Source organism: Bradyrhizobium sp. HKCCYLS20291 (genome assembly GCF_051167715.1).
GTDB lineage: Bacteria > Pseudomonadota > Alphaproteobacteria > Rhizobiales > Xanthobacteraceae > Bradyrhizobium.
Genome location: NZ_JBNPTO010000007.1, coordinates 341,321 through 388,059, shown reverse-complemented (window position 1 = coordinate 388,059; position 46,739 = coordinate 341,321). Strand labels below are relative to the sequence as shown.

General features: G+C 65.8%; 39 protein-coding genes (1 of these 39 cut by a window edge). 22 read left to right on the top strand and 17 right to left on the bottom strand.

Translation table 11 applies throughout. From position 1 onward, the window contains the following. Nucleotides 1-572 precede the first annotated feature (572 nt). The 3 genes from ACQR07_RS18820 to ACQR07_RS18810 form a co-directional block, all read right to left on the bottom strand. The gene (locus ACQR07_RS18820) at nt 573-1,799 is read right to left on the bottom strand and encodes an MFS transporter (RefSeq protein ID WP_434903704.1); all 1,227 of its coding nucleotides are present in this window, start codon (nt 1,797-1,799) and stop codon (nt 573-575) included. Continuing rightward, entirely contained in the window at nt 1,799-2,665 is an 867-nt protein-coding gene (gene kdsA / locus ACQR07_RS18815; protein WP_434903703.1) for a 3-deoxy-8-phosphooctulonate synthase, read from the bottom strand. The genes ACQR07_RS18820 and kdsA overlap by 1 nt, the downstream gene beginning before the upstream one ends. A 117-nt stretch (nt 2,666-2,782) precedes the next feature. After that, entirely contained in the window at nt 2,783-3,109 is a 327-nt protein-coding gene (locus tag ACQR07_RS18810; protein ID WP_316183674.1) for an NIPSNAP family protein, read from the bottom strand. A 219-nt stretch (nt 3,110-3,328) separates the two neighbouring features. Here ACQR07_RS18810 and ACQR07_RS18805 point away from each other — a divergent pair, with 219 nt between their 5' ends. After that, on the top strand, nt 3,329-6,151 hold the full coding sequence (locus ACQR07_RS18805; RefSeq protein ID WP_434903702.1) for a DUF3857 domain-containing protein: 2,823 nt from the start codon (nt 3,329-3,331) through the stop codon (nt 6,149-6,151). A gap of 4 nt (nt 6,152-6,155) precedes the next feature. Here the strand turns inward: ACQR07_RS18805 and ACQR07_RS18800 are convergent, their stop codons facing one another. Continuing rightward, the gene (locus tag ACQR07_RS18800; protein ID WP_434870142.1) at nt 6,156-7,787 is read right to left on the bottom strand and encodes a CTP synthase; all 1,632 of its coding nucleotides are present in this window, start codon (nt 7,785-7,787) and stop codon (nt 6,156-6,158) included. A gap of 167 nt (nt 7,788-7,954) precedes the next feature. Further along, nucleotides 7,955-8,338 (bottom strand): preprotein translocase subunit SecG, encoded by a 384-nt coding sequence (gene secG, locus ACQR07_RS18795; protein WP_434903701.1) that lies wholly within the window; start codon nt 8,336-8,338, stop codon nt 7,955-7,957. Nucleotides 8,339-8,549: 211 nt separating this feature from the next. Between secG and ACQR07_RS18790 the strand changes: the two genes are divergently transcribed. Next, nucleotides 8,550-9,116, top strand: a complete 567-nt coding sequence (locus tag ACQR07_RS18790) for a helix-turn-helix domain-containing protein (protein WP_434903700.1) — start codon at nt 8,550-8,552, stop codon at nt 9,114-9,116. Between the two features lie 2 nt (nt 9,117-9,118). After that, on the top strand, nt 9,119-9,646 hold the full coding sequence (locus ACQR07_RS18785; protein WP_434903699.1) for a GNAT family N-acetyltransferase: 528 nt from the start codon (nt 9,119-9,121) through the stop codon (nt 9,644-9,646). A gap of 31 nt (nt 9,647-9,677) precedes the next feature. Here the strand turns inward: ACQR07_RS18785 and tpiA are convergent, their stop codons facing one another. Then, nucleotides 9,678-10,433: a triose-phosphate isomerase gene (gene tpiA / locus ACQR07_RS18780; RefSeq protein WP_434903698.1), complete on the bottom strand. Its 756-nt coding sequence runs from the start codon at nt 10,431-10,433 to the stop codon at nt 9,678-9,680. 222 nt (nt 10,434-10,655) lie between these two features. Here tpiA and ACQR07_RS18775 point away from each other — a divergent pair, with 222 nt between their 5' ends. The 5 genes from ACQR07_RS18775 to ACQR07_RS18755 all read left to right on the top strand — a co-directional run bounded on the left by ACQR07_RS18775 (nt 10,656) and on the right by ACQR07_RS18755 (nt 17,792). Next, on the top strand, nt 10,656-12,566 hold the full coding sequence (locus ACQR07_RS18775; RefSeq protein ID WP_434903697.1) for a SurA N-terminal domain-containing protein: 1,911 nt from the start codon (nt 10,656-10,658) through the stop codon (nt 12,564-12,566). Between the two features lie 19 nt (nt 12,567-12,585). Further along, nucleotides 12,586-13,599, top strand: coding sequence for an anthranilate phosphoribosyltransferase (gene trpD / locus ACQR07_RS18770; RefSeq protein ID WP_434903696.1), 1,014 nt, complete (start codon nt 12,586-12,588; stop codon nt 13,597-13,599). A 15-nt stretch (nt 13,600-13,614) separates the two neighbouring features. Beyond that, entirely contained in the window at nt 13,615-14,433 is an 819-nt protein-coding gene (gene trpC / locus ACQR07_RS18765) for an indole-3-glycerol phosphate synthase TrpC (RefSeq protein WP_434903695.1), read from the top strand. Between the two features lie 2 nt (nt 14,434-14,435). Then, nucleotides 14,436-14,930, top strand: a complete 495-nt coding sequence (gene moaC, locus ACQR07_RS18760) for a cyclic pyranopterin monophosphate synthase MoaC (protein WP_434903694.1) — start codon at nt 14,436-14,438, stop codon at nt 14,928-14,930. A gap of 153 nt (nt 14,931-15,083) precedes the next feature. Continuing rightward, nucleotides 15,084-17,792 (top strand): bifunctional diguanylate cyclase/phosphodiesterase, encoded by a 2,709-nt coding sequence (locus ACQR07_RS18755; protein ID WP_434903717.1) that lies wholly within the window; start codon nt 15,084-15,086, stop codon nt 17,790-17,792. Nucleotides 17,793-18,026: 234 nt separating this feature from the next. Here ACQR07_RS18755 and ACQR07_RS18750 read toward each other — a convergent pair whose 3' ends face one another. After that, nucleotides 18,027-19,361, bottom strand: coding sequence for a S41 family peptidase (locus tag ACQR07_RS18750; protein WP_434903693.1), 1,335 nt, complete (start codon nt 19,359-19,361; stop codon nt 18,027-18,029). Nucleotides 19,362-19,754: 393 nt separating this feature from the next. Between ACQR07_RS18750 and ACQR07_RS18745 the strand changes: the two genes are divergently transcribed. Together ACQR07_RS18745 and ACQR07_RS18740 are read left to right on the top strand one after the other, a co-directional pair. After that, nucleotides 19,755-20,891, top strand: coding sequence for an alpha-hydroxy acid oxidase (locus tag ACQR07_RS18745; protein WP_434903692.1), 1,137 nt, complete (start codon nt 19,755-19,757; stop codon nt 20,889-20,891). Between the two features lie 45 nt (nt 20,892-20,936). Next, entirely contained in the window at nt 20,937-21,566 is a 630-nt protein-coding gene (locus ACQR07_RS18740; protein WP_434903691.1) for an HAD family hydrolase, read from the top strand. A 161-nt stretch (nt 21,567-21,727) separates the two neighbouring features. On the opposite strand, the gene ACQR07_RS18735 is transcribed toward ACQR07_RS18740, so the two are convergent. Further along, on the bottom strand, nt 21,728-21,955 hold the full coding sequence (locus ACQR07_RS18735; protein ID WP_434903690.1) for a hypothetical protein: 228 nt from the start codon (nt 21,953-21,955) through the stop codon (nt 21,728-21,730). 354 nt (nt 21,956-22,309) lie between these two features. On the opposite strand from ACQR07_RS18735, the gene ACQR07_RS18730 reads away from it, so the two are divergent. Both ACQR07_RS18730 and ACQR07_RS18725 read left to right on the top strand, forming a co-directional pair. Then, nucleotides 22,310-23,407: a rhomboid family intramembrane serine protease gene (locus ACQR07_RS18730; protein WP_434903689.1), complete on the top strand. Its 1,098-nt coding sequence runs from the start codon at nt 22,310-22,312 to the stop codon at nt 23,405-23,407. Between the two features lie 63 nt (nt 23,408-23,470). Next, a complete protein-coding gene (locus ACQR07_RS18725) occupies nt 23,471-23,854 on the top strand; it encodes a TfoX/Sxy family protein (RefSeq protein WP_434903688.1) in 384 nt (127 codons plus the stop codon). Nucleotides 23,855-23,935: 81 nt separating this feature from the next. Here the strand turns inward: ACQR07_RS18725 and ACQR07_RS18720 are convergent, their stop codons facing one another. Beyond that, entirely contained in the window at nt 23,936-26,476 is a 2,541-nt protein-coding gene (locus tag ACQR07_RS18720) for an ATP-binding protein (RefSeq protein ID WP_434903687.1), read from the bottom strand. A gap of 11 nt (nt 26,477-26,487) precedes the next feature. On the opposite strand from ACQR07_RS18720, the gene ACQR07_RS18715 reads away from it, so the two are divergent. The 5 genes from ACQR07_RS18715 to ACQR07_RS18695 all read left to right on the top strand — a co-directional run bounded on the left by ACQR07_RS18715 (nt 26,488) and on the right by ACQR07_RS18695 (nt 30,131). Further along, on the top strand, nt 26,488-26,787 hold the full coding sequence (locus ACQR07_RS18715) for a hypothetical protein (protein WP_434903686.1): 300 nt from the start codon (nt 26,488-26,490) through the stop codon (nt 26,785-26,787). 34 nt (nt 26,788-26,821) lie between these two features. After that, nucleotides 26,822-28,033, top strand: a complete 1,212-nt coding sequence (locus ACQR07_RS18710) for a molybdopterin molybdotransferase MoeA (protein ID WP_434903685.1) — start codon at nt 26,822-26,824, stop codon at nt 28,031-28,033. Nucleotides 28,034-28,223: 190 nt separating this feature from the next. Next, nucleotides 28,224-28,922: a transcriptional repressor LexA gene (lexA, locus tag ACQR07_RS18705; protein ID WP_012044524.1), complete on the top strand. Its 699-nt coding sequence runs from the start codon at nt 28,224-28,226 to the stop codon at nt 28,920-28,922. A gap of 310 nt (nt 28,923-29,232) precedes the next feature. Beyond that, nucleotides 29,233-29,673 (top strand): hypothetical protein, encoded by a 441-nt coding sequence (locus ACQR07_RS18700; protein WP_434903684.1) that lies wholly within the window; start codon nt 29,233-29,235, stop codon nt 29,671-29,673. Nucleotides 29,674-29,873: 200 nt separating this feature from the next. Next, the gene (locus tag ACQR07_RS18695) at nt 29,874-30,131 is read left to right on the top strand and encodes a hypothetical protein (RefSeq protein ID WP_434903683.1); all 258 of its coding nucleotides are present in this window, start codon (nt 29,874-29,876) and stop codon (nt 30,129-30,131) included. Here the strand turns inward: ACQR07_RS18695 and ACQR07_RS18690 are convergent. Then, nucleotides 30,086-32,374 carry a ComEC/Rec2 family competence protein gene (locus ACQR07_RS18690; RefSeq protein ID WP_434903682.1) on the bottom strand — a complete coding sequence of 763 codons (2,289 nt, stop codon included), beginning with the start codon at nt 32,372-32,374 and terminating at the stop codon, nt 30,086-30,088. The genes ACQR07_RS18695 and ACQR07_RS18690 overlap by 46 nt on opposite strands. Nucleotides 32,375-32,513: 139 nt before the next feature. On the opposite strand from ACQR07_RS18690, the gene ACQR07_RS18685 reads away from it, so the two are divergent. Both ACQR07_RS18685 and ACQR07_RS18680 read left to right on the top strand, forming a co-directional pair. Beyond that, entirely contained in the window at nt 32,514-32,726 is a 213-nt protein-coding gene (locus ACQR07_RS18685) for a hypothetical protein (protein ID WP_434903681.1), read from the top strand. A gap of 57 nt (nt 32,727-32,783) precedes the next feature. Then, nucleotides 32,784-33,479, top strand: a complete 696-nt coding sequence (locus ACQR07_RS18680) for a hypothetical protein (protein WP_434903680.1) — start codon at nt 32,784-32,786, stop codon at nt 33,477-33,479. 50 nt (nt 33,480-33,529) lie between these two features. Here the strand turns inward: ACQR07_RS18680 and ACQR07_RS18675 are convergent, their stop codons facing one another. Next, nucleotides 33,530-35,218 (bottom strand): glutamine--tRNA ligase/YqeY domain fusion protein, encoded by a 1,689-nt coding sequence (locus tag ACQR07_RS18675; protein ID WP_434903679.1) that lies wholly within the window; start codon nt 35,216-35,218, stop codon nt 33,530-33,532. A gap of 136 nt (nt 35,219-35,354) precedes the next feature. Between ACQR07_RS18675 and gltX the strand changes: the two genes are divergently transcribed. From gltX to ACQR07_RS18660, 3 genes are all read left to right on the top strand, one after another. Further along, the gene (gene gltX, locus ACQR07_RS18670) at nt 35,355-36,779 is read left to right on the top strand and encodes a glutamate--tRNA ligase (protein WP_434903678.1); all 1,425 of its coding nucleotides are present in this window, start codon (nt 35,355-35,357) and stop codon (nt 36,777-36,779) included. Nucleotides 36,780-37,094: 315 nt separating this feature from the next. Then, nucleotides 37,095-38,399 carry a citrate synthase gene (gene gltA, locus ACQR07_RS18665; RefSeq protein ID WP_434903677.1) on the top strand — a complete coding sequence of 435 codons (1,305 nt, stop codon included), beginning with the start codon at nt 37,095-37,097 and terminating at the stop codon, nt 38,397-38,399. A 447-nt stretch (nt 38,400-38,846) separates the two neighbouring features. Next, nucleotides 38,847-39,524: a phosphatase PAP2 family protein gene (locus ACQR07_RS18660; RefSeq protein WP_434903676.1), complete on the top strand. Its 678-nt coding sequence runs from the start codon at nt 38,847-38,849 to the stop codon at nt 39,522-39,524. Nucleotides 39,525-39,619: 95 nt separating this feature from the next. Here ACQR07_RS18660 and lpxB read toward each other — a convergent pair whose 3' ends face one another. The 6 genes from lpxB to bamA all read right to left on the bottom strand — a co-directional run. Continuing rightward, nucleotides 39,620-40,816, bottom strand: a complete 1,197-nt coding sequence (gene lpxB / locus ACQR07_RS18655) for a lipid-A-disaccharide synthase (protein WP_434903675.1) — start codon at nt 40,814-40,816, stop codon at nt 39,620-39,622. Further along, nucleotides 40,813-41,670: an LpxI family protein gene (locus ACQR07_RS18650; RefSeq protein ID WP_434903674.1), complete on the bottom strand. Its 858-nt coding sequence runs from the start codon at nt 41,668-41,670 to the stop codon at nt 40,813-40,815. Before ACQR07_RS18650 ends, lpxB begins: the two co-directional genes overlap by 4 nt. Nucleotides 41,671-41,675: 5 nt before the next feature. Next, nucleotides 41,676-42,491, bottom strand: a complete 816-nt coding sequence (lpxA, locus tag ACQR07_RS18645) for an acyl-ACP--UDP-N-acetylglucosamine O-acyltransferase (protein ID WP_434903673.1) — start codon at nt 42,489-42,491, stop codon at nt 41,676-41,678. 30 nt (nt 42,492-42,521) lie between these two features. Beyond that, entirely contained in the window at nt 42,522-42,980 is a 459-nt protein-coding gene (gene fabZ, locus ACQR07_RS18640; RefSeq protein WP_434870113.1) for a 3-hydroxyacyl-ACP dehydratase FabZ, read from the bottom strand. After that, complete coding sequence (lpxD, locus tag ACQR07_RS18635) at nt 42,980-44,047, bottom strand: UDP-3-O-(3-hydroxymyristoyl)glucosamine N-acyltransferase (RefSeq protein WP_434903672.1); 1,068 nt, start codon at nt 44,045-44,047, stop codon at nt 42,980-42,982. Before lpxD ends, fabZ begins: the two co-directional genes overlap by 1 nt. Nucleotides 44,048-44,182: 135 nt before the next feature. Further along, nucleotides 44,183-46,739, bottom strand: the 3' portion of a protein-coding gene (gene bamA, locus ACQR07_RS18630; RefSeq protein WP_434903671.1) for an outer membrane protein assembly factor BamA. It continues 2 nt past the right edge of the window; only the last 2,557 of its 2,559 coding nucleotides appear in the window; its start codon straddles the right edge of the window (only 1 of its three bases is visible, at nt 46,739); its stop codon occupies nt 44,183-44,185.

The following is a 46,739-nucleotide window of genomic DNA, read 5'->3' as shown; positions in this document are numbered from 1 at the left end:
GGCTCAGCTCCAGCGACGGGCGGTTTTGCGAGAACCGCCCGTTTGCGCATTCTGGCAGATCTGGCGCACACAAGGGGCGCTTCGCGGTCGTCACGGACGTTGAGGCGGGATGCGGTGGGCGTGTCGATGCTGCAGCGTGGCTTGTCTGCGCGGACGAACGGCATCGATGCGCACGGTCAAGTCGCGTGGTCCTGACACCCCGACGCTGGTGTCAAGGTCGAAGGGCTGGACGAGCCCTGCGGCCGACGGTGGCCAGATAGCCCGGAGCACCGGGGAGAACGCGAAGCAGCCGTTCCAACCATCGCGCGGGGAATGCCGGGATGTCTCGGCTGAACCTGTGGTACCTGCCGCCTGCATTTTTTTCTGCAGGCGGGCCATGGGGGCGGCCAGCTCCCGGCATTCCCCGTGCCCTCTTTTCGAAGAGGGCAGGTCCAATGGCAAAGCTCGGACGCAGATGCGCCGCGAGATGGCGATGACTCATGCGCCGGCCATGAACGCGGCGATCGCGATGTCTCAGCCTGTCGGGTTCGACACTGGAAATCTCGTCCACGGCCACGCATGTGAGCGTGGGGTCACCTCACTGCCGCATCCGCCGGCGGCCGTTGCCGCAGCAGTGCGGCGCAGGCGAAGCCGAGCACGGCCATCAGCACGGCGGCGACGATCAGGGTCGGCTGCTTGCCGCCATGCACCAGGCCGAAGCCATAGGCAATCGGGCCGACGGTCTGGCCCAGGAAGAAGAAGAACGAGTGCAGCGACATCGCGGTCGCGCGCGCCTCGATCGACAGCTCGCTGGCGAACACCTGCAGGCAGCCATGGATCATGTAGAAGCCCCAGCCCATCAGCAGCATGGCGCCGAACTGCAGCTTCCAGCCGGGACCGAGCGCGAGCGCGGCGAGCTGCAGCCCGACGAGGGCGGCGCCCGTGATCATCATGCCCTTGACGCCGAGCCGCGGCAGGAAGCTCGACACCGTGAAGGTGTAGAACAGCCCGCCGACCGCAAAGCCCGCGATCACGATGCCGGCGATCGACAGCGAGGTCTCGCCGAGATCGAACAGGAACGCGGCGATGAACGGGAACAGGCCGAACACGCAGCAGCCTTCGACGAACACCGCCGAGAAACAGAAGCGCGTGTTCGGATTGGCGAAGATGGTGCGGTAGCCCTTCCTCAGCGCGGCGAGATCGGTGGTCGACGTATGCGTCACCTTGGCACCGCGGAAGCCGGCGGCGACCGCGAAGGAGGCGATCAGGCCGAGCGCACCGAGGATCGCGAGCACGCCGCGCCAGCCGATCAGATCGCCGATGATGCCCGACGCGGTGGCGCCGAGCAGGTTGCCGGCCATCGAGCCCGCCAAGGTGCGGCCGATCGCGACCTGGCGCTTGTCGGGCGCGACGAGATCCGCGGTCAGCCCGAGCGCGACCGGGAATACGCCGCCGGAGGCGATGCCGGCGAAAATGCGCGTCGCGAACAGCAGCGGAAACGAGGTCGCGAACGCGCCGAGCACGCTGGCGACGCCGAGCAGCGCGAGGCACAAGGTCATCAGCCGCGCCTTGCCGAACAGGTCGGCGGCGGCGCCGATCGCCGGCTGGATCAGCGCATAGATCAGCGCATAGCCTGCGGCGATGCTTGCCGCGGTGGTGATGCTGATCGCAAAATCCTCGGCGACATGCGGCAGCACCGGATCGAGCGCCCGCGTCGACAGCGCCGCCGAGAAGCCCGCCAGCGCGATGATGTTCACGGCTGGCGGAAACTTGCTGTCGGCAGGCTTGTTGTCAGAAGGCTTGGCGACGGGCTGGTGCATCAGCCCGCGGCGCCTTCGGACATCTGCCCCTTCGCCAGCCGGTCGAACGCCATCAGCATGCGCAACAGCCCTTCGAACTCGGCGAGCGGCACCATGTTCGGACCGTCGGAGGGCGCATGATCGGGATCGGGATGCGTCTCGATGAACACGCCGGCGACGCCGACCGCCACCGCCGCGCGGGCCAGCACCGGCACGAATTCGCGCTCGCCGCCCGTGGAGGTCCCCTTCCCGCCCGGCTGCTGCACCGAATGCGTCGCATCGAAGATCACGGGCGCGCCGGTGGTGCGCGCCATGATCGGCAGCGCGCGCATGTCCGAGACCAGCGTGTTGTAGCCGAACGAGACGCCGCGCTCGGTCGCCAGCACGTTCGGATTGCCGGCGCCGGTGATCTTGGCGACGACGTTGGCCATGTCCCACGGCGCCAGGAACTGGCCCTTCTTGACGTTGATCACCTTGCCGGTCGCAGCCGCCGCGAGCAGCAGGTCGGTCTGGCGGCACAGGAAGGCCGGAATCTGCAGGATGTCGACGGCCTGCGCCACCTCGGCGCACTGGCTCGCGTCGTGCACGTCGGTCAGCACGGGAAGACCGAGCGACGAACGAATCTCGGCGAAGATCGGCAGCGATTGCTTGAGGCCAAGGCCGCGCGCCGCCGCGCCGCTGCTGCGGTTGGCCTTGTCGAACGAGGTCTTGTAGACGAGCCCGATGCCGAGGCGCGTCGCGATCTCCTTCAGCGCCGAGGCGACCTCGAGCGCATGCGCACGGCTCTCGAGCTGGCAGGGGCCGGCGATGACCGCCAGCGGCAGCTGATTGCCGAACGTGACGGAGCCGGCGCTGACGACCGGCGCGGCGGAGATCGGAGCGTTCACGACATCATCCTCTTCGAGCGCGCGACCATGGCCCGGCGCAGGCCGCCGGATCAACCCGGCTTGGGCCCGCGAATAGCAGGGTTGCGGGGATCGGTCATCCCCGCCCCTCGCCCGGCCCTACTTCAGCGCCGAGAACGCCGTCGGCACCAGGAACTGGCTGGTGATGTTGGCGACGATCTGGCCGTCCTCCTCGCTCTTGGCGCGCGCCGCGATCCAATCGGGATTGGTCATGAACGCCGTCCACTTGGTCTCGCGCTCGGCGAGCGATTCCCAGGCGAGGAAATAGGTCAGGTCCTGGTTGGATTCGCCGATCAGGGTGGTGAAGAAACCGACCGGGCGGATGCCGTGCTTCTCCCACAGCTTCAGCGTCGTGTTTTCGAAGCGCTTCAGCAACGCCGGCAAGCGGCCCGGAATGCAGCGATAGATGCGGCTCTCGTAGATCATGGCGGCGGACCTCCCGTTCGTGATTGCCGTTCATGCGCAATCGATGCCGTCTTTTGGCAACAATTGTCCGCGACGTCAAAGCCAAGCGGACGCCGCATCCGGGTCGGCATGCGAGACGTGGCGCCTGGTCCGTGCGCCAGGCCGCTGCCGGTGACGAGGTTCCGCATCTTGCGCAAAGCGCAGCGCGCTTGCACAATCTCGACGGGATCGAGGTGGGGCATGTCGCTTTCAGGGTTCGTCCGGGTCGTCGTCGTCATCGCGTGCATTCTGGCATCGTACCCGTCGGCGGCCCAGCAGACGGCCGGTCCAAATCTCGCCGAGATCAAGCCGGCTGCCGATGCCTTCACGCTGGCGGAGGCCGTCCCATCCTGGGTCGTCGAGACCGCCACCCCCGATGTCGGCGCGCCGGCTCCGATCGTCGTCCGGCTGGCCGAGACGCAGTATCTGGTCGACCGCGAGCCGGTGGCGTTCGTCCGCCGCGTCACCGCCGTCAACGACGCGGCTTCGCTTGCCGGGGCCGGCCACATCGCGATCTCCTTCGCGCAGGACTATGAGCGCGTTCAGCTGCACTGGATCCGAATTCAACGTGGACCGGAACAGATCGACCGCACCAAGGTCTCCAAGCTCCGATTTCTGCAGCGTGAGCAAGGGCTCGAACAGGGCGTCTACAGCGGCTACGTCACCGCCTCCATCCTGATCGACGATCTGCGCGTTGGCGACACGATCGATGTGGCCTACTCGCTCCACGGCCAAAACCCGGTGTTCGCCGGCAAATTCATCGGGGTGGCAAGTTGGGATCAATCCTATCCGACGCTCCGTCGCCACGTGATCTTCAGTCACTTGGCAAGCCGGCAGATTGCATGGCGGATGATCGGCGACCGCACTGGCTCGCCCGTGGCGCCAACCGAAACCGTACGGGACGGATTGCGTACGTTGGACTTCGACGAGCGCGGGCTGCGCGAGGCGGTCGCCGACGCGCAGACGCCGCAGGACTATTTCGCCTTCCGCTTCCTGCAATTTTCGGAGTTCGGAAGCTGGAAGGAGGTGGCGCAGTGGGCCACCGCCCTGTTCGAGCTGAACGCCGCTCCGAATGACGAGGTCGACGACCTCGCCAAGAAGATCGGCGGGCTCGACGCCGACGGCGACCGTGTCACGGCGGCGCTGCAGATCGTCCAGTCGCAGATCCGCTACTTCTCGGTCTCGCTCGGCGAGAGCTCACACCGGCCCGCCGCGCCGGACATCGTGCTGCGCCGCCGCTACGGTGACTGCAAGGACAAGTCGTTTCTGCTCGTCACGCTGCTGCGGCGGCTCGGCATCCAAAGTCGCCCGGTCCTGCTGCAGGTCGGTCGCCGCCGCGGTCTGGAGGAGGTGCTGCCGAGTCCCGAATTCTTCGATCACGTCATCGTCGAGGCCATCGTCGGCGGCAAATCCTATTTTCTCGATCCGACGCGTCTCGGGCAATATGGTCGCCTCGACCGCATGGGGCAGGCGCATGAAGGGATCCAGATCCTGCCGGTCGCGTCCGACACCGAACGCCCGTCCTCGATTCCCGAGCGAGCGGTCGACGAGGTCGACGACGATCTCACCGAGCGGGTGACGGTGGCGAAGCTCGGGGAAGACGCGCAACTGTCGCTCAAGCGCGTATGGTCCGGACTGAGCGCCGAACGGCTGCGCCTCGCCTTCGAGCAGACGACGCGCGAAATGATCGCCAAGCGGGTCGGCGACATGCTCGAGGGCAAATATCCGGGGGCAATGCTCATCGCCGATCCCGCTGTTCATGACGACCAGGAGCAGAACATCCTCTCGCTCGAAGCAACGTTCCGCGTTCCGAAAATCGCTGTCGAGCGCAACGGCACCTGGGTGATCGGCTACAAGCCGGACAATCAGGCGGGCGTGCTGCCGCTGCCGTCGTCGGCCACTCGAAGCATGCCGCTGGGCATCTCTTCCTATCCTTATCATGCGCGATATCAGATCGAGATCACGCTGCCGGACGCGGTCAGTGTCGTCGCCGACCCTTACACGGAGACCGTGGCCAACGATCATTTCAACCTCACGAGCTCGCGCTATTTCCGCGGCAACGTCGCCCGCAGCGTGGTCGAGCTGACGACCCTCCGGCCGTTCGTGGAGAGCGACAAGTATTCCAAATATGCCGATGACCTGCGCACCGCCAACCGCGCAATCGTCGGCTATTTTGCGGTCGGTAAGTCGGACATCAAATCGAGCGAGGCGGGAGCGGATCAGGCCACCGACCGTTTCCATCGGATGCTGCTGGACGCCGTCCAGAAGACCACCGAAACCATTTCGAGCGGCAAGCTCTCGGGGGCGGATCTTGCCGACGCGCTGTGTCAGCGCGGCAGCTCGCTCGCCGAACTCGGGCGCGTCGACGAGGCGCTGCGGGACGTCAACGAGGCGTTCCGTCTGATCCCCAATACCAGCGAGGCGTTCAGCTGCCGTGGCGGGACCTTGTACGAGTCCGGGCAGTTCGAGAAAGCCATCGCCGATCTCTCGAAGTCGATTTCGCTGGGTTCGATCAACGCCTCGACCTATCGCACCCGCGCCGCGGCTCGGCTGTATGCCGGACAAACCGAGCAGGCCGCGGCCGATTTCGCGAGGGCGGTCGAACTGGCCGACGGCGAGAACAAGATCTATTGCGAGCTGTGGATGCTGGCCGCGTTGGGCCGCGCCGGCAAGCCCGTGCCGGACGAGCTCGCGCAACGCGCACGCGCGACCGCCAATGGCGCATGGCCGCTTCCGGCATTGGCGATGATGACGGGAGCGCTGTCGCCGGACGACCTGCTGAAGACCTTCGCTGACAAGAAGGGCGACGAGCGCAGGATGCTGCTCTCGGAGGCCTATTTCTACATCGGCCAGCACGACATGGCGCGCGGCGACAAACAGGCGGCGAAGCTCAATTTCGAGAAGTCACGCGAGCAGGGCGTGATCCTCTACACCGAGCACATCGCCGCCGGCTTCGAATTGCAGCGGCTCGCCAGGGAGAGCGTTGGGGCCGCAGTGGCGCCCGCTGCAAACCCCCTGCCCTGACGGGCTAGACCAGCCGGCTCTGCACCATCGCCGCCTGGATGAACGACGCGAACAGGGGATGCGGCTCGAACGGGCGCGACTTCAGCTCGGGATGGAACTGGACGCCGATGAACCAGGGATGATCCTCGTACTCCACGATCTCCGGCAGCACGCCGTCCGGCGACAGGCCGGAGAACTTCAGGCCGTGCTGCTCGAGCCGATCCTTGTAGGCGGTGTTGACCTCGTAGCGATGGCGATGCCGCTCGGAAATCTCGGTGGCGCCGCCATACACGTCCGACACGCGGCTGCCGCGCTTGAGCGCCGCAGGATAGGCGCCGAGCCGCATCGTGCCGCCGAGATCGCCGCTCTTGGAGCGCTTCTCCAGCTCGTTGCCGCGCAGCCATTCCGTCATCAGGCCGACCAGCGGCTCCTTGGTCGGACCGAACTCGGTCGAGTTGGCCTCGGTGATGCCGACCAGATTGCGCGCGGCTTCGATCACCGCCATCTGCATGCCGAAGCAGATGCCGAAATACGGCACGTCGCGCTCCCGCGCGAACTGCGCCGCGCGGATCTTGCCCTCGGCGCCGCGCTGGCCGAAGCCGCCGGGCACGAGGATGCCGTTGACGTGCTCGAGGAACGGCGCGGGGTCCTCGTTCTCGAACACCTCGCTCTCGATCCAGTCGAGCTTGACGCGCACCTTGTTGGCGATGCCGCCATGCGACAGCGCCTCGATCAGCGACTTGTAGGCGTCCTTCATGCCCGTGTACTTGCCGACGATCGCGATCGTGACGTCGCCTTCCGGATTGCGGACACGCTCGTTGATGGTGTGCCAGCTGGCCAGCGCCGGCGGCATCCGCGGCTCGATGCCGAACGCGGCCAGCACCTCGTCATCCAGACCGGCGGCATGATAGGCCTCCGGCACGGCGTAGATGTTGTCGACGTCGCGCGCCTCGATCACGGCGCTTTCGCGCACGTTGCAGAAAAGACCGAGCTTGCGCCGCTCCTCCTTCGGGATCTCCCGATCGGTGCGGCACAAGAGGATGTCGGGCTGAATGCCGATCGAGCGCAGCTCCTTGACCGAATGCTGCGTCGGCTTGGTCTTCAGCTCGCCCGCGCTCGGGATGTACGGCAGCAGCGTGAGATGGATGTAGATCGCGTGGTCGCGCGGCAGCTCGTTGCCGAGTTGCCGGATCGCCTCGAAGAACGGCAGGCCCTCGATGTCGCCGACGGTGCCGCCGATCTCGACCAGCACGAAATCGTACTCGTCATTGCCCGACAGCACGAAATCCTTGATCGCGTTGGTGACGTGCGGGACGACCTGGATGGTCGCGCCGAGATAATCGCCGCGGCGCTCCTTGGTCAGGATGTCCTGGTAGATGCGCCCCGTGGTGATGTTGTCGGCCTTGGTCGCGGGCCGCCCGGTGAAGCGTTCGTAATGGCCGAGATCGAGATCGGTCTCGGCGCCATCGTCGGTCACGAACACTTCGCCGTGCTGATACGGCGACATCGTTCCTGGATCGAGGTTGAGATAGGGGTCGAGCTTGCGAAGCCGGACCTTGTAGCCGCGGGCCTGCAGCAGCGCGCCTAACGCGGCTGAAGCCAGACCCTTTCCGAGCGAGGAGACCACGCCGCCGGTGATGAAGATGTACCGCGCCATGGGAGCCTACCTTTAATGCCGCTGAGACGATTCGCCAAAACGAATCGTGACCGGCCCGCAACGCTGTCGCGGGCCTGTGGGTGACTTCGAAATATGAATGATCTCAGAGAGTTGAGACCGTCTCATGATGCAGGACGCCAGTTGCGTTCCTGCATGGCTTCCCCGCGTTATTGCGACTGCGGGGCCTGCGGAGCGGACGGCGCCGCGGGCGACTGCTGCTCATCGGCCTTCTTGAGCTGGTCGAGCACGCCGCCGCCGGTCGGCGCGACCGGGGTGGCCCCGCCCGACTGCGTCTGCCCGGGCACATTGCCGAGAATAGAGGTGGGCTTGCGGTCGTATCCGGCCAGCCAGGTCAGCAGCAGGCTGGTGACGAAAAAGCCAACCGCCAAGAACGCCGTGGTGCGGGTCAAGAGGTTCGCCGTGCCCCGGCTCGACATGAAGCCGGCACCGCCGCCCATCCCAAGGCCACCGCCTTCGGACTTCTGCAACAGCACGGCGCCGATCAGCACGGCAACGATCATGAGGTGGATGACGATCAAGACAGTCTGCATGGTGACCTTCCGTCACAAGCCCTCGCAGGCCCCGGGCCGGAGGCCGGGATCGCGAGAGCTTCGCGGGCTATTCGGAAATTTGCGCGGTGTTACACGATCATGTCGGGCAACGCCACCCCGCAGATAATCGCAGCCGCGCTTCGCACAAGCGCAGCTTCGGCTCGCGCTCGCACCTCTTGCCCAATTTACATATTTCTATTATTAGAGACAAATGGATCAAATTATAGACGACTTCAGCCAGCGTCTCGCCCGGCGCCTGCAGCTCGAACGCGACAGCCGGGGCTGGTCGCTGGCCGACCTCGCCGAGCGCTCCGGCGTCTCCAAGGCGACGATCAGCAAGATCGAGCGCGCCGAGGTCAGTCCCACGGCCGTCGTGCTGGTGAAGCTCGCTAGCGCCTTCGATCTTACCTTGGCCGGGCTGATGCTGCGCGCCGAAGCGCAGTCGGAGCGGCTGTCGAAAGCATCGGAGCAGCCGGTCTGGCGCGATCCAGACACGGGCTATGTCAGGCGGCAAGTTTTCCTCAGGCCGGATCACCCGATCGAGCTGGTGACGGTCGAGATGCCCGCCCGTCGCAGCGTGACGCTGCCAGCCTCGTCCTACATCCACATCCGCCAGCTGGTCTGGGTGCAGAGCGGACGCCTGACGATCACCGAGGGCGTGGAGCGCCACGAGCTCGGCCCCGGCGACTGCCTGGGCTTTGGTCCGCCGATCGACACGACCTTCGCCAACGAGACCGACGACGCTAGCGTCTATGTCGTCGCCCTTGCCAGGAGCTGAGCATGTCGCCGCCCCGAATCGCAGCCTTGTCCGACACGCCGGCCATCCGCGCCGCGCTGAGCGCGATGCTGATCGAAACCGTCGCCCATGGCGGCTCCGTCAGCTTCATGCATCCGCTCAGCCCCGACGATGCCGATGCATTCTGGCAGGACTCGCTCGCGGCCGCCGAGCGCGGCGAGCGAATCGTGCTGGGGGCCTTCGCTGAGCAGGACCTGATCGGGACGGTGACGCTGCAGCTGAAGCTGCCGCCGAACCAGCCGCATCGTGCCGAGATTGCCAAGATGATGACCCGGGTCAGCCACCGCAAGCGCGGCGTCGCACGCGCCCTGCTCCTTGCTGCTGAAGCCCGCGCGCGCGAGCTCGGCCGCACAATGCTGGTGCTCGACACCGCCGAGGATGGCGGCGCCTCATTGCTCTATGAAGGTGCCGGCTTCCAGCTGAGCGGCATCATCCCGGACTATGCCCTGAAGCCGCATGGCGGCCTCACCGGCACGATGATCTATTGGAAGCGAATCGGGGGAACGGCCTAAGGCGCAGCGCTTGCCCAGTTCACCTCGCCTCTCAACAGCCCTTCGCAATCGCGAGAAAATCGGCGGCTTTCAGGCTGGCGCCGCCGACCAGGGCGCCGTTGACGTTCGCGACCGCCATCAGCTCGGCGGCATTGGAGGGCTTCACCGAGCCGCCATACAGGATACGCATCCGCGTGCCCTGCTCGTTGAAGCGTTCGCTCAGCAACTGCCTGATAAAGGCATGAATCTGCTCGACATCCCCAGCGGTCGGCGTCAACCCGGTGCCGATCGCCCAGACCGGCTCATAGGCGACGATCAGATTATCGGCCCGCGATCCCTCCGGCAGGCTGAGGGTAAGCTGGCCGCGCAGGATCTCCAGGGTCAGACCGGCGTCGCGCTGCTGCTGGGTCTCGCCGACGCAAACGATCGCGACCAGCCCGGCACGCCAGACCGCTTCGGTCTTCTGGTGCACCACGACATCGCTCTCGCCGTGATCGGCGCGGCGCTCGGAGTGGCCGACGATGATGGCGCTGGCGCCGGCATCCGCCAGCATCTCCGCGGAAATGTCGCCGGTGTGGGCGCCGGACGCCTTCGCGTGGCAATCCTGAGCGCCGACCGCAATCGACGTGGCGCCGCCTGCCTTCTCGGCAAAGGCCGCCAGCAGCGTCGCCGGCGGACACACCAGCAGATCCACCTTGGCGGTGACCTCGGCCGCCCCCGCCAGCATGGCCTCGAACTCGGCGGCCGACGCCTTCAAGCCGTTCATTTTCCAATTGCCGGCGATCAGGGGGCGGATACGGTCGGTCATGGCGGGATTCCAGCAGGAGTTGAGATAGAGATCGGCTAGCAGAGCCCCTGCAGGAGTACCAGAGCGCGCACCGTCTTCCCACCGCTTCAATCCGCCTCAGTGCCGAGGTTGCGACCGGGCGGCTGCCTCTTTATAAGCCGTTTCACCTCGGTGACGCCCTTTCGCGGAATCCGCTCCAAGGCGCTGCCCTTTCATCCTTTTTCCTGCAGACAGACTGGACCCATGCTTCGAGGATTACGCAAGGCCTCATCAAACTGGCTCGGCAAGACCATCATGGCGGTGGTCATGGGCGTTTTGATCGTCAGTTTCGGCATCTGGGGCATCGCCGACATCTTCCGCGGCTTCGGGCAGTCGACGGCTGCGACCGTCGGACGGACCGAGATCTCGATCAACGAGTTCCGCCAGATCTATACCGACCGCCTGCAGCAGATCGGCCGCCAGATCGGCCGCCCGCTGACCCAGGAGCAGGCCCGGCTGTTCGGGCTCGACCGCAGCGTGCTGCAGCAGACGATCGCGGAAGCGGCGCTCGACGAAGAGGCCCGCCGTCTTGGCCTCAATCAATCCGATGCCGAGACTTTGCGCGTGATCCTGAGCGATCCCAATTTCAAGGGTCCGAACGGCGCGTTCGATCAGCAGCGCTTCCAGGCGATCATTCGCAATTTCGGCTTCACCGAGCAGCGCTATCTGACCGACCAGCGCCGGCAGTCGCTGCGGCGCCAGATCACCGGCACGATCGCGGCCGGGCTCGAGCCGTCGAATGCGATTCTGGAGGCGCTGAGCCGCTTTCAGAACGAGCAGCGCTCAATCGAGTACGTCAAGCTCGACGCAGCGCAGGCGGGCACGATCGACGCGCCCTCGCCGGAGGTGCTCGCGTCGTACTTCGATCAGCACAAGGCGCAGTTCAAGGCACCGGAATATCGCAAGATCTCCTTCGTGACGGTGACGCCGGAGGACGTCGGCAAATCGTCCGACGTCTCGGATGAGGATGCCCGCAAGCTGTTCGACCAGCGCAAGGCGCTGATGGGCACGCCGGAGAAACGCCAGGTCCAGCAGATGTCCTTCCCGACCCTGGAGGAAGCCCAGGCGGCACGTGGTCGCATTGCGTCCGGCGAGGTCACGTTCGACGAACTGGCCAAGGAGCGTAATCTCAATCAGGCCGATCTCGATCTTGGACTGGTGACCAAGTCCGCCATTCTGGATCCCGCCGTGGCCGACACTGCCTTTTCGCTGCCGACCGGCGAAGTCAGCCAGCCGGTCAAGGGAGCCTTCAACGTGGTGCTGGTGAAGGTCAGCGCAATCCAGCCCGGCCAGGAGCCGGCCTATGAGAACGTGGCGACCGACATCAAGAAAGAGATCGCCGCAGATCGCGCGAAGTCGCAGGTCGCGACGCTGCGCGACAAGATGGAAGACGAGCGCGGCGGCGGCGCCAGCGTGGCCGAGGCTGCCAAGAAGCTCGGCCTCAATGCCGTGACGATCGAGTCGGTCGACCGCGCCGGCAAGCAGCCGAATGGCCAGCCCGCGCCGGGCATTCCGCTCGGTCTCGACGTCGTCGCGCAGGCGTTCAACAGCGACGTCGGCGTCGACAACGAGCCGATCTCGTTCCGCGGCGGCTATGTCTGGTTCGAGGTGCTCGGCATCACCCCGCCGCGCGATCGCACGCTCGACGAGGTCAAGGATCAGGTCGCGGCCAAATGGCGCGATGACGAGATCGCGGCGAAGCTGCGCGCCAAGGCGACTGAACTGGTCAAGAAGCTCAACGAGGGCGGCAAGCTTGCCGACGAAGCGGCTTCTCTCGGCGCCAAGGTCGAGACGGCGGCCGCCTTCAAACGCGACGCGACGCCGCCCGGCGTTCCTACCGGTGCGATCACGGCCGCCTTCCGAACAGCCAAGGATGGCGTCGGCCAGACCGAGGCCGATGGCGGCCGGCAGTGGATCGTGTTCCGCGTGACCGACATCATCGAGCCGAAGGTCGACCTTGCGTCCGAGGACATCAAGAAGCTCAAGGACCAGCTGCAGCGGGCCCTGGCCGACGAGCAGGGCACCGCCTTCGTGATGAAGCTCGAGAAGGATATCGGCACCAAGATCAACGAGGCTGCCGTGGCGCAAGTGGTCGGCGGCGGTAACAACCAGTAACGGACGGCTGAGTGGGGCGATGAACGATCTCAAGTCGATCATTGGCAAGGTCGCGACCGGCGCGGTCCTGTCGCGTGAGGAGGCAGCAGCTGCCTTCGACAGCATGATGTCGGGCGAAGCGACGCCGTCGCAGATGGGCGCGCTGCTGATGGCGCTGCGCGTGCGCGGCGAGACGGTGGACGAGATCACCGGTGCGGTCAGCGTAATGCGCGCCAAGATGCTGCGCGTCGATGCGCCTCCGACTGCGGTCGACATCGTCGGCACCGGCGGCGACGGCTCGGGTTCGGTGAACGTCTCGACCTGCGCGTCCTTCATCGTTGCGGGCGCCGGCGTGCCCGTCGCCAAGCATGGCAACCGCGCGCTGTCGTCGCGGTCGGGCGCGGCCGACGTGCTCGCCGCGCTCGGCGTCAAGATCGATCTGAAGCCTGACCAGGTCGGGCGTTGCGTCCACGAGGCCGGCATCGGCTTCATGTTCGCGCCCGCCCATCACCCGGCGATGAAGAACGTCGGTCCGACCCGGGTCGAGCTCGCCACCCGGACGATCTTCAATCTGCTCGGACCGCTGTCCAACCCGGCCAGCGTCAAGCGCCAGATGGTCGGGGTGTTCTCGCGGCAGTGGGTCGAGCCTTTGGCGCAGGTGCTGAAGAACCTCGGCTCTGAAGCCGCCTGGGTCGTGCACGGCTCGGATGGTCTCGACGAGATCACGGTGACCGGACCGACCTTCGTCGCCGCGCTCGAGAACGGCCAGATCAGGACCTTCGAGATCACGCCCGAGGACGCCGGCCTCGGCCGGAGCAGCGGCGATGGCCTCAAGGGGGGCGATGCCGCCGCCAACGCCGTCGCGCTGCAGAGCGTGCTGGACGGCATGCCGAGCCCCTATCGCGACGTGGCGCTGTTGAACGCGGCCGCGGCCCTCATGGTCGCCGGCCGCGCCAAGACGCTCCAGGAAGGCGTCGCGATCGGTCGCGACGCACTCGACAGCGGCGCCGCTGCAGCCCGTCTGAAGCAGTTGATCGCGGTCTCCAACAGCTGATCCCGGGAGCGCGCCATGTCGGACATCCTGGCCAAGATCGAAGCCTATAAGCGCGAGGAGATCGCCGCCGCCAAGCGGGCGCGTCCGCTCGCGCTGATCGAGGCGCAGGCGCGCGACGCCTCGCCGCCACGCGGCTTCGTCGCCGCGATCCGGAGCAAGCACGCAAACGGCGACTACGCGCTGATCGCCGAGGTCAAGAAGGCCTCGCCATCGAAGGGGCTGATCCGCGCCGATTTCGATCCGCCAGTTCTCGCCAAGGCTTATGAGGACGGCGGAGCGGCCTGTCTCTCGGTGCTGACGGACACGCCGTCGTTCCAGGGCCATCTCGACTTCATGGTGGCGGCGCGCGCCGCGACCGCCCTGCCCGTGCTGCGCAAGGATTTCATGTTCGACACCTACCAGGTGGTCGAGGCGCGAGCGCATGGCGCCGACTGCATCCTCATCATCATGGCGGCCCTCGATGATGCGGCCGCGCAAGACATCGAAGCCGCGGCGCTCGCCCACGGCATGGACGTGCTGATCGAGATCCACGATCGCGCCGAGCTCGATCGGGCGCTGAAGCTGCGCTCGCCGATGATCGGTATCAACAACCGCAACCTGCGAACTTTCGAAACCACGCTCGCCACATCCGAGACGCTGGCGCCGCTGGTTCCCAAGGATCGGCTGCTGGTCGGCGAGAGCGGCATCTTCAACCCGGCGGATCTCACCCGGCTGGCGCAGGTCGAGATCCGGACTTTCCTGGTCGGCGAAAGCCTGATGCGCCAGACCGACGTGACGGCGGCGACGCGCGCCCTGCTCGCGAAGAACGCTGCGCCCGCGGCCGCAGCCAGCTGATCATGACCGACAAGCCGTCCGATACGCCCACTCTCACGCACATCGATGCGCGCGGCGAAGCCCGCATGGTCGACGTGTCGGACAAGGCCGCAACCGAGCGGACCGCCATCGCCGAAGGCCGCGTCGTGATGAGTCCGGCGACGCTCGAACTGATCGTGTCCGGCAATGCCAAGAAGGGCGACGTGCTCGGCACCGCCCGCATCGCGGGCATCATGGCCGCAAAACGGACGTCCGAACTCATCCCGCTTTGCCACCCGCTGGCGCTCTCCAAGGTGACGGTCGACATCACTCCGGATTCCGCCCTGCCTGGCTGCATCGTGAGCGCCACCGTGAAGGTCACCGGCCCCACCGGCGTCGAGATGGAAGCGCTCACCGCAGTGTCCGTCGCCTGCCTGACGATCTACGACATGATCAAGGCGGCAGAGCGCGGGGTGCGCATCGAAGGCATCCATCTCACTGAGAAAATCGGCGGAAAATCCGGGCATTATCGCGCATAACGGTATCCAGAAGCCTGATACAACTTCGAATTAATTGTTCGCTAACTCAACTTGCTAACCTCACTTCCATAGCAGGCCTGTAGCCATTGCTATGGGAGGGACGTCATGACCGTCCGTCCCAGAACGCTTCAATCGCACGCGTATTCGGGACCGATGACGAACACCAGTCCAGGAAGTGCCTTCAGAACGTCGACCGACCGCGGTGGACCCATCCGCTGGCTCGTCGCCGGAGGCCTCGTGCTGATTGCCGCCATCGCGATCGGCGCGACCATCATGGCCGACAGCTTCCGGCAGCGCGCGCTCGACAGCGCGACGCGCGAGCTGGAAAACACCGTCCTGCTGCTGGCGCGGCATTTCGATCAGCAGATGGAGGACCTCGGCGCCATCCAGCGCGATCTCGCCAACTACGTCCGGCAGAACCGCATCGACACCAGCGCCCGCTTTCGTGAACAGATGGGAAGCGCCAGCGTCAACGCCATGCTCAAGGGCAAGCTGAGCGCCATATCCTATGTCGGCGGCGTCAGCATCTTCGATTCCGACGGCAGCCTGATCAACTCCGGGACCGATTGGCCGGTGCCGGCGGTGAACGTGGCCGATCGCACCTACTTCAAGCGGCTGAAGTCCGATCCGACATCCCCGCAATTGCTCATCGAACCGGTCGTGGGCCGGGTGACCGGCACGCATATCGCCGTCATCGCGCTGAAGCTCACGAGCCCCACCGGCGAATTCCTCGGCGTCATCAGCCGCAGTCTCGAACCCATCAATGTCGAGCGTTTCTTTGCATCGGTCGCGCTCGGCCCGGATGCGGCGATCTCGATGATGCATCGCGACGGGGCCTTGCTGGCCCGGTATCCTCGCCACGAGGGCATGCTGAGCCAGAACTACAAGGACGCGCCGATCTTCCGGCAGATCCTGGCCGGCGACGGCAACACCACCGGGATCTTCAGCAGTCCGGTCGACGGCGAGCATCGTATCGGTGCGTCGCATCGGCTGACGAGCTACCCGCTGATCGTGACCGCGACCACCACAGTGTCGTCTGCGCTGGCCGACTGGCGCGAGCAGATGCGCTTCCTGATCGGCATCGGCATCACTTCGGCGCTGCTGATTGCCGGATTGCTGTACATCGTGGTGCGCCGGCTCATCAGCGACCATGAGACCTCCAGCCGCCGTCTGACCCTGGAGAAGGAACGGCTCGACAAGGCGGTCAACAACATGACCCAGGGCCTGCTTCTTTTCGATGCAGCGGAACGCCTCGTCATCTGCAATCAGCGCTACATCGACATGTACGGCCTCTCCGCCGACGTGGTGAAGCCGGGTTGCAGCTTTCGCGAGTTGATCGCTCACCGCAAGGCCTCCGGCTCCCTCGCAGGTGACGACGCCGAATACGCCGCGGCGGTGCTGCGCGACGTCGGCCGCAAGAAGTCGCAGATCTTCGAGACGCCGGACGGCCGATCGATCCAGATCGTGAACGAGCCGATCGTCGGCGGTGGCTGGCTCGCCACCCACGAGGACATCACCGAGCGCAGGCAGGCCGAGCAGCAGATCACTCACTTGGCGCATTACGACGCGCTGACCGAGCTGCCGAACCGCACCCTGTTCCATGAGCGCCTGAAGGAGGAGATTTCGAACCTCTCGGGCGGCCGGCTTCTGGCGCTCCACTATATCGACATCGACGAGTTCAAGGGGGTCAACGACTCGCTCGGCCATTTGATTGGCGACGAACTGCTGAAGTCCGTCGCCGCCAACCTCAGGGCATGCGTGGGAAGCGCCGGCTTCGTCGCGCGCCTGGGCGGCGACGAGTTCGCGGTGGTGCAGAGCGCGGTCAAGAGCCGCGAAGACATCAGCAGCCTGATCGACGACATTTTCGCCGCCATCCGCGCTCCGCGCGACTGCCTGGGCCATCAACTGACCGCCGACGCCTCGATCGGCGTCGCGCTCATTCCCCAGCACGGCACCGAGCTCGACCAGATCATGAAGAATGCCGACCTGGCGATGTACGCCGCCAAGGCCGCCGGCCGCCGCACTTGGCGGTTTTTCGAGCCGGAGATGGATGCCCAGGTCAAGGCCCGCCATCAGCTCGAGGTCGACCTGCGCCAGGCGATCGCCGACGATCGGCTCGAGGTTTACTACCAGCCCTGCGTCAGCCTCCAGGACGACAGCATCGTCGGCTGCGAAGCTCTGGTGCGCTGGAAGCATCCGACCCGCGGCAACGTCTCGCCGGCCGAGTTCATTCCGATCGCCGAGGACACCGGCCTGATCAATCAGCTTGGCGAGCGCGTCCTCAACGTCGCCTGCGCGGAAGCTGCGACATGGCCGGACGATATCCGGCTGGCCGTCAACGTCTCGCCGGTGCAGTTCAAGAGCGGCACTCTGGCGCTCAAGGTCGCCAAGGCGCTGGCAGCTTCGGGCCTGTCGCCGCGACGGCTCGAACTCGAGATCACCGAGGCGGTGCTGATGCGCGACGACGATGCGCTCGATACCCTGTACGAGCTGCGCGCGCTCGGCGTGCGCATCGCGCTCGACGATTTCGGCACCGGGTATTCCAGCTTGAGCTATCTGCAGCGGATCCCGTTCGACAAGATCAAGATCGACCGCTGCTTCGTCAAGGACATCACCGACTCCGAGGGATCGGCGAGCATCGTGCAGGCGGTGGTCAACATCGCCGCGATCCGCAAGATGTCGACGACAGCGGAAGGCGTCGAGACCGAGGCGCAGCGCCAGGTCCTGAAGCGGCTCGGCTGTTCGGAGATGCAGGGCTATCTGTTCAGTCCTCCGAAGCCGGCCGCCGATGTGAGGCAGTTGTTCGCCAGCCATCGCGTCGACGGCTCCGCCGGCAAGCGGCCACGCTCCGACGCGGCGTGACGGCCGAACGATAAAGACCGTCGCAATTTGCGGCTTTCCCGCAAGCCGCATTCAAACCATGTTTCCCGAAGCCGCCACCGGACCGTTGAACGCGGCCGCCGCCGGCCTGACATATTTGATGCAGTAGGACACGCTCCATGTCCGCCTGCACTGGTCGAAAACCACGGCGGGACGGCTTCACAAAGCCGCCCCGTCGGAGAACCGCGCGCACGCGGCGCGGAGGCCTGACGGCGATCAGTTCGGCACCGCCGCCTTGGCGCGGACGTCGGCATTCACGGTGACTCCGCGCAGCACGTTGAACGCCGCGTGCAGCGCCTTGTCGTCCTTCTCCTCCGGCGGAACGTAGGATTGCGAGCCGGTCTGCTCGGTCCCGTCGGCGGCCGAGAGATGGCCGCGCATCGAGGCCTCGCCCTTGATGTCGGTGCGATCCTTCATGTCGTCCGGCACGTCCTGCTTGACCTCGATGTCCGGCGCGATGCCCTGGGCCTGGATCGAGCGGCCCGACGGCGTGTAGTAGCGCGCCGTGGTCAGGGCCAGCGCGCCGTTGCCAGTACCGAGCGGAATGATGGTCTGCACCGAGCCCTTGCCGAACGAGCGCGTGCCGACCAGCGTCGCGCGCTTGTGGTCATGCAGCGCGCCCGCCACGATCTCCGAGGCGGAAGCCGATCCGCCGTTGATCAGCACGACGAGCGGCTTGCCCTTGGTGAGATCGCCGCCTCGCGCGGTGAAACGCTGCGTCTCGTCGGGGCTGCGGCCGCGCGTGGAGACCACCTCGCCGCGCGACAGGAACGTGCTCGACACCGAGACCGCCTGGTCGAGCAGACCGCCCGGATTGTTGCGCAGATCGACGACATAGCCGGCGAGCTTCTCCTGCGGAATCTCCCGCGAGATGCTGCTGATCGCCTTGCGCAGGCTCTCCGTGGTCTGCTCGTTAAACGACGTTACTCTGATGTAGCCGATGTCGCCGCCTTCGGTGTGATAGCGCACCGGACGCACGCGGATGATCTCGCGCATCAGCACCAGGTCGAGCGGCGCATCCTTGCCCTTGCGGATGATGGTGAGCTTGGTCTTGGTGTTGACCCCGCCCTTCATCTTGGCGACCGCCTGCTCGAGCGTGAGGCCCTGCACCGACTCGCCGTCGATCTTGGCGATGAGATCGCCCGAGAGAATGCCGGCCTTCGAAGCCGGCGTCTCGTCGATCGGCGCGACCACCTTGACGAGGCCATCCTCCATCGTCACCTCGATGCCGAGCCCGCCGAACTCGCCGGAGGTGGTCTCCTGCATGTCGCGCCAGGATTTGTCATTCATGTAGCGCGAATGCGGATCGAGCGACGACACCATGCCGTTGATGGCGCCCTCGATCAGCGCGGGATCGCTCGGCTTCTCGACGTAGTCGGCGCGCACGCGCTCGAACACGGCGCCGAAAAGGTTGAGCTGCGTGTAGGTGTCGGCCATGCCGGCCGCGGCCTTGGCCCGGGCGACGAGTTGCGCGCCATCAGGCCCGTTGACCAGCATGGTCAGACCGACGCCGGTCACGGTGCCCGCCAGGAACAGCCAGTTTTTCCGCATTGTTTGTGCTTCCCGCGCTCGTTTGTCAGCCGACCGATCACATGGGTTACAAACGACCGGCCGGTGCGATCAGACCACGAACTCACACCACATTTCCGGTTTCTTCAAGGCCGATATTGCGGCGCCATGTCGGTCATGCCTACCGCCCAAATGGACGCTCCCGGCCCAATGTTCAAGGTGGCGCCGGCACGTTCCGTCCGAGCAGACGCGGCCGACCCGGACTTTCACGGAGACCTCATCATCAAAACTCACAAAGCCGTGCATGACGTCCGAATCGCGCGAAGGGCCAGGCGCGATCCGCCTCGGCGGATCGCAGTTCGGAATGGCTTGCGCATCGCCCGCCGGATGAGCGATGCTCGCCGCCAAATCAGAACAGGTGCTGGGAGGCAGGCCGTGAATCAGCAAACCCCGATCGAGCCGAAGTGGCGGAACGTCGAGCTCGGCGCCAGCGACGAGAAGTTCCAGAACCTGCATGAGCTGATCCGCAAGGCGCGGACGCAGCTCAACCAGAACGCGTGGGACTACATCATCGGCGGAGCCGAAACCGAGACCACGCTGCGCCGGAACCGGATGTCGCTCGATGAGATCGCCTTCCGTCCGCGTGTGCTGCGCGACGTCTCCCGGGTCGATGCCGCGGTCGAGACGTTCGGGCGCAAATTGCGCCTGCCGGTGGTGCTCGCCCCCGTCGGCGCGCTCGAGATCTTCGATCCCGACGGGGCGGCCGCGGTGGCGCGCGGCGCCGGCCGATTCGGGGCGGCGCACATGCTGAGCTCGGTCTCGGAGCCGGGCCTGGAAAAGACCGCAGCCGCAGCGCCCGACGCGCTGCGCATCTTCCAGCTCTATGTGCGCGGCGACGATGCGTTCGTCGAGGACTATGTGAGCCGCGCCGTCGCAAGCCGCTACGCCGCGTTTTGCCTGACCGTCGACACCGCCCATTACAGCCGGCGTGAGCGCGACATCGCCAAGCGCTACGTGCGCGAGAGCCGGCTGCGTGCGACCGGCGGCGATCACCAGAAGGCGCTCAGCTGGCACACCGTCAAGCTGATCAAGGACAGATTCAAGCTGCCGCTGATCATCAAGGGCATCGCCACCGCTGAAGACGCCGAGATCGCGGTCGACCACGGCGTCGACTGGATCTACGTCTCGAACCATGGCGGCCGGCAGCTCGATCACGGCCGCGGCGCCATGCACGTGCTGCCGGAGATCGTGGCGGCGGTGAAGGGCCGTGCCAAGATCATGGTCGATGGCGGCTTCTGCCGCGGCACCGACATCGTCAAGGCGATCGCATCCGGCGCCGACCTGGTCGGCATCGGCCGGCTGCAATGCTGGGCACTGGCGGCAGCAGGCGAGGACGGCATCCTGCGCATGCTGGAGCTCTTGGAGGACGAGGTGATCCGCGCGCTCGGCCTGCTCGGTGTCGCCTCCTTCGCCGAGCTGAACGCCTCCTATCTGCACCCGGCGACCGCAACCCATGCGCCGAGCGTGTTCAGCGCGTTTCCGCTGGCCGACATCGAGCCCTACCGTTATTGAAGAGGCCCTGCTTCGGCATCCTCTCCGGCAAAGACGCGCGTCGCGATGCTCGCTTCCAATCTCCGCCCCGGCGCGGCCGACGCGCTGCTGTTCGATCTTGGCCGCGTCGTCATCGACGTCGATTTCGTTCAGGTCGTCTCGCGCTGGGCCGCGCATGCCGGCTGCGCCGCGGACGACCTGGCGCCGCGCTTCGTGCGCGACGAGATCTATCACGGACACGAGCGCGGCACGGTGTCGGACGCGGCGTTCTTCGCCCATTTGCGCGGCCGGCTCGGCATCGACATCAGCGACGCGCAGTTTCTCGACGGCTGGAATGCGATCTTCGTCGGCCCGATGCCCGGCATCGCGCCGTTGCTCGCACGCGCGGCGAAAAGACTGCCGCTGTACGCCTTCTCCAACACCAACGTGCCGCACGTCGCGCATTTCACGCCGCGCTATGCCGACCTGCTCGGTCACTTCCGCGAGATCTTCCTGTCGTCGTCGATCGGCCTGCGCAAGCCGGATGCCGAGGCCTATGATCACGTGGTGCGGGCAATCGGCATGCCCGCCGAAAAGATCGTGTTCTTCGACGATCTCGCGGAAAACGTCGAGGGTGCGCGCAACAGCGGGCTGCAGGCCGTGCTGGTCCGCTCGACGGACGACATCGCTGCGGCGCTCAACGCGCTGGAGGTTTGATCGCGCTTCAGCAAGACATTCAATCATGCAAAATCGTTCTCGCGGCACGCACTGCCCGAGTTTTGCTGGTCTCATCACCCTCCTCCAGACGGAGGGCGCAGGGAATGCCGGGCTGCAGGCCGCAACCCATGGCCCGCCTGCAGAAAAAAAGCAGGCGGCAGTCACCACAGGTCCAGCCGACATCCGGCATTCCCTGCGCGATGGTCTTCACGCTTATACGCGATCTCCTCGGTGCCCGGCTTGTTGGCCACCGTCGCCATCGGGATCATCATCACCCGCCGGCTTGGCATCAGCTTCGGGATGCCAGGACCACGCGACTTCGCGTCCGCAAGCTGCCGTTCGTCCGCGCGCTCTGCCGAGCCCGCTGCGACATCCTGCGGCCACCGCATCCCGCACTCCACGTTCCATGACGATCGCGAAGCGCCCCTCCTGTCGAGCACGGGACCAAATCAACATAGCAGACTATTCGGAATTACAGAAGCATTATTTTTGTCAGACCAAAGATTGACCATTATCGGCTCGCTCGCCGAGTGGTCGCAATGGACGGGCGTGACGTTCGACCGTTCGAGGGAGATCGAGATTCCCGGCGCGCTGGTGCCTGTGCCCGTATCGCACGACAACAACCATGCCGTGCATGTCGAGCCCAATGTGTGGATCCGACACGAGACGCGATCCGTTGGCGCTGGTGTAGCTCGCGGCAAGCCGATACAACGAACGCGCCGGGACTCGAAAGCATCAGACGCATGCCAGCCTCACGCCAAGCCAGTTCGTTCTTCGTCGCTCCGCAGGCTGCGACCTTCCTGTTGCTCACGCTGAACATTGCGATCTTCGCGGCCACGCTGATCCAGAGCGGAGCGCCGACACCGTCCGGCGCCGTGTTGTTCGGCGACGGCGCGATGTATCATCTGGCGCTGCAGCGGCATGAGTATTGGCGGCTGTTCGCCTACGGCTTCCTGCATGCCACCCCGGTCCACCTGCTCGGCAACATGCTATGCCTGATGGTCTGGGGCGCGCATCTCGAACGCAGGCTCGGCGCGACCTATTTCGTCGTGATCTATGTCGCGACCCTGGTTCTGGCCGGCTTGGTCGGCGACTTCATTCACGGCAAGCCGTACATGACGGTCGGCGCCTCCGGCGCCACCTCGGGGCTGCTCGGCGCCCTGCTCTGCCTGTGGATCCTGGCCAAGATCGAGCTGTCGGCCAGCTTCTTCATCAGCAACATCGCGCTCAACGTTGCGCTCACTTTCGCGGACTCCAGGATCAACTGGGGCGCTCATCTGGTCGGCTTCACCGCCGGACTGCTGAGCTGCGCGGTGCTCGATCTCGTCGAGCGGGCGCTTCGCCATCTGCTGGCGTGCAAGTTTCCCGAATTTCTGAAGCTCAATCTCTGGCTGCTCGCCGCCATCTTCGTATGGCTGGCCTCGAGCGCCACCTTGCGGCTCGATTCGCCGTCGCTGACGCCGGCGATGGTCGTGGCGCTGGCTCTGATCCCGGTCGTGATCAAGCTGATCGATGTGGTCCTGCAGCTTCGCTACGGTCTCGCCATGGTCGTTGCCGCGCTCGCGCTGGCGAATGGCGCAGCGATCGCCGTCGCCGTCATGGCAAGCACCGATACACTCCCGGGAGTATGCCGGTTGCCGCTGCCGACGCCGCTCGCCGGTCTCGCGCCGTGGATCGCCGCCGGCTGCGGTCACCTCGACATCGTCGGATTGGTCGTGGGCGCCCTCGCCGCCGGCCTGACCTTGCTGGTGCTCAACGAACCGCTCCGGCGAGGCCTCAGCGACGTCGGTTTCGTCGGCGCCGCGCTGCGGGCGGCGCGGGCGCGCAGCGCGGGACTTTAGGCTGGAACGGACTTCAGCCGGATTCGTGATGCAACGCCGCTCGGTCAGCTTGCAGGCTCTCGCATGGTAGCAACTCCGGACTATGTCGAATATCTGCGCGATCAGTTCATCACGCTCGGCACGATCACGACCCGACGGATGTTCGGCAAGACCGGCGTCTTCATCAACGGCGTGATGCTGGGCGTGGTCAGCGACAACATGCTGTATTTCCGCGTCGACGACGACAATCGGTCGATGTTTGCGGAAGCACAGCAGCATCCGCCGCTGAGCTACGTCAAGAACGGGGTCAAGATCGACCTTGCGTTCTGGCGCGCGCCGGAGCGGCTGTTCGATGATCCCGAGGAATTCATCCGCTGGGCGCGTGCCGCGCTGGCGGCGGCGCTCCGGGTCGCGGCAAGACGGAGCAACACTCCGGGACGCACGGCGCAAAGGCCACGGCGGCGCTGAACGGGCTCGATCCGCCTCGCGCCCTACACTGCCCGCAACCGGGGTTGCACGCCGGTCAGCACCGATCTGTCGGACGCCCCCTTACTCCAGCAGATCTGCGGACTCACGACGGCGGCCGGCATGACGGCCGTGTCTGCTCCAGTGCAGGATCGCTTCGTAGAGACGATTGGGCTGGATCGGCTTGGTGAGGAAGTCGTCCATGCCGGCGGCGACGCACAGCGCGCGCTGGTTGGCCAAGGCGTTTGCCGTCAGTGCGATCACCGGCACGTCGGCCGCATCGCTGCCGAGATCGCGGATCATCCGCGTGGCCGTGACGCCGTCCATTTTCGGCATCTGCATGTCCATCAGCACCAGATCGTAGCGCTTGCGCTGAACGGCCTCGACGGCGTCGCGGCCGTTGCCGACCATGTCGGCCCGATAGCCCCGCTTGGCAAGCAGCCTTGCGATCAGATTACGATTGATGTCGTTATCCTCGGCGACGAGGATTTCGAGCACCTCGTTGTCGTCGGGCAGTTCGGGCGCGAGCGGCGCAGCCTCCACCGTCTCGGGCGAAGCGAGGCCGCAACGGACGGTGAAGCAGAACCGGCTGCCTTGTCCTTCGACGCTATCGAAGCCGATCGTACCCCCCATGATCTCGGACAAGCGCTTGCAGATCGCCAGTCCAAGACCGGTGCCGCCGTAGCGGCGCGACACCGAGGTGTCGGCCTGGCTGAACGGCTGGAACAGCCGCTCCTGCGATTCACGAGTGATGCCGATCCCGGTATCGGCGACCACGATGCTGAGTTGGACCTGATCGTCTGGAAGCCATTCATGCGAAGCCGTGATCGTGACCGATCCGCGCTCGGTGAATTTGAGCGCGTTGCCGACCAGGTTGAGCAGGATCTGGGAGATCCGGTGGGGATCGCCGCGGAGCCGGCGCGGCGTCTCCTCGGCGAGCGAGGCCTGCAGCGCAAGACCCCGTTCTCTCGCTTTCGGTCCCATGAGCGCCATGACGCTGCCGACGACGTTGTCGATGTCGAAATCGATCGCTTCCGGGGTCACCTGACCGGCTTCGAGCTTCGAGAAATCGAGAATGTCGTTGACGACGGTCAGCAGATTGCGCGCCGAGAGCTGGGCGATATCAGCGAGTTCCTTCTGCTCGTGATCGAGCTTGGTGTCGGCCAGCAGCCCGATCATGCCGATCATGCCCGTCATCGGCGTGCGGATCTCGTGGCTCATGACGGCGAGGAAGTCCGACTTGGCGCGGCTCGCCTCCTCTGCCGCGTCCTTGGCCGTGGAGAGCGCCTCGCTCGTCGCGATCAGTTCGTTGCGCTGCTCTTCCAGGCGGTTTCGCGTCTGTATCAGCTCAGCGAGCCGCTCGTCGAGCAGTTCCGCCGCGCGGACACGCTCGGTGATGTCCTCATGGACCGAAACCCAGCCACCATCGGGCGTCGTCGCGCGCTTCACGGCGATGGTACGCCCTCCTTCGAGCCGCACCGTGTCGCTGTTGGCGCCGAGATCGAACTTGATGCCGCGCTCCCTGGAAAGCTGCGCAAAGCGGCTCAAGGGGGCGCCGGGGCGATACTCCTGGGGGTCCAGATCATACAGCTCGGCCACGCGCCGGTTCGAGATGATGAGCCTGTTGTCGGCACCGAACACGCTGAGCCCGTCCGGCATCGCATCGATGGCAACGGCGAAGCGCTCGTTGGACTCGCGAAGCTCGGTGGCCTGGGCCGCGAGCTTTCGGGTGGTCCGCCAAATGAGGGTGCCAAGCAGGATCATCATGACGATGATCGCCCCGGCCTCGACCATGCGCCGGATGGTCGACTGCCACCAAGGCGCCAGCATTTCTTCGACGTCGTGCGCGACAGCAACCAAGATCGGTAAACTGCTGCTCTGCTCGTAGCTGTTGAAGCGTCGGACGCCATCGGTCGATGACGTGATCTCGAGACTGCCGACCGGAGTGCGCTTGAGCTCCTGGAAGAGGCCGCTCTGCTTCATGTCGCGGCCGACATTGGACTCGGCGTAGGGCCGCCGTACCAGCAGCGGCCCGTCCAGCGACGCCAACAGGATCGCGCCATTCCGGCCGACGTCCAGCCGCTGATAGAAATCCTGGAAATATTGCGTGCCGAGCGCCGCCACCACGACGCCGCCGAAGCTGCCGTCGGGACGGTTGAACCGCCGCGTGAGCGGAATGATCCATTGATTGCTGGCTCGCCCACGAATCGGCGCGTGCAGGCGCACGCCACGGTCCGGGGAATCGCGATGATAGGCGAAGAAGTCGCGATCCGCGTAGTTCACGGTGCCCTCTTCGGCGATCGAGCTGACCAGCAGCGTGCCCTCCTGGTCGACCACCAACAGGTTGACGAGCTGCGGCATGCGCTTCAGCTCGTCGATGAACCAGGCCTTGAGACGCCTGCGGTCATCCCGATCCGGCGGACGATGCTCGAGCGAGGACACGGTCCCCGTGAGAAGTGCGTCGGCCGTGCGAAACGTCAGTTCGGCGTGCTGAAGCAGAGAGCTCGTGAGATTGACGGTGTCCTTCTTTCCGTCGGTGAAGATGGCCTCGCGCAGCCTCACCGCGCGCGATACCTCGACGGCCACGAAGGCCGCGCAGGCGAGCGCGATCAGCGCGGCGATCAAGAGAGGGGTGGTTGACCAGCTGCGTCCTGCTGCGTGATGTTCCGCGCGAGGCATTCCGTTTGAGTTCCGCCGTCCGGGTTGAGCTTCAGGCAGAGATTCGCGAAGAATCGTTCTCAAACACTGAACTACAACCCGAGGCAGCAGGCCGGCCCGTTGCGACGGCCAGCAATTTCGGCTTCTTTCGAGCCGAAATCGGCTCAAACCGGCTGGTGCCGGACCACACCGTAGCACTACGGTCGCGTTGCACTGGGCGCGCGGGCAATCGAACCAACGCCGGCGCCGCGCTTGGCCACGACAGCGCCATTGGCTAGAACGCCCCCCACGATCGCTTTCAAAGGAACTCCAATGGCCTTGATGCCGGTATCCGATGCATTGACCGCGGTGCTCGCAGGCGCCGAGCCGCTGGCTGAGGAATTGGTGTCGCTGGACGATGCCTTTCACCGCATTCTGGCGCGCGATCTGGCAGCGCTGCGGACGCAGCCGCCCGAGGCCATGTCGGCGATGGACGGCTACGCCGTGCGCGCTGTCGACGCGGACAAGCCGCAGGCACGGCTGAAGGTGATCGGCGAGGTCGCGGCGGGTCGGCCGTTCGACCGCGTGGTGGGACCCGGCGAGGCCGCTCGCATCTTCACCGGCGGCGTCGTGCCTGATGGCGCCGACGCCGTCGTGATCCAGGAGGATACGATTGCGGGCGACGGCCACGTCGTGATCACGGAAGCCGCGATCAAGGGCCGGCACATCCGGCCCGCCGGCGTCGACTTTCATCAGGGCATGGTGCTGCTGAAGGCCGGACGCCGGCTCAGCGATCGTGACCTGTCGCTCGCCGCCAGCATGAACCATCCGGCGCTGCCGGTGCGGCGACGGCCGACGGTGGCGCTGCTCGCCACCGGTGACGAGCTGGTGATGCCGGGCTCCGAGCCCGGCCCGGGTCAGATCGTCTACTCCAACGGCTACGCGCTGCGCGCGCTGGTGCGCGCCGAAGGCGCTGCAGCGGTCGATCTTGGCATCGCGGCGGATACGCTCGAAGCCACCGTCGCGGGCATCCGCCGGGCGCGCGAGTCGGGCGCCGACATCCTGATCACGACGGGCGGCGCCTCGGTCGGGGATCACGACCTGGTCAAGCAGGCGCTGGAGGCCGAGGGCGTCGAGATGGCGTTCTGGAAGATCGCGATGCGGCCGGGCAAGCCGATGATGCATGGCCGGCTCGGCGGCGTCAGGGTGATCGGGCTGCCCGGCAATCCGGTGTCGTCCTATGTCTGCGCGACCCTGTTCCTGGTGCCGCTGATTCGGCGCCTGCTCGGCCGCGACGAGCCCCAGCTCCCGCGCGAAACCGCGCTGCTCGGCCGCGAGCTCCCCGCCAACGATTCGCGCGAGGACTATCTGCGAGCCCAGCTCGACGAGCGCGCCGATGGTACACTGGTCGCAACGCCTGTGACGCAGCAGGATTCGTCTCTGCTGGGGAATCTTGCGCTATCGCAGGCTCTTTTGATCCGCCCGGCCTTCGCGCCGAAGGCGCCCGCCGGCAGCGTCTGCGAGATCCTGCGCCTGCCGAACTGACCCTTCTCCCCGTCAAAGCCCGGGTCATTCATCATATTTTTAGGATTGCGGAACACACATCGAACATATAGTGTCCGTTCATGATTTGTTTTTAGTATGTTGCGGGCGACGCGAATACGAACGTCCACTTCCGGCTCAGGGACGCAAGGGCACGGGACTTGGACGACAACAAACTGGGGACCAGGTCGAGATGCTGACGCGCAAACAGTACGAACTCCTGCGGTTCATCAACGAACGGCTCAAGGAAGCGGGCGTGCCGCCCTCGTTCGACGAGATGAAGGACGCGCTCGATCTGCGCTCGAAGTCGGGCATTCACCGCCTGATCACGGCGCTGGAGGAGCGCGGCTTCATCCGCCGGCTGCCCAACCGCGCCCGCGCCATCGAGGTCATCAAGCTGCCCGAGCTGTCGCAGGCGGCCAGCAACCGCCGCGGCTTCACGCCCTCGGTCATCGAGGGCAATCTCGGCAAGGTCCGCACCTCGACGCCGGCGCTCGATGACGGCGAGCGCCCGGTCGCCGTGCCGGTGATGGGCCGCATCGCCGCCGGTACGCCGATCGAGGCGCTGCAGACCCGCAGCCACACCATCAGCGTGCCCGCCGACATGCTCGGCAATGGCGACCACTATGCGCTGGAGGTGCGCGGCGACTCGATGGTCGATGCCGGCATCCTCGACGGTGACATGGCGCTGATCCAGCGCAACGAGACCGCCGACACCGGCGACATCGTGGTGGCGCTGATCGATGACGAGGAAGCGACGTTGAAGCGCTTCCGCCGCCGCGGCGCATCGATCGCGCTGGAGCCGGCCAACACCGCCTACGAGGTGCGCATCCTGCCGCCGAACCGGGTCAAGATCCAGGGCAAGCTGGTCGGACTGTATCGCAAGTACTGAGCGCAGCGACCTCGCGTGCTGGACATGCACGATCGATCGGTGGCGCGGTGCTGTGATCTTCGCCGCCGAACGACGTGAGACGCAAAGAAAAGAAGCAAGACACGAAACTGAGTCGCGCGCGAATGCACTTCAGGATGTGCAGCGCGGTATCCTCAAACGCTTGTGATCGCGGCCACCCGCATGCCGTGCAGATCAGCGCAGAATTGCCGCGAAGCGCGCGCTAACATCTCCTCGATGTCCACTCTGATAGAGGCCTGCGCCTGTCCGGGGGGAAGCGTGGGTCGGCTATCTCTCAGCGAGGAGCGATCCGATGTGTGACTACAGCCTCCATGCCGTTGCGTCCCGTCCCGCCAAGGTCGGCGAGACGCTGATCTCGACGACGTTCCGCGGCACCGCGACCCGCGGCTTCGCCAGCGAAAGCGAGCCGACCGTCGCGGTCTGCATGCTGCCCGGCACCGAGCTCGCCTTCGCCGAGGACGTCCGCTACGACAGCCGCTGGCTCTGGACCCGGACGATCCGCGAGCGCGTCGCCAAGTTCAACAGCATCGAAAAGCACATTCCCGATCGCCACCACGACGCCGTCGAGTTCGCCGACGGCCGCCACGTGCTCGTGACGCAGCTCTGCGAAGGCCAGCGCGTCACGGTGCTGCAGCTGCCCGTCACCAAGCAGCCGGCCGAGCGCGGCCCCGGCATGACGAACGATACGCCGACCCCGCAGACGACTCCCATCCGCCGCATCAGCATCACCTGAGCTGAGCGGCGCAGGCGTCACGCGAGAGCAGTATGCGTTTTGGTTCGATCGAACAGCAGTCGCGGTGCCGTTGACCTCTCTCCGACGGGGAGAGGTGAACTGAACTTGCGGTACGCGCTTTGATTCGACGAGAAGGCATCACGCTCTGGCGACAGGAACGGTGTCCCTCGACCGGCGTTGTGGCCGCCGGGGGTATTACCGTGGTCAACAAGATCGATTGGAACCAAGCTGGCCGGATCATCGAACCCGGCCGCTACAGGCTGGCGTTGGGATGGTTGACGGTCACGGCTGACGACGTTGCCATCTGGCAGCGCGATCCCGCGGCGTCGTTCACGCTCGTCGAGGTCTCCTCGCTGTTCGACGGGCTTGACGGCGCCGAGTATCATCTCGGCACGTTCGAGCTGTCCGGACCTCAATCCTCCACGCCCTGCTCGGTCTCCGGCGGCGTCGCGTCCTGACTGCGCGGCGGCGCGCGCGGTGTCAGCGTCGGATCGAAGTCGCTGGCCTCGGCCGGCGCCGGCCACCATGGACGGTCGGTGCCATAGGCGCGCGCCGGCGTGACGTCGAAGCGCGTGCCCCGGCGCACCAGCATCAGCGCGCCCTGCTGGCGCAGGCGATGGCGGTCGATGACAGCTGCGGCACAGTTCGACGGTGCGGCGCGCGCCGCCACCACCAGCGCCGCACGCGCGCAATCGTCGGCCAGCGCATCGGCGCGCAGCGCCATGGCGACGAAGCGGCCGTCGGCCATCGCCACTACGCAGCCGGCCTCGTCGCAGGACACGCCGTCGCCGAGCGCGGCATCGGCCGGCAGCCGCGCATCGGCATCGGCGGCGAGCCACTCCCGCGTGACGAACACGTCCTTGCCGGTGCGCATCACGTGCAGCCGCCCGTCGCCGCCGCGGACGGCGACCGCGCGGCCATCGCCGGAGACGAGAATGTCGGGCTGCGGCGTCGCGACGGCCCACATGGTGGCCGCAGCGAGCGCGACGGCGCCGGACCAGCGTAGCGGCGTCCGCAGCAGGCCGATCAGGACCAGCCCGAGGCTGGCCACGATCAGCGGGCCGATGCCGAACGCGGTGATGCGTCCGACCGCGCCGGGCAGCGCCGCCACCCAGCGCGTCACCGCGATCATCCAGTCGATGCCCCAGCCCATCAGCGACCACATTGGGCCGTCGAGGCCGAACGGCGCCGCCAGCAGCCCGAGCAGGCCCGCAGGCATCACCAGCGCTGACACCACCGGCATCGCCGCGAGATTGGCCAGCACGCCATACGGCGTGACGCGATGGAAATGGAACGCGGCGTAGGGCGTGGTGGCGAGCCCCGCGATCAGCGAGGCCAAGAGCAGCATCACGAGTTCGCGCCCGCCCCACAGCGCGATGCGCTGGGTGGCCGACGAGTCCGGCGTCGCGAACAGCCGGGGCATGCCGAACTGCACCAGCGCGACGAGGCCGAGCGTCGCCGCGAACGACATCTGGAAACTCGGATGCACCAGCGCTTCGGGCGCTGCGATCAGCACGATCATCGCGGCCACCGCAAGCGTGCGGAAGGTGACGGCGCGGCGGTCCACCATCACGGCGATCAGCACGACGGCCGTCATGAAGAACGATCTCTGCGTCGCGACCTCCGCGCCCGACAGCAACAGATAGAACGCCGCCGCCACCAGCGCCGCGGCCGCCGCCCATTTCTTGATCGGATGGCTGACGGTCAGGCCGGGAAACAACGCAAGCAGCGCGCGCACGGCGAAGAACACGACGCCGGCGACGACCGCCATGTGATAGCCGGAGATCGACAGCACGTGACCGAGGCCGGAGATGAACATCGCGTCGTTGACGTCGGGCGTGATGGCATCGCGCCGCCCGGTCAGCAGCGCGGTGGCGATGGCACGCTCGTCGCCGTCGAGCCGGGCGCGGATTCGGGCATCGATCGCGTCGCGCAGGCCCTGCATGACCGCGGCATAACGCAGGCCGAAGCCGGCGGCTTGCGGCGGCGTCAGCGTCGTGATCGCGCCCATGACGAAGCCGGAGGCGCCGATGCCCTGGAAGAACATGTCGCGCGCGAAATCATAGGAGCCGGGCCGCACCGGCGCGAGCGGCGGCAGCAGCCTCGCCTTCATCTGCACGAAGCTGCCGACGTCGGGCGCCGTGCCCTTGCGCACCGCCAGCCGCACGCGCGCCAGCGTGATGGCGCTGCGCTGGCTCTCCATCGCAGTGACGCGCAGCACGATCCGGTCGCTGCGCTCGCGGATGTCGCGCGCCTCGACGAAGCCGGACAGCGCGACCGAATACAGCGGCCGCGCCAGCACCGGATGCGCAACGCGGGCGGTCTTGGCGGTGGCCACCGCAAAACCCGACGCCGCCGCCGCGATCATCACGACCGCCGGAAACAACCGGTGCCGTCGCATCAGCACCGCGACGAGGCACAGCGCGAGCGCAGCGGCAGCGCTCACCCACAGCAGCGGCTCGTGATCGGCCGAGAAGTACACCGCGATGCCGGCGCCGAAGGCAATGGGCACCCAGGGCAGCAGCCGCCCCGCACCGGCCTCTTCCCGCGCCCATTGCTTCAGCCGGGCCGCGAAGGACGACCATGCAGGCAAGCCGATCGCAGGCAGACCGCCGGCGAGCGCGCCGCGCGGCGGCCAGACATCGGCCATCACGCCCGCGATCCCGCGACGCCATCCTGGCGGCCGCTCCAGCCCCGCCATCGCCCACACCACCCGCTACCCGCACTGGAACGAGGCTACCCAAAGCTGCGCAAACGCGCCTAGCGGAACGGAACGGGAATCCTGGAATTCTGCACGGCCGAGCGATGGAACTTTTTGCACCGCACGCGCTTATCTGGGTATGGACGCTCCCGACATTGACGACCCCTTCGCCGACCTCGATCTCGAGAAGGCCATCCACCTGCGCTGGACGCTGCGCGACATCAAGGCGAACCGGCTCACCCTCTCACCCGTGTCCGACGAGGATCTCGCGATGCTCAGCGAGCGCGGCCTCGTCGCGCTCAGCGACGGCCTGCCGACGCTGACGGACGCCGGCCAGGATGCGATCGGCTAGCGCGCGTCAGGCCGTCAGTCGAACGAGTTGCACGCGAGAATTGCAATTGCGCCAGAGATGGCCACCGCCGATGTCTGGCGCTGTCATCTGGAATCGGTCGGAATTGGAACTGGGGGAGCTGCACTGGGCGCGATCGGCGCGCCGGGTTTCCCGGCTCGTGTGCCCATGAGATTGCTCGGATTCGCGCTCCTCGCCCTCACCGTCGGCCTTTTCAGTCCCGCCTCTCGCGCTTCCGCGCAAGCTCCGGACGATATCCTCGTGGCCAAGGAGCGTCAGGAGCACCCCGACTCCGCCGTGCTGATATTCAATGTGTCGATGATGAAGGACGGCAAGCCGGATTGCTTGCCACTCGGCATCGACCTGAAGCCCGAACAAGGGCGTACACAGCGGATCGACGTCAACGTGGTGCGCATGCAAAGATTCAACGGCACTCCCCGCTGGGGTGCGCTGGCGCCACTGCCGCCGGGCACGTGGACCGTCGTTCAGGTGAGCTGCTACAAGCACGACTTCAACGGCCAGCTCATGCGGATCAAGCTCGCACCGGGTGAGATCGTCAATGCAGGGCACGTCGTGGTCAACCGTGTCCTTGTCGATCCGGGCGACTGGTGGAGCCGCGGGCCGAAATACGCCACGCGCATCAAGTTCGAGGAGCTGCCGGCCGACACCGTCGAATCGCTGAAGACGCGCGGGCCGGAAACCTTCGCCCGGGCCAAGCGGCGCACCTTCGAGATCAACCCCGCTCTGCTGCGTTAGCACACACAGGCCGTGCCGCACCGAGGCGGCACGGATCCTTCTTCATTTGTTCACCCCTTCGCGACTTCCTTCGCGAAGGTGTCGCGCAGGCCGATCGTGCGGTTGAACACGAGCCTGTCCGGCGTCGAATCCAGATCGCGCACGAAGTAGCCCTGGCGCTCGAACTGCATCGGTTCGGTCGAATTGCTCTCGGCGATCGAAGGCTCGATGCGCGCGTCGGTCAGCACCTCCAACGAGTTCGGGTTGAGGTCGGCGGTGAAGTCGGCCGCGTTCGGGCTCGGGTTGGCGAACAGCTGATTGTAGATGCGGATTTCGGCAACACGTGACTGCGCCGCCGGCAGCCAGTGCATGGTCGCCTTGACCTTGCGGCCATCAGGCGCGTTGCCGCCCTTGGTCGCCGGATCATAGGTGCAGCGCAGCTCGACGATCTCGCCAGCATCGTTCTTGATGACCTCGCGGCACTTGATGAAATAGGCGTAGCGCAGCCGCACCTCGGAGCCCGGCGACAGGCGGAAGAACTTCTTCGGCGGGTTCTCCATGAAGTCGTCCTGCTCGATGTAGAGCTCGCGGCCAAACGCGATCTTGCGCGTCCCGGCAGAGGGATCGTCGGGATGGTTGATCGCCTCGAGCTCCTCGACCTGCCCTTCCGGATAATTCTCGATCACCACTTTCAGCGGCCGCAGCACCGCCATGCGGCGCTGCGCCGTGCGGTTCAGCTCCTCGCGGATGCAGAACTCGAGCATGCCGACGTCGACGATGCTGTTGGCCTTGGCGATGCCGATGCGCTTGATGAATTCGCGCACCGCCGCTGGCGGCACGCCGCGCCGCTTCAAGCCCGCGACTGTCGGCATGCGCGGATCGTTCCAGCCGGAGACGTGGCCGTCCTGCACGAGGCGCGTCAGCACGCGCTTCGACAGCAGCGTGTAGGTCAGATTGAGGCGTGCGAACTCGTACTGGTGCGGATGCGACGGCACCGGCAGCTTGTCGAGGAACCAGTCGTAGAGCGGCCGGTGATCCTCGAACTCCAGCGTGCAGATCGAGTGCGTGATGCCCTCGATCGCATCCGACTGGCCGTGCGCGTAATCATAGCTCGGATAGATCTTCCAGGTGTCGCCGGTGCGCGGGTGGTGGGCGTGCAGGATCCGGTACAGCACGGGGTCGCGCAGATTGATGTTGCCGGCGGCCATGTCGATCTTGGCGCGCAGCACACGCGCGCCGTTGGGAAATTCGCCGGCCTTCATGCGCCGGAACAGGTCGAGATTCTCCTCCACCGAACGGTCGCGGAACGGGCTGTTCTTGCCGGGCTCGGTGAGCGTGCCGCGCGACAGCCGGATCTCCTCCTGCGTCTGGTCATCGACATAGGCGAGCCCGGCCTTGATCAGGCCTTCTGCCCAGTCGTAGAGCCGCTGGAAATAATCCGAGGCATAGAACAGGTTGTCGCCCCAGTCGTAGCCGAGCCAGCGCACGTCGGCCTGGATGGAATCGATGTATTCCTGCTCTTCCCTGGTCGGGTTGGTGTCATCGAAGCGCAGATTGCAGCGGCCGCCGAACTCCTGGGCAATGCCGAAGTTGAGGCCGATCGACTTGGCATGGCCGATATGCAGGTAGCCGTTCGGCTCCGGCGGGAACCGGGTCACGATCGTCTTGTGCTTGCCGCTGTCGAGATCGGCCTGGACGATGTCGCGGATGAAGTCGCGCCCTGCCTCTGCCGTCGCCGCCGTATCTGTCGTCGTGGTCATCAAGAATATCCTGCTCCGGAATTTGCCAGCCTATCTGCCAAATCCGCCTCCCCCAAGGAAGGCTTTAGTTATGCGATAGGCCTGCTATACACCCCCCGCCCTTCATAGCCCTTGCCTGGATTTCGTGCTGCCGCCCATGACCTCCCCGATCGTCACGCGCTTTGCCCCCTCCCCGACCGGCTTTCTCCACATCGGAGGCGCCCGGACGGCCCTGTTCAACTGGCTGTATGCGCGCGGCCGCGGCGGCAAGATGCTGCTCAGGATCGAGGACACCGACCGCGAGCGGTCAACGACGGCGGCGATCGACGCCATCCTCGACGGACTGAAATGGCTCGAGCTCGATTGGGACGGCGACGTCATCTACCAATATAGCCGCGCCGCCCGGCATCGCGAGGTCGCCGAGCAGCTGCTCGCCAGCGGCATGGCGTATCGCTGCTATGCCACGGCCGAGGAGCTGACCGCGATGCGCGAGAAGGCGCGCGCCGAAGGCCGCACCCGGCTCTATGACGGCCTATGGCGCGACCGCGATCCGAAGGAGGCGCCCGAGAGCGTCAAGCCGACCATCCGGCTGCGCGCCCCTCTGACCGGCGAAACCGTGATCGAGGACCAGGTGCAAGGGCGCGTGGTCTGGCAGAACGAGAACCTCGACGATCTCGTGCTGCTGCGAGGCGATGGCAATCCGACCTACATGCTGGCGGTGGTCGTCGACGACCACGACATGGGCGTGACCCATGTGATCCGCGGCGACGACCATCTGATCAACGCCGCGCGCCAGAAGCAGATCTACGATGCGCTGGGATGGACGGTGCCGTCGATGTCGCACATCCCGTTGATTCACGGACCCGACGGCTCGAAGCTGTCCAAGCGCCACGGCGCGCTCGGCGTCGATGCCTACCGCGCCATGGGCTATCTGCCGTCGGCGCTGCGCAATTACCTGGTGCGGCTCGGCTGGAGCCATGGTGACCAGGAGATCTTCTCCACCGAGGAGATGATCAACGCGTTCGACCTGCCGGCGATCGGCCGCTCGGCGGCGCGGTTCGACTTCGCCAAGCTGGAAAATCTCAACGGCCACACCATCCGTCACAGCGATGATGCCGCCTTGGCGCGCCAGTTCGAGGACGTGCTGAACTACGTGCCGAACGGCGCAGCACTGAAGGCCAAGCTCAACGACGCCACCCGCGCCCAGCTCACCCAGGCGATGCCGAGCCTGAAGGAGCGCGCCAAGACGCTGCTGGAGCTGATCGACGGCGCCGCCTTCATCTTCGCCGACCGGCCGCTGCCGATCGATGCCAAGGCGGCCGCCCTGCTGACGCCGGACAGCCGTGCCCTGATCGGCCGGCTGCACGACGCGCTTGCCGCGGTCGAGCCGTGGAGCGGCCCGGCCACGGAAGCCGCGCTGCGTGCGTTTGCCGACGCCAACAATCTCAAGCTGGGTGCCGTCGCCCAGCCGCTGCGCGCGGCGCTCACCGGACGGACCACCTCGCCCGGCATTTTCGACGTCCTGGCGATCCTCGGGCGTGACGAATCCCTCGGCCGGCTCAAGGACCAGGCCACCTCATAAGGTCTGATACCGCCCATCTTGCAGCGCACAGGGCAATACGATACGCATTTTGTGCGCCACAGCTGGTGCCCCCGGCTTTGACATTCACGATACGTTGCGGCGGGCTCGTTCACGGATGTCAGGGGCTGAAGGACACTAGTAAGTATAAGATTCCAGTACGGTTTCGGATTTGACGGTCGCTTAAGGTGTTCGCAGCAAGGTTCGATGCGAAGTGACGCGAATGTCAAAGCCGCCGTACTAGATTAAAGTCCACCCGCCCTGCCATCTCTCGCAAAGAACAAGGGCCAAGCCTAACGATCGCATCGGGGACAAACGATGGACGCCAAATCCGCAAGCAAGACCGCGACCCTCACCGTCGGCAATAAGAATTTCGATCTTCCGATCCTGAGCGGCACGGTGGGCCCCGACGTCATCGACATCGGCAAGCTCTACGCCCAGGCCGGGATGTTCACCTATGACCCCGGCTTTACCTCCACCGGCAGCTGCCAGTCCAAGATCACCTATATTGACGGCGACGCTGGCGTCCTGGAATACCGCGGCTACCCGATCGAGCAGCTCGCCGAGAAGGGCGACTTCCTGGAGACCTGCTACCTGCTGCTGTACGGGGAGCTCCCGACCAAGGCGCAGAAGGACGATTTCGACTACCGCATCACCCATCACACGATGGTTCACGAGCAGATGGCCCGGTTCTTCCAGGGCTTCCGCCGCGATGCCCATCCGATGGCGGTCATGGTGGCCTCGGTCGGCGCGCTGGCTGCGTTCTACCACGACTCGACCGACATCAACGATCCGAAGCAGCGGATGATCGCTTCGATGCGGATGATCGCGAAGATCCCGACGCTCGCGGCGATGGCCTATAAATATTCGGTCGGCCAGCCCTTCGTGTATCCGAAGAACTCGCTGTCGTTCGCCGGCAACTTCCTCAACATGTGCTTCGCGGTGCCGTGCGAGGACTACAAGATCAACCCGGTGCTCGCCGACGCGCTCGACAAGATCTTCATCCTGCACGCCGACCACGAGCAGAACGCCTCGACCTCGACGGTACGTATCGCCGGCTCCTCGGGTGCCAACCCGTTCGCCTGCATCGCCGCCGGCATCGCCTGCCTGTGGGGTCCGGCGCATGGCGGCGCCAACGAGGCGGCGCTGAACATGCTGGCCGAGATCGGCACGGTGGACAAGATTCCCGAGTTCATCGCCAAGGTGAAGGACAAGAACAGCGAAGTCCGCCTGATGGGCTTCGGCCATCGCGTCTACAAGAACTACGATCCGCGCGCCAAGATCATGCAGAAGATGTGTCACGCGGTGCTGAAGGAGACCGGCCACGGCGACGACCAGATGCTGAAGGTCGCGATGGAGCTGGAGAAGATCGCGCTCAGCGACCAGTACTTCATCGATCGCAAGCTGTACCCGAACGTGGACTTCTATTCGGGCATCACGCTGAAGGCGATGGGCTTCCCGGTCTCGATGTTCACCGTGCTGTTCGCGGTCGCCCGCACCGTCGGCTGGATCAGCCAGTGGAGCGAGATGATCGAGGACCCGCAGCAAAAGATCGGCCGTCCGCGCCAGCTCTACACCGGCGTGACCACGCGCCAGTACGTCGACCTCGACAAGCGCGGCTAATCGAAGCCAACCAAACCAAAACGATAGATGGCCCGTCCAGCACGCTGGGCGGGCTTCTTATTTGTTGTTTTGCGGTCGGATGCTTCGGCGCCGAAGCTTGTGATACGCTGTAGGGTGGGCAAAGCGGCCGCCGAAAGGCGGCAGCGTGCCCACCGTCGATCAGCGAACCAATCAGCAAGACGGTGGGCACGACGCCATTGCGATCTCGCTGATGGATGCAGCATGCCCGCGTCTTTGCCCACCCTACGGCACCATCGCCTGGAAAGAGCGCCTTCGATGTCGACGCTACCCGAACGAGGCTGCAGACCCATTCACACGCGCGATGCCGCTCCGACCGGGCCACGCGCCCCGCTGGGTTAACCACGATCGGATGTTGCGCTTGCCGCCTATTGCCGCAGTTTGCGAGTGATTGTTATCGCGGGTTTACATTCAGGTTTGGCTAAGGAGATGACCGGCAATTTGGATCAGGAGCTGCTGCTTGGGTTGAACGCGCTCGCCGGAACGCATGCCGGTTTCTATGAGCTTGCGACCAATTCCCTGTTCAGAGGGTTCCCGATATTCGGCTCGCTCGTCGCGCTGTGGTTCGTCGACGATTGCGCCAAGCGCCGGAGCCGAATGCTGGCAGGACTGTTCGGAGTCTGCCTGGCGACGGTCCTGTCCGTCTGGATGCAGTTTCACGTCTTCGTCCACACGCGGCCCCTTCTGGATCCAGCGCTGCATCTGAACTCCGTCGCCGTCCCCTGGAACTGGGACCGCCAGAGTTCGTTTCCCAGCGACACCGCGACGTTGTTCTTCGGCCTTGCGACGGTGGTGTTGATCGAAAATAGATTCGCTGGATGGCTCTGCTTTTTTTGGGCGACTGTCGTCGTTGCGCTATCCAGGGTCGCCTTTGCGTTTCACTATCCAAGCGATGTCGCCGGCTCGCTGGTTCTGGGCGTGGCATTCGTCGTGCTTTTCACCAGGCCTCCGTATCCGCGCGTCGTGATCGAACGGATCCTCGTTGCGCTCGGCAACCGCATGTACCTCGTGCACGCATTCCTTTTCGTCTTTTTGGCCGAAGCCTCGAATCTGTTCTTGAGCTTGGAACAGCTCGGAAAAGATCTCGTGCGAATGGTGCACTCTTAGAGCTTCGAGCCGTGAAGCGCCGGCCGGCTGCGACTTGAGTAGCGATACACGATACAAGTCCCGATTTCGCCCACCTTGCAGCTGAGGCCAACTCATCAGGACACGTCCCGATGTCCCCCGCGCATCGTCGCCAGCACGATGTCGGCAGCGCGCACGCTGGGCGGGACGCCGCCGGTCGACATGATGTCGTCGAGCCGGTTGAACGCCGCGACCTGGCGGGTGCGGATCGGGCCGTCGCCGAGGACATCGATCAGCGCCGGCGCGAGATTGTCGGCGGTGCAGGCCTCCTGCAGGAATTCCGGAATCACGTTCTCGCCGATCACGAGATTGGCGAGGATCACGGAGGACACCTTGATGAGACGGCGGAAGACGAACGCTTCGACCTCGCCGATGCGATAGGCGGTGACCATCGGCACGCCGGAGATCGCGAGCTCGAGCGTCACGGTGCCGGACTTGGCGAGCGCGGCATGGGCGCTCCGGAAGGCGGCGCGCTTCTCGGCCTCTCCGGTGACGATGACGGGCACCACCGGCCAGTTCGCCACCCCTGCCCTGACGGCGGGTTCGAGATGCGGCGTGGTCGGCAGCACGGCCTCGAAGGCGATGCCCTGCGCCTGCAGGCGGCCCAGCGTATCACCGAACACCGCCATGTGGCGTGCGATCTCACCGCGGCGGCTGCCCGGCAGCACCAGCAGCACCGGTGGCTTGGCGTCGCGACGCGCCTGCTCGGCCGGGTTCGGCCGCAGGCTCGCAAGCTGCTCGATCAGGGGATGGCCGACATAGGTGCAGGGCGGCCCGCCCAGCCGGCGGAATGCCTCAGGCTCGAACGGCAGCAGGCCGAGGACGTGATCGATATAGCCGCGCATCGTCCTGGCGCGGCCCGGCCGCCACGCCCACACGGTCGGCGCGACGTAGTTCACGATCGGGATGGCAGGATCGCGGGCGCGAACCCGCTTGGCGACGCGCTGGGTGAAATCGGGGCTGTCGATGATCACGAGCACGTCGGGCTGGCTGGCGACGACGGCGTCCACGGTGCCGCGAAGCAGGCGCAGGATGTTCGGCAGCTGCTTCAACACCGCGGTGAAGCCCATGATCGAGAGCTCCTCGATCGGAAACAGCGAGGCGAGGCCCTCGCCGATCATGCCGCGTCCGCCGACGCCGGAGAATTCGACGCCATCACCGAGCCGCTGGCGCAGCACCTTCATCAGGCTGGCGCCGATGCGATCGCCGGACTCCTCGGTCGCGACCAGGCAGATCCTGCGGATGGCTGGGCCGGCCGGAGGTCGCGCCGTCACGCAGCAACGCCCGTGATGAACACCCCGGCGCGATCGGCCGCCGAGACCGTCTCCTGCGGGTCGGCGAGCAGCGTATGCGCCGCAGCGACGGCGACGCCGGCGAGACCCGCGGCCGCAACTCCTTCGATGGTGCGCGGGCCGATGGTGGGCAGGTCGTAGCGGAGGTCCTGGCCGGCCTTGGGCGCCTTCACCAGCACGCCTCGTCCGGCCGCGGCCCGGATGCGGCGATCGGCACGCAGCCGCGCCACGCGGGCGAGGAGCCCATCGGTGCCTTCGATATCCTCGAGCGCCACGACATGGCCGTCGATCACGACGACCGCCTGCCCGACGTCGAACGGGGCCATCGCGCGCAGCACCGCCATCCCCTTGGCGATGTCGCCGGTCAGCAGATCGTTGGGCCGGCTGCGCGTCAGCCGCCCTTCGGGAACGAGCAGGTTGGGCGCGACGTCCTTGACCCCGAGCATGCGGAAGCCGTGGCGTTCGAAGATGCGCCCGATGCCCGACAGCAGATGATCGTCACCGCCGCGGAACGCCGACCAGATGTAGGGCAGCTCGCGCAGCGTCCCCCAGTCGAACCGGATCTCCGACACGGCGGGACGAACCAGGTTGCCGATGAACAGCAGATCACGGCAGCCCTCGGTCTTGAGCAGCCTGAGCGCATTGCCGAGCTGCCCGAGGCCGATCCAGTGATGGCGGAACCGTTCTACCTGCCCGGGATCGCAGATGCCCTTCAGCGCGAACAGCAGCGGGGTCTGGCCGCGCGCGACGATCTCGGCGGCCACCGCAAACGGCAGCACGCCACCGGCTGCGATGATGCCGACAGGCGGGGTCGTCTCGATGGCCGATCCGCCCATGACCGTCAGAGCTCGGCAGCAGGCGCCGATCGGCCGATCTCCGGCAGACACAGCGCGCGATGACGGCCACCATCGATGAAGGCCAGGATTTCGGCGATCGCCGGATCCTCGCCAGCGAGCGGCCGCACGGCTGCGAGGCGATCGGCAAACACGCCGGGACCATGGAACAGCTTCTGATAGAACGCGCGCACCGCGGCGAGCCGCTCGCGGGTGAACTTGCGGCGCTTCATGCCGATGACGTTGAGGCCTTCCAGCGCGGCATACTGGCCGTTGACCAGACCATACGGGATGATGTCGCCGCGCACGCCGCAGACGCCACCGACCATGACACCATGGCCGATGCGCGTGAACTGATGCACTGCGGAGAGGCCGCCGATGTAGACGGCATCGCCAACCTCGACATGGCCGCCGAGCGTCGCCGACGTCGCGAAGATCACGTTGTTGCCGACCACGCAGTCATGGGCGACATGGGCGTTGTTCATGAAGAACCCGCCGTCGCCGACCCTGGTGAGGCCGCCGCCCTTGGTGGTGCCGATGTTCATCGTCACGCCTTCGCGGAAGGTGCAGCCGGAGCCGATCTCGAGCCGATGCGGCTCGCCGCGATAACTGAGATCCTGCGGCGCGCCGCCGAGCACGACGAAGGGCGAGATCACGTTGTTGTCGCCGATCGTGGTGTGGCCCATGATCTGGACGTGACTGATCAGTGTGCAATTGGCCCCGATCACGACGTTGGGGCCGATCATGCAGAACGGCCCGATGACGGTGCCGTCGCCGATGATGGCGCCATCCTCGACGCGGGCGGTGGGATCGATCTTACTCATCTCGACGCAATCAACTCTTTGCCAGCAACGTCAGTCGGTCAGCATCGCGCCGACATCGGCCTCGGCGACAACCACGCCGTCGACCTTGGCGTCCCCATGGAACCACCACATCGCCTTGCGCCGGCCGATCGAGCGCATGTGATACTCGATGGTCTGGCCAGGCAGCACCGGCTTGCGGAACTTGCACTTGTCGATGGTGAGGAAATACACCGCGCGCGGCTTTTCGGTGCCCTCGACCGACTTGATGCCGATCACGCCGGCGGTCTGCGCCATGCCTTCGATCATCAGCACGCCCGGATAGACCGGCCGCTCCGGGAAGTGGCCCTGGAAGCACGGCTCCCCGATCGAGACGTTCTTGACGCCGATGCCGCTGTAATCGGCGCGAATGTTCTTCACCCGGTCGATCAGGAGAAACGGGTAACGGTGCGGAAGCGTCTTGAGAATCTCGTTGACGTCGATGTCCGCAAACCTGATGGGTGACTCCTCCATCACTCCTGTCCTTCGTCCTTGTTCGCTGCCGCTTGATCACGCACCAGCCGTTCCACCGCAAAGATCTCGCGAAACCACTGCTTGGTCGGCTTGGCGAACAACCCGCCCCACCGTCCATTCGGCGGGATGTCGTCCTTGACGCCGCTCATCGCGGTCACCTGCGCGCCGTCGCCGATGGTGACGTGGTTGTTGATGCCGACCTTGGCCCCGAGCGCGACGTTGTCGCCGATCGTGAGGCTTCCTGCCAGTCCGATCTGCGCCGCCAGCAGGCAATGCCGTCCGATCGTGACATTGTGGCCGATCTGGACCTGATTGTCGATTTTGGTGCCCTCGCCGATGACAGTGTCGCGCAGGCTGCCACGGTCGATGGTGGTGCCGGCGCCGACCTCGACGTGGTTCTGGATCAGCACCCGCCCGGTCTGCGGCACCTTGGTGTGCCCGTTCGCTCCGAAGAAGATGAAGCCATAGCCGTCCTGGCCGATGCTGCAGGCCGGATGGATCAGCACGTCGTTGCCGATCAGGGCGCATTGAATGACGGTGCGGGCGCCGACGTTGCAGTCGCGCCCGATCTTGACGTGCGGCCCGATCACGGCGCCGGCGCCGACGATGGTTCCTGCCCCGATCTCGACATGGGCGCCGATCACCGCCAGAGGCTCGACGATGACGCCATCCTCGAGCCGCGCGGTGGGATCGATGATCGCCTGCGGCGAGATCCCGTCACAGCCGAACCAGGATAACGGGCGCAGCGAGTCGGCGTGCATCTCGCGCGCCAGCTGCACGAAGGCACGAAACGGCTGGTTGGCCCTGACGATTGCGACGTGGGCCGGCACCCGGGCCTCGAAGCGTGGGCTGACCAGACAGGCGCCGGCCTTGGTGCGCGTCAGCTGGTCGGCGTATTTGAGGTTGTCGAAGAAGGCCAGGTGCATCGGGCCGGCCTCGTCGAGCGCAGCCAATCCCTTGATCACCTGCTCGCCGCGCGAGGGATCGACCAGCGTGGCCTTCACGGCCGCCGCGATCGCAGCCAGCGTCGTCGTCGGAGGGGGCTGGAAGAAGGTCGGCTGAGCCATTCCGCTGTACTCTCAGGACAAAAGTACTCTTAGGACAAAAAGTCAGAGCCCGGCTCCGGTCTCCCGGAACCGAGCTCCCATCTCTTACACCGGTGCGGCGGCTCTACGCCAATCCGGTTTTGGACGATCCAAGGCTTAGAACGAGGTGCCGCCGCCGAACCGGAATTCCTGCGTCCGGTCGAACTGGCCCTTGGTGAGCGGGATCGCGTAGTCGAAGCGCAGCGGACCGAACGGCGACGCCCACACCAGACCCACACCCACCGAGCTGCGAACCGTGTTCTGGTCGTTGAACTGCAGACCGAGGCAGGTGCCGGCACTGGCAGGCGTCGTACCGGTTGCGCGCTTTGGAGGGGTACAGCCCGCGGTATTCGTCTCACCCGTCAGCGCCCAACCCGTCGTTCCCTGGTAACCCCACAGGCCGCCGGCGTCGGCGTAAACGGCACCCTTCAGGCCCACTTCCTTGGGCAGGAACCAGAACGGCATCTGCAGTTCGAGAGAGGCGCCCCAGTACTTGGTGCCGCCCAGAGCGTCCTGTGTGCCGAACGGATTGATGTCACGCGGACCAATGCCGTTCGGTGCGAAGCCGCGGACCAGGTTCGGACCCATCTGGAAATGATCGAGCATGCGCAGTTGAGTATTGCCGATCTTGTTCAGGATGCCGCCCTGAAGGTGGACGATGCTGACGATGTCCGACACCAGCGGGGTGAAGTACTTCGCGTCGAACGCCGACTTCAGATACGACACGTCGCCGCCAACACCCGCGAAGTCCTGCTTGAAGTCGACGAGCAGACCGTCGGTCGGGTTCTTGTTGTTGTCGAGCGTGTTGTAGTTCAGCGTGTAGCCGAGCGACGAGGTCAGCGTGGCGCCCTTCGCCAGCTCCTGGCGAACCGGGAGCGAAGCCTCGCCGTCGGAGAAGCACCCGAGGCCACCGGTCGCCGCAGAGATCGTCTGAGCGGCGACATTGCCCGGGTTAGCATTGATGAAAGCGGGCGTCGGGTTGAAGGGCAACGTGCTGCCGCCACCGCCATTGTTACAGTTCGACAGCGTCGTCGGCAGCTGGATCTCCTGGCGGTAGAGCGAGTAGCGCACCTGCAGGGACAGATCCTCGCGCAGCTGGAAGCCGAGCCGCGGGCTGAAGCCGATCGTCTTGGTGCCGTACGAGATGAAGTTGTTGGCGAGCTGCTGGCGCTGATAGAGATCGAGACCGAGCGCGACGCGGTAGTCGAGCAGATAGGGCTCGACGAAGGACAACGAATAGCCGCGCGCGAACTGGCCGTAGGTCACCGACGCCTTCGCGAACAAGCCCCGTCCCAGGAAGTTGCGCTCGGCGATCGACACCTCGGCTAGCGCGCCGTCGGTGGTCGAATAGCCGCCCGAGACCGAGAAGTCGCCGGTCGACTTCTCTTCCAGGGAGACGACCAGGATGACGCGGTCGCTCGACGAGCCCGGCTCGGTCGTGATCTTAACATCCTTGAAGAAGTCGAGGTTCTTCAGGCGGCGCTCGGCACGATCGACCAGGGCGCGATTGTAGGCGTCGCCCTCGGAGATGTCGAACTCGCGGCGGATGACGTAATCGCGGGTCCGGGTGTTGCCGCGAATGTTGATGCGCTCGATGTAGGTGCGCGGACCCTCGTCGACGGCGAACACGACGGATACCGTGTGCGCGTCGAAATTGCGGTCACCGCGCGGACGGACCACCGCGAACGCGTAGCCGCGCCGCGAAGCCTCGATCTGCATCTCCTCGACCGACTTCTCGAGGCTCTCCACGTTGTACAGCGAGCCGACGTTCACGCGGGAGAACGAGCGCAGCGAATTGGCGTCGAGCGTCGCAATCGAGGACTGGAAGTCGACGGAACCGACCCGGTATTGCTGGCCTTCCTCGATCTTGAAGGTGACCAGGAAGCCCTTGCGCTCGGGATCATATTCGGTGAGCGCCGCGACGACCTGGACGTCGGCATAGCCGTTCTTCAGGTAGAACCGGCGGATGAGGTCGCGATCGGCCTCGACCCGGTCCGGATCGTAGACGTCGCCGGAGCCGAGGAAGCTCAGCAGATTGGTCTCGTGGGTCTTGATCACGTCCTTCAGACGATAGGACGAGTATGCGTTGTTGCCGACGAAATCGATCGACTTCACGCCGGTCTTGACGCCTTCCGCGATCGTGAAGATCAGGTCGACGCGGTTGTTCGGCTGTTCGATGAATTCCGGCGTGACGCGAACGTCATAGCGGCCCGAACGGCGATAGATCTCGGCGATGCGCTGCGCGTCGGACTGCACCATCGGCTTCGACAGCGTGCCGCGCGGCTTGGACTGCACCTCGGTGGAAAGCTGCTCGTCCTTGACCTTCTTGTTGCCCTCGAACGCGACGCGGCCGATGACGGGGTTCTCGACGACGGTCACGACCAGACGCGCGCCCTGGCGGTTGATCTTCACGTCGGAGAACAGGCCGGTCTCGATCAGCGCCTTGAGGCCGTCATCGATACGGCCGGCATCCAGCGTGCCGCCCGGGCCGGGCTTGAAATAGGAGCGGATGGTTTCCAATTCGACGCGGCGGTTGCCCACCACTTCGATCGCGTTGACCGACTGCGCAGCAGCTGGCGACGACAAAACCACATTCGCCAGCGGCAGAGCCACCGGAACGGCGAACATGATAGAGGCGGCCAGCAAGCCCCCCCGCACCCGCAATCCGAACTTC

Bases quoted from the DNA above. Each gene is read 5' to 3' on its own strand.
- ACQR07_RS18685 (WP_434903681.1), top strand. From the start codon at position 32,514: ATGGACGCTCCCGACATTGACGACCCCTTCGCCGACCTCGATCTCGAG.
- ACQR07_RS18690 (WP_434903682.1), bottom strand. From the start codon at position 32,374: ATGGCGGGGCTGGAGCGGCCGCCAGGATGGCGTCGCGGGATCGCGGGC.
- ACQR07_RS18750 (WP_434903693.1), bottom strand. From the start codon at position 19,361: ATGCGGAAAAACTGGCTGTTCCTGGCGGGCACCGTGACCGGCGTCGGT.
- ACQR07_RS18790 (WP_434903700.1), top strand. From the start codon at position 8,550: ATGGATCAAATTATAGACGACTTCAGCCAGCGTCTCGCCCGGCGCCTG.
- ACQR07_RS18755 (WP_434903717.1), top strand. From the start codon at position 15,084: ATGACGAACACCAGTCCAGGAAGTGCCTTCAGAACGTCGACCGACCGC.
- ACQR07_RS18660 (WP_434903676.1), top strand. From the start codon at position 38,847: ATGACCGGCAATTTGGATCAGGAGCTGCTGCTTGGGTTGAACGCGCTC.
- moaC (WP_434903694.1), top strand. From the start codon at position 14,436: ATGACCGACAAGCCGTCCGATACGCCCACTCTCACGCACATCGATGCG.
- ACQR07_RS18725 (WP_434903688.1), top strand. From the start codon at position 23,471: ATGGTAGCAACTCCGGACTATGTCGAATATCTGCGCGATCAGTTCATC.
- trpC (WP_434903695.1), top strand. From the start codon at position 13,615: ATGTCGGACATCCTGGCCAAGATCGAAGCCTATAAGCGCGAGGAGATC.
- ACQR07_RS18735 (WP_434903690.1), bottom strand. From the start codon at position 21,955: ATGCGGTGGCCGCAGGATGTCGCAGCGGGCTCGGCAGAGCGCGCGGAC.
- ACQR07_RS18700 (WP_434903684.1), top strand. From the start codon at position 29,233: ATGTGTGACTACAGCCTCCATGCCGTTGCGTCCCGTCCCGCCAAGGTC.
- ACQR07_RS18680 (WP_434903680.1), top strand. From the start codon at position 32,784: ATGGCCACCGCCGATGTCTGGCGCTGTCATCTGGAATCGGTCGGAATT.
- fabZ (WP_434870113.1), bottom strand. From the start codon at position 42,980: ATGGAGGAGTCACCCATCAGGTTTGCGGACATCGACGTCAACGAGATT.
- secG (WP_434903701.1), bottom strand. From the start codon at position 8,338: ATGCAGACTGTCTTGATCGTCATCCACCTCATGATCGTTGCCGTGCTG.
- trpD (WP_434903696.1), top strand. From the start codon at position 12,586: ATGAACGATCTCAAGTCGATCATTGGCAAGGTCGCGACCGGCGCGGTC.
- lexA (WP_012044524.1), top strand. From the start codon at position 28,224: ATGCTGACGCGCAAACAGTACGAACTCCTGCGGTTCATCAACGAACGG.
- ACQR07_RS18805 (WP_434903702.1), top strand. From the start codon at position 3,329: ATGTCGCTTTCAGGGTTCGTCCGGGTCGTCGTCGTCATCGCGTGCATT.
- ACQR07_RS18710 (WP_434903685.1), top strand. From the start codon at position 26,822: ATGGCCTTGATGCCGGTATCCGATGCATTGACCGCGGTGCTCGCAGGC.
- ACQR07_RS18800 (WP_434870142.1), bottom strand. From the start codon at position 7,787: ATGGCGCGGTACATCTTCATCACCGGCGGCGTGGTCTCCTCGCTCGGA.
- ACQR07_RS18730 (WP_434903689.1), top strand. From the start codon at position 22,310: ATGCCAGCCTCACGCCAAGCCAGTTCGTTCTTCGTCGCTCCGCAGGCT.
- ACQR07_RS18740 (WP_434903691.1), top strand. From the start codon at position 20,937: ATGCTCGCTTCCAATCTCCGCCCCGGCGCGGCCGACGCGCTGCTGTTC.
- ACQR07_RS18650 (WP_434903674.1), bottom strand. From the start codon at position 41,670: ATGGGCGGATCGGCCATCGAGACGACCCCGCCTGTCGGCATCATCGCA.
- gltA (WP_434903677.1), top strand. From the start codon at position 37,095: ATGGACGCCAAATCCGCAAGCAAGACCGCGACCCTCACCGTCGGCAAT.
- ACQR07_RS18785 (WP_434903699.1), top strand. From the start codon at position 9,119: ATGTCGCCGCCCCGAATCGCAGCCTTGTCCGACACGCCGGCCATCCGC.
- tpiA (WP_434903698.1), bottom strand. From the start codon at position 10,433: ATGACCGACCGTATCCGCCCCCTGATCGCCGGCAATTGGAAAATGAAC.
- ACQR07_RS18775 (WP_434903697.1), top strand. From the start codon at position 10,656: ATGCTTCGAGGATTACGCAAGGCCTCATCAAACTGGCTCGGCAAGACC.
- gltX (WP_434903678.1), top strand. From the start codon at position 35,355: ATGACCTCCCCGATCGTCACGCGCTTTGCCCCCTCCCCGACCGGCTTT.
- lpxA (WP_434903673.1), bottom strand. From the start codon at position 42,491: ATGAGTAAGATCGATCCCACCGCCCGCGTCGAGGATGGCGCCATCATC.
- ACQR07_RS18675 (WP_434903679.1), bottom strand. From the start codon at position 35,218: ATGACCACGACGACAGATACGGCGGCGACGGCAGAGGCAGGGCGCGAC.
- lpxD (WP_434903672.1), bottom strand. From the start codon at position 44,047: ATGGCTCAGCCGACCTTCTTCCAGCCCCCTCCGACGACGACGCTGGCT.
- ACQR07_RS18810 (WP_316183674.1), bottom strand. From the start codon at position 3,109: ATGATCTACGAGAGCCGCATCTATCGCTGCATTCCGGGCCGCTTGCCG.
- ACQR07_RS18820 (WP_434903704.1), bottom strand. From the start codon at position 1,799: ATGCACCAGCCCGTCGCCAAGCCTTCTGACAACAAGCCTGCCGACAGC.